The 55,248-nt window shown below is 63.1% G+C and carries 57 protein-coding genes, 1 tRNA gene, 1 other RNA gene and 1 riboswitch; of the genes, 44 read left to right on the top strand and 15 right to left on the bottom strand.

Annotated elements, in window-relative coordinates; all coding sequences use genetic code 11:
* Window positions 1-278: 278 nt before the first annotated feature.
* Window positions 279-830 carry a GcrA family cell cycle regulator gene (locus VQ045_RS08500; protein WP_331829816.1) on the bottom strand — a complete coding sequence of 184 codons (552 nt, stop codon included), beginning with the start codon at window positions 828-830 and terminating at the stop codon, window positions 279-281.
* 223 nt (window positions 831-1,053) lie between these two features.
* Window positions 1,054-2,001: a DUF5996 family protein gene (locus VQ045_RS08505; protein WP_327625161.1), complete on the bottom strand. Its 948-nt coding sequence runs from the start codon at window positions 1,999-2,001 to the stop codon at window positions 1,054-1,056.
* Between the two features lie 251 nt (window positions 2,002-2,252).
* Between VQ045_RS08505 and VQ045_RS08510 the strand changes: the two genes are divergently transcribed.
* From VQ045_RS08510 to VQ045_RS08520, 3 genes are read left to right on the top strand one after another with little or no spacing between them, the layout of a single operon-like run.
* On the top strand, window positions 2,253-3,467 hold the full coding sequence (locus tag VQ045_RS08510; RefSeq protein WP_327625160.1) for an aspartate aminotransferase family protein: 1,215 nt from the start codon (window positions 2,253-2,255) through the stop codon (window positions 3,465-3,467).
* Between the two features lie 10 nt (window positions 3,468-3,477).
* Complete coding sequence (gene argF, locus VQ045_RS08515) at window positions 3,478-4,440, top strand: ornithine carbamoyltransferase (protein WP_327625159.1); 963 nt, start codon at window positions 3,478-3,480, stop codon at window positions 4,438-4,440.
* On the top strand, window positions 4,433-5,461 hold the full coding sequence (locus tag VQ045_RS08520; RefSeq protein WP_327625158.1) for an Hsp33 family molecular chaperone: 1,029 nt from the start codon (window positions 4,433-4,435) through the stop codon (window positions 5,459-5,461). Before argF ends, VQ045_RS08520 begins: the two co-directional genes overlap by 8 nt.
* A gap of 35 nt (window positions 5,462-5,496) precedes the next feature.
* Here VQ045_RS08520 and apaG read toward each other — a convergent pair whose 3' ends face one another.
* Window positions 5,497-5,889: a Co2+/Mg2+ efflux protein ApaG gene (gene apaG, locus VQ045_RS08525; RefSeq protein ID WP_327625157.1), complete on the bottom strand. Its 393-nt coding sequence runs from the start codon at window positions 5,887-5,889 to the stop codon at window positions 5,497-5,499.
* A 93-nt stretch (window positions 5,890-5,982) separates the two neighbouring features.
* Here apaG and VQ045_RS08530 point away from each other — a divergent pair, with 93 nt between their 5' ends.
* A complete protein-coding gene (locus VQ045_RS08530) occupies window positions 5,983-6,588 on the top strand; it encodes a CDP-alcohol phosphatidyltransferase family protein (RefSeq protein WP_331829817.1) in 606 nt (201 codons plus the stop codon).
* Between the two features lie 12 nt (window positions 6,589-6,600).
* On the opposite strand, the gene VQ045_RS08535 is transcribed toward VQ045_RS08530, so the two are convergent.
* Window positions 6,601-7,800 (bottom strand): O-succinylhomoserine sulfhydrylase, encoded by a 1,200-nt coding sequence (locus VQ045_RS08535; RefSeq protein ID WP_331829818.1) that lies wholly within the window; start codon window positions 7,798-7,800, stop codon window positions 6,601-6,603.
* A 63-nt stretch (window positions 7,801-7,863) separates the two neighbouring features.
* Window positions 7,864-7,941, bottom strand: a riboswitch (SAM riboswitch).
* An 89-nt stretch (window positions 7,942-8,030) separates the two neighbouring features.
* On the opposite strand from VQ045_RS08535, the gene VQ045_RS08540 reads away from it, so the two are divergent.
* The 3 genes from VQ045_RS08540 to VQ045_RS08550 all read left to right on the top strand — a co-directional run bounded on the left by VQ045_RS08540 (window position 8,031) and on the right by VQ045_RS08550 (window position 10,062).
* A complete protein-coding gene (locus VQ045_RS08540; RefSeq protein WP_327623471.1) occupies window positions 8,031-9,113 on the top strand; it encodes a 2'-deoxycytidine 5'-triphosphate deaminase in 1,083 nt (360 codons plus the stop codon).
* Window positions 9,114-9,203: 90 nt separating this feature from the next.
* Window positions 9,204-9,359, top strand: a non-coding RNA gene (gene ssrS / locus VQ045_RS08545) — 6S RNA.
* A 130-nt stretch (window positions 9,360-9,489) separates the two neighbouring features.
* Window positions 9,490-10,062 carry a 5-formyltetrahydrofolate cyclo-ligase gene (locus tag VQ045_RS08550; RefSeq protein ID WP_331829819.1) on the top strand — a complete coding sequence of 191 codons (573 nt, stop codon included), beginning with the start codon at window positions 9,490-9,492 and terminating at the stop codon, window positions 10,060-10,062.
* On the opposite strand, the gene VQ045_RS08555 is transcribed toward VQ045_RS08550, so the two are convergent.
* Window positions 10,063-10,587: a CAP domain-containing protein gene (locus tag VQ045_RS08555; RefSeq protein ID WP_331829820.1), complete on the bottom strand. Its 525-nt coding sequence runs from the start codon at window positions 10,585-10,587 to the stop codon at window positions 10,063-10,065.
* 114 nt (window positions 10,588-10,701) lie between these two features.
* Here VQ045_RS08555 and VQ045_RS08560 point away from each other — a divergent pair, with 114 nt between their 5' ends.
* The 3 genes from VQ045_RS08560 to VQ045_RS08570 all read left to right on the top strand — a co-directional run bounded on the left by VQ045_RS08560 (window position 10,702) and on the right by VQ045_RS08570 (window position 12,631).
* Window positions 10,702-10,830, top strand: coding sequence for a hypothetical protein (locus VQ045_RS08560; protein ID WP_331829821.1), 129 nt, complete (start codon window positions 10,702-10,704; stop codon window positions 10,828-10,830).
* Window positions 10,830-11,651 (top strand): TIGR00282 family metallophosphoesterase, encoded by an 822-nt coding sequence (locus tag VQ045_RS08565; protein ID WP_331829822.1) that lies wholly within the window; start codon window positions 10,830-10,832, stop codon window positions 11,649-11,651. Before VQ045_RS08560 ends, VQ045_RS08565 begins: the two co-directional genes overlap by 1 nt.
* 176 nt (window positions 11,652-11,827) lie before the next feature.
* Window positions 11,828-12,631: a TerC family protein gene (locus VQ045_RS08570; RefSeq protein WP_331829823.1), complete on the top strand. Its 804-nt coding sequence runs from the start codon at window positions 11,828-11,830 to the stop codon at window positions 12,629-12,631.
* A gap of 12 nt (window positions 12,632-12,643) precedes the next feature.
* Here the strand turns inward: VQ045_RS08570 and VQ045_RS08575 are convergent, their stop codons facing one another.
* The 3 genes from VQ045_RS08575 to VQ045_RS08585 form a co-directional block, all read right to left on the bottom strand.
* Window positions 12,644-13,462 carry an MBL fold metallo-hydrolase gene (locus VQ045_RS08575; RefSeq protein ID WP_331829824.1) on the bottom strand — a complete coding sequence of 273 codons (819 nt, stop codon included), beginning with the start codon at window positions 13,460-13,462 and terminating at the stop codon, window positions 12,644-12,646.
* A gap of 45 nt (window positions 13,463-13,507) precedes the next feature.
* The gene (locus VQ045_RS08580; RefSeq protein ID WP_331829825.1) at window positions 13,508-14,110 is read right to left on the bottom strand and encodes a tetratricopeptide repeat protein; all 603 of its coding nucleotides are present in this window, start codon (window positions 14,108-14,110) and stop codon (window positions 13,508-13,510) included.
* Between the two features lie 149 nt (window positions 14,111-14,259).
* The gene (locus VQ045_RS08585; RefSeq protein ID WP_331829826.1) at window positions 14,260-14,793 is read right to left on the bottom strand and encodes a GFA family protein; all 534 of its coding nucleotides are present in this window, start codon (window positions 14,791-14,793) and stop codon (window positions 14,260-14,262) included.
* Window positions 14,794-14,875: 82 nt separating this feature from the next.
* On the opposite strand from VQ045_RS08585, the gene VQ045_RS08590 reads away from it, so the two are divergent.
* The 11 genes from VQ045_RS08590 to ruvB all read left to right on the top strand — a co-directional run bounded on the left by VQ045_RS08590 (window position 14,876) and on the right by ruvB (window position 21,690).
* On the top strand, window positions 14,876-15,625 hold the full coding sequence (locus tag VQ045_RS08590) for a YebC/PmpR family DNA-binding transcriptional regulator (RefSeq protein WP_331829827.1): 750 nt from the start codon (window positions 14,876-14,878) through the stop codon (window positions 15,623-15,625).
* Between the two features lie 130 nt (window positions 15,626-15,755).
* On the top strand, window positions 15,756-16,637 hold the full coding sequence (locus VQ045_RS08595; RefSeq protein ID WP_331829828.1) for an IS1595 family transposase: 882 nt from the start codon (window positions 15,756-15,758) through the stop codon (window positions 16,635-16,637).
* Window positions 16,634-16,846 carry a hypothetical protein gene (locus tag VQ045_RS08600; protein WP_331829829.1) on the top strand — a complete coding sequence of 71 codons (213 nt, stop codon included), beginning with the start codon at window positions 16,634-16,636 and terminating at the stop codon, window positions 16,844-16,846. Before VQ045_RS08595 ends, VQ045_RS08600 begins: the two co-directional genes overlap by 4 nt.
* Before the next feature lie 403 nt (window positions 16,847-17,249).
* A complete protein-coding gene (locus tag VQ045_RS08605) occupies window positions 17,250-17,837 on the top strand; it encodes a hypothetical protein (protein WP_331829830.1) in 588 nt (195 codons plus the stop codon).
* 172 nt (window positions 17,838-18,009) lie between these two features.
* On the top strand, window positions 18,010-18,528 hold the full coding sequence (gene ruvC, locus VQ045_RS08610) for a crossover junction endodeoxyribonuclease RuvC (RefSeq protein WP_327623480.1): 519 nt from the start codon (window positions 18,010-18,012) through the stop codon (window positions 18,526-18,528).
* Between the two features lie 102 nt (window positions 18,529-18,630).
* Window positions 18,631-18,900 carry an AbrB/MazE/SpoVT family DNA-binding domain-containing protein gene (locus VQ045_RS08615; RefSeq protein WP_442879842.1) on the top strand — a complete coding sequence of 90 codons (270 nt, stop codon included), beginning with the start codon at window positions 18,631-18,633 and terminating at the stop codon, window positions 18,898-18,900.
* Complete coding sequence (locus VQ045_RS08620; protein ID WP_327623482.1) at window positions 18,878-19,291, top strand: type II toxin-antitoxin system VapC family toxin; 414 nt, start codon at window positions 18,878-18,880, stop codon at window positions 19,289-19,291. The genes VQ045_RS08615 and VQ045_RS08620 overlap by 23 nt, the downstream gene beginning before the upstream one ends.
* Window positions 19,288-19,911 (top strand): Holliday junction branch migration protein RuvA, encoded by a 624-nt coding sequence (ruvA, locus tag VQ045_RS08625; protein ID WP_327623483.1) that lies wholly within the window; start codon window positions 19,288-19,290, stop codon window positions 19,909-19,911. The genes VQ045_RS08620 and ruvA overlap by 4 nt, the downstream gene beginning before the upstream one ends.
* A gap of 65 nt (window positions 19,912-19,976) precedes the next feature.
* Window positions 19,977-20,249: an AbrB/MazE/SpoVT family DNA-binding domain-containing protein gene (locus VQ045_RS08630; protein WP_327623484.1), complete on the top strand. Its 273-nt coding sequence runs from the start codon at window positions 19,977-19,979 to the stop codon at window positions 20,247-20,249.
* Entirely contained in the window at window positions 20,246-20,650 is a 405-nt protein-coding gene (locus VQ045_RS08635; protein WP_327623485.1) for a PIN domain-containing protein, read from the top strand. Before VQ045_RS08630 ends, VQ045_RS08635 begins: the two co-directional genes overlap by 4 nt.
* Window positions 20,647-21,690: a Holliday junction branch migration DNA helicase RuvB gene (gene ruvB / locus VQ045_RS08640; protein ID WP_331829832.1), complete on the top strand. Its 1,044-nt coding sequence runs from the start codon at window positions 20,647-20,649 to the stop codon at window positions 21,688-21,690. Before VQ045_RS08635 ends, ruvB begins: the two co-directional genes overlap by 4 nt.
* On the opposite strand, the gene VQ045_RS08645 is transcribed toward ruvB, so the two are convergent.
* Entirely contained in the window at window positions 21,691-23,157 is a 1,467-nt protein-coding gene (locus VQ045_RS08645) for a DUF2254 domain-containing protein (protein WP_331829833.1), read from the bottom strand. It lies immediately after the preceding gene.
* A 311-nt stretch (window positions 23,158-23,468) separates the two neighbouring features.
* Between VQ045_RS08645 and ybgC the strand changes: the two genes are divergently transcribed.
* The 14 genes from ybgC to serA all read left to right on the top strand — a co-directional run bounded on the left by ybgC (window position 23,469) and on the right by serA (window position 40,336).
* Window positions 23,469-23,912: a tol-pal system-associated acyl-CoA thioesterase gene (gene ybgC / locus VQ045_RS08650; RefSeq protein WP_327645890.1), complete on the top strand. Its 444-nt coding sequence runs from the start codon at window positions 23,469-23,471 to the stop codon at window positions 23,910-23,912.
* A 242-nt stretch (window positions 23,913-24,154) separates the two neighbouring features.
* Entirely contained in the window at window positions 24,155-24,871 is a 717-nt protein-coding gene (gene tolQ / locus VQ045_RS08655; protein ID WP_331829834.1) for a protein TolQ, read from the top strand.
* A 48-nt stretch (window positions 24,872-24,919) separates the two neighbouring features.
* Window positions 24,920-25,366 (top strand): protein TolR, encoded by a 447-nt coding sequence (gene tolR, locus VQ045_RS08660; RefSeq protein WP_331829835.1) that lies wholly within the window; start codon window positions 24,920-24,922, stop codon window positions 25,364-25,366.
* A gap of 15 nt (window positions 25,367-25,381) precedes the next feature.
* Window positions 25,382-26,443 carry a hypothetical protein gene (locus VQ045_RS08665; protein WP_331829836.1) on the top strand — a complete coding sequence of 354 codons (1,062 nt, stop codon included), beginning with the start codon at window positions 25,382-25,384 and terminating at the stop codon, window positions 26,441-26,443.
* Between the two features lie 234 nt (window positions 26,444-26,677).
* A complete protein-coding gene (gene tolB / locus VQ045_RS08670; protein ID WP_331829837.1) occupies window positions 26,678-27,988 on the top strand; it encodes a Tol-Pal system beta propeller repeat protein TolB in 1,311 nt (436 codons plus the stop codon).
* Window positions 27,989-28,299: 311 nt separating this feature from the next.
* Window positions 28,300-28,821 (top strand): peptidoglycan-associated lipoprotein Pal, encoded by a 522-nt coding sequence (gene pal / locus VQ045_RS08675; RefSeq protein WP_331829838.1) that lies wholly within the window; start codon window positions 28,300-28,302, stop codon window positions 28,819-28,821.
* A gap of 313 nt (window positions 28,822-29,134) precedes the next feature.
* Window positions 29,135-30,094: a tol-pal system protein YbgF gene (ybgF, locus tag VQ045_RS08680; RefSeq protein WP_331829839.1), complete on the top strand. Its 960-nt coding sequence runs from the start codon at window positions 29,135-29,137 to the stop codon at window positions 30,092-30,094.
* A gap of 143 nt (window positions 30,095-30,237) precedes the next feature.
* Window positions 30,238-31,581 carry a tRNA lysidine(34) synthetase TilS gene (gene tilS / locus VQ045_RS08685; protein WP_327623494.1) on the top strand — a complete coding sequence of 448 codons (1,344 nt, stop codon included), beginning with the start codon at window positions 30,238-30,240 and terminating at the stop codon, window positions 31,579-31,581.
* Between the two features lie 31 nt (window positions 31,582-31,612).
* Window positions 31,613-33,550, top strand: a complete 1,938-nt coding sequence (gene ftsH / locus VQ045_RS08690) for an ATP-dependent zinc metalloprotease FtsH (RefSeq protein ID WP_327623495.1) — start codon at window positions 31,613-31,615, stop codon at window positions 33,548-33,550.
* A gap of 193 nt (window positions 33,551-33,743) precedes the next feature.
* A complete protein-coding gene (gene glmM / locus VQ045_RS08695) occupies window positions 33,744-35,090 on the top strand; it encodes a phosphoglucosamine mutase (RefSeq protein ID WP_327623496.1) in 1,347 nt (448 codons plus the stop codon).
* Between the two features lie 143 nt (window positions 35,091-35,233).
* Entirely contained in the window at window positions 35,234-36,130 is an 897-nt protein-coding gene (locus tag VQ045_RS08700) for an outer membrane protein (protein ID WP_327645895.1), read from the top strand.
* Between the two features lie 231 nt (window positions 36,131-36,361).
* Entirely contained in the window at window positions 36,362-37,108 is a 747-nt protein-coding gene (locus VQ045_RS08705) for an outer membrane protein (protein WP_331829840.1), read from the top strand.
* 190 nt (window positions 37,109-37,298) lie between these two features.
* Window positions 37,299-38,474 (top strand): phosphoserine transaminase, encoded by a 1,176-nt coding sequence (locus VQ045_RS08710; RefSeq protein WP_331829841.1) that lies wholly within the window; start codon window positions 37,299-37,301, stop codon window positions 38,472-38,474.
* A 254-nt stretch (window positions 38,475-38,728) separates the two neighbouring features.
* Window positions 38,729-40,336: a phosphoglycerate dehydrogenase gene (serA, locus tag VQ045_RS08715; RefSeq protein ID WP_331829842.1), complete on the top strand. Its 1,608-nt coding sequence runs from the start codon at window positions 38,729-38,731 to the stop codon at window positions 40,334-40,336.
* Window positions 40,337-40,378: 42 nt separating this feature from the next.
* On the opposite strand, the gene VQ045_RS08720 is transcribed toward serA, so the two are convergent.
* Window positions 40,379-41,305, bottom strand: coding sequence for a DMT family transporter (locus VQ045_RS08720; protein WP_327645898.1), 927 nt, complete (start codon window positions 41,303-41,305; stop codon window positions 40,379-40,381).
* Window positions 41,306-41,530: 225 nt separating this feature from the next.
* Between VQ045_RS08720 and VQ045_RS08725 the strand changes: the two genes are divergently transcribed.
* Window positions 41,531-42,823: an adenylosuccinate synthase gene (locus tag VQ045_RS08725; RefSeq protein ID WP_331829843.1), complete on the top strand. Its 1,293-nt coding sequence runs from the start codon at window positions 41,531-41,533 to the stop codon at window positions 42,821-42,823.
* 52 nt (window positions 42,824-42,875) lie between these two features.
* On the top strand, window positions 42,876-44,756 hold the full coding sequence (locus tag VQ045_RS08730; protein WP_327645899.1) for a hypothetical protein: 1,881 nt from the start codon (window positions 42,876-42,878) through the stop codon (window positions 44,754-44,756).
* A gap of 173 nt (window positions 44,757-44,929) precedes the next feature.
* Here VQ045_RS08730 and rpoH read toward each other — a convergent pair whose 3' ends face one another.
* Together rpoH and VQ045_RS08740 are read right to left on the bottom strand one after the other, a co-directional pair.
* Window positions 44,930-45,841 carry an RNA polymerase sigma factor RpoH gene (gene rpoH, locus VQ045_RS08735; protein ID WP_327645901.1) on the bottom strand — a complete coding sequence of 304 codons (912 nt, stop codon included), beginning with the start codon at window positions 45,839-45,841 and terminating at the stop codon, window positions 44,930-44,932.
* A gap of 197 nt (window positions 45,842-46,038) precedes the next feature.
* Window positions 46,039-47,040 carry an RluA family pseudouridine synthase gene (locus tag VQ045_RS08740; protein ID WP_327645902.1) on the bottom strand — a complete coding sequence of 334 codons (1,002 nt, stop codon included), beginning with the start codon at window positions 47,038-47,040 and terminating at the stop codon, window positions 46,039-46,041.
* A 29-nt stretch (window positions 47,041-47,069) separates the two neighbouring features.
* On the opposite strand from VQ045_RS08740, the gene VQ045_RS08745 reads away from it, so the two are divergent.
* From VQ045_RS08745 to VQ045_RS08765, 5 genes are all read left to right on the top strand, one after another.
* Entirely contained in the window at window positions 47,070-47,447 is a 378-nt protein-coding gene (locus VQ045_RS08745) for a fimbrial protein (RefSeq protein ID WP_327645904.1), read from the top strand.
* A 75-nt stretch (window positions 47,448-47,522) separates the two neighbouring features.
* Window positions 47,523-47,597, top strand: a tRNA-Glu gene (locus VQ045_RS08750).
* 328 nt (window positions 47,598-47,925) lie between these two features.
* Complete coding sequence (locus VQ045_RS08755) at window positions 47,926-49,035, top strand: S-(hydroxymethyl)glutathione dehydrogenase/class III alcohol dehydrogenase (protein WP_331829844.1); 1,110 nt, start codon at window positions 47,926-47,928, stop codon at window positions 49,033-49,035.
* A gap of 3 nt (window positions 49,036-49,038) precedes the next feature.
* On the top strand, window positions 49,039-49,875 hold the full coding sequence (gene fghA, locus VQ045_RS08760) for an S-formylglutathione hydrolase (RefSeq protein ID WP_331829845.1): 837 nt from the start codon (window positions 49,039-49,041) through the stop codon (window positions 49,873-49,875).
* Between the two features lie 9 nt (window positions 49,876-49,884).
* A complete protein-coding gene (locus VQ045_RS08765; protein WP_327623509.1) occupies window positions 49,885-50,697 on the top strand; it encodes a TrmH family RNA methyltransferase in 813 nt (270 codons plus the stop codon).
* A gap of 31 nt (window positions 50,698-50,728) precedes the next feature.
* Here VQ045_RS08765 and VQ045_RS08770 read toward each other — a convergent pair whose 3' ends face one another.
* Both VQ045_RS08770 and VQ045_RS08775 read right to left on the bottom strand, forming a co-directional pair.
* Window positions 50,729-51,880: a hypothetical protein gene (locus VQ045_RS08770; RefSeq protein WP_327623510.1), complete on the bottom strand. Its 1,152-nt coding sequence runs from the start codon at window positions 51,878-51,880 to the stop codon at window positions 50,729-50,731.
* 232 nt (window positions 51,881-52,112) lie between these two features.
* Window positions 52,113-52,700 carry a DUF1134 domain-containing protein gene (locus VQ045_RS08775; protein ID WP_327645911.1) on the bottom strand — a complete coding sequence of 196 codons (588 nt, stop codon included), beginning with the start codon at window positions 52,698-52,700 and terminating at the stop codon, window positions 52,113-52,115.
* 264 nt (window positions 52,701-52,964) lie between these two features.
* Here VQ045_RS08775 and chpT point away from each other — a divergent pair, with 264 nt between their 5' ends.
* Complete coding sequence (gene chpT / locus VQ045_RS08780) at window positions 52,965-53,591, top strand: histidine phosphotransferase ChpT (RefSeq protein WP_327623512.1); 627 nt, start codon at window positions 52,965-52,967, stop codon at window positions 53,589-53,591.
* 129 nt (window positions 53,592-53,720) lie between these two features.
* Complete coding sequence (locus tag VQ045_RS08785; protein WP_327623513.1) at window positions 53,721-54,101, top strand: response regulator; 381 nt, start codon at window positions 53,721-53,723, stop codon at window positions 54,099-54,101.
* A gap of 95 nt (window positions 54,102-54,196) precedes the next feature.
* Here VQ045_RS08785 and ctrA read toward each other — a convergent pair whose 3' ends face one another.
* The gene (ctrA, locus tag VQ045_RS08790; protein ID WP_327623514.1) at window positions 54,197-54,889 is read right to left on the bottom strand and encodes a response regulator transcription factor CtrA; all 693 of its coding nucleotides are present in this window, start codon (window positions 54,887-54,889) and stop codon (window positions 54,197-54,199) included.
* Window positions 54,890-55,248 lie beyond the last annotated feature (359 nt).

Below are 55,248 nucleotides of genomic sequence, written 5' to 3' on the forward strand. Positions count from 1 at the left end.
CGTGTGAAGGGGAACCGGTGCTGCCATGACAAACCTCCGTTTGTCACAGTGATTCAGAATTCTGTCAGCTTGGGAATCCCCGAAGAGTCGGCCTTCGCTCCCGTTGGTATTAGCCACCGCCAAATCGTCGACGACAAGGGCGATGGAGAGCGCGGGGTCGTAGAGAAACGAGCTTCCGCGGGCCGCCATCGTGTGACGCCGCGACTGTTCAATACGAAGAGACCGCCGAATGGCGGTCTCGATTTCTCGGAAAATGAAAGCTTGGAGAAGCGCGCCTGTCAGCGCGCCCGGCGCCGTTCGGATGCCGGCTGGAAGGCCAATGATGCGTGGTATTCGCAATAGGGCGAAGACTCGTTCGAGCCGTTGCCGCAAAAGTGGAAACCCGGCTTCAGCGGATCGCCCACTGGCCATTTGCAGGTGCTCTCGGTCAGCTGCACGAGGCTGAGCTTACGCGCGATCGGGACCACTTCGCCAGATTGACGTTGGGGTTCGGCGATCACTTCCGTCTCCTCCTCGGGATCCATCTTCAAAGCCGTCGCACCGTGGGTGCGGGGCATCGAGCGCGCCGAAACCGATTGCGCCGGCATAAAACGTGCCGGCTGCACCATTTCGATGGTCTCGACTTCCTTCAAGTGGGGCGACGCTTGCCGTTCCGCAACCGGAGCCGCGACATTGGGAGACTTCGCGCGCGATTCCAGCTTCAGCCGATGGACCTTTCCGATCACCGCATTGCGGCTGACACCGCCCAGTTTGTCAGCAATCTGGCTGGCACTGAGGCCCTCCGTCCAAAGTCGCTTCAGCAACTCCACGCGTTCGTCGGTCCAGCCCATGACAAGCTCCTTACAGCAAAAATAGGCGGCGGGCGGAATCCTTCACCCCGCCCAAACGGTGTGCGAGGTGACGCACTACATTTATTGAGGAACTAGGTCCGCCGCACGAAATCTAGTATCTTGAATTCAATTTAGCCCATCGCTGGACTCTGTGACAAGAGTCCAGCGTGTCACACGCGAATCGTTTTCGCGCTTTTCCCCAGACTTGTGGGTTAATGGGGCGTTAACGCAGACCGTGAATTTTGCGCGGAACGCGAGGCACGCCGAATTCGCACTCCATCGCGGCCCGGTTCCAGCCACCCCTATCGGCCGCTGCCGCGTAGGTCGATTGCAGGAACCGCAGCAGCGTCGCTTCCGGATCGGCGCTTGTCCGGACCGATTCATACGGCAGCAGAAACTCTCCGAGCTTCGCGTCGAAGCGCGCGGCGACCGGCTCCACCGCACGGTCCGCGAAGCCATTCGGCACGGGGTAGGCGTAGGAATAGAACATCGCCTCGTCGATGCCGCCGCCCCCCGGCCAGAACCCTGCCGAAGAGACCTCGTGGCTGTAGGCCTCGCGCGTCACCACATCCGGCAAGTTTGGAAAACCGCCGGGATGCAAAGGGGCGGGGCGACCGGAAAAACGTGTCACGGCAAGATCGAGCGCGCCCCAGAAGAGATGCACCGGGCTGACCTTGCCGACAAAGCCTGTGCGAAAACGTCCGAACACACGATCGATATGGATAAGGGCTTGGTGGAAGCGGCGCACCGCGTCGCGGTCGTAAGGCCGCTCCTCGGTGTCGGAGGCGAATGGAACCTCGTCCGGCAATTCGTTAGGGCGGCCATGAATGGAAGGCTCACCGCCCACGGACGTGACCAATCGCTTGGTGCGGTCGAAGAAGGCGGCGACGCTCATCGGCTGTAGCGGAAAGCTTTCACGCGAACCGCTTGCGGCTTCGGCCACAAGAGCATGGTCGCAAAAGTCGAAGCTGAGCGTGACCACGCCGCCGGGATCCGGGATCGGACCGGTCGTCAACCCGCGTGGGGTGACATAGAGGGTGGCGTGCCAGGAATGATTGACCCAGGGGGTATGGGCGAGCCGGTATTTGCCGACAATCTGCGACCAGAGATGAAGGGCCTTGCAGGTTTCCCGCCAGGCCGGGAAAGGCAAGACGGGCCAATCGGAATTCATTCAATCGACCTCTTTTCGCCAAAGCCCTCGCGGCGAAGGCGGTTGCCCACGGGGCAAACGATCGCTTCCGATAGTATCCTTCTGCGGGTTTCATTGACACCCGCCCGACCCGCTGTGGTATAGCTAGGCATCCGATGCATTCGGAGCGACCCGCAAAGCCTGCCCTCTCGGCAGGCTTTGACGTTTCCAGAACCTGATCCAAGACGATCCCACCCGGGAGCCGAACCGGATCATCAGCGAAGTCGATCGCCATGGCTGACAGCAAGGACCATCAATCGCCTCTCTTCGAGACCTACGCGCGCGCCGATCTCGCCTTCGAGCGCGGTGAAGGCGTCTGGCTGGAGACGCGCGATGGCCGACGGTACATGGATTTTGGCGGCGGTATCGCGGTCAATTCCCTCGGTCATGCCCATCCGCATCTCGTCGCCGCGCTCAAGGACCAGGCGGAGAAGCTCTGGCATGTGTCTAATCTTTATGAGATTCCCGGCCAGCGGCGCCTCGCCGAACGATTGACCGCCGCGACCTTTGCCGATCGCGCCTTTTTCACCAATTCGGGCGCCGAGGCGCTGGAATGCGCGATCAAGACGGCGCGGCGTTATCACTTTGTCAGCGGCGCGCCCGAACGTTTCCGGATTCTGACCTTCGAGGGCGCGTTCCACGGGCGGACCCTCGCGACGATAGCCGCCGGCGGCCAGAAGAAATATCTCGAAGGCTTCGGCCCGAAGGTCGAGGGCTTCGATCAACTGCCGTTCGGCGACCACGAAGCGCTGAAACAGGCCGCTGCCGCGCCGGACGTCGCCGCGATCCTGATCGAGCCGATCCAGGGGGAGGGCGGCATCCGCAAGGTCCCGCCCCAGTGTCTCCGGGGGTTGCGCGGGCTTTGCGACAAGCATGGCATCCTGCTGATCTATGACGAGGTGCAGACCGGGATCGGGCGAACCGGCACGCTCTACGCCTACGAGCATTCGGGCGCCGCGCCGGATATCCTGGCCTCGGCCAAGGGTCTCGGCGGCGGCTTTCCCATGGGCGTATGCCTGGCGACGGCGGAAGCGGCCATCGGCATGACGCCGGGAACCCATGGCACGACCTATGGCGGCAATCCTCTGGCCATGGCCGTGGGCAACGCGGTTCTCGACATCGTGCTGGCGGACGGTTTCCTTGAGCATGTCCGCGACACCGCACTGTTGTTCAAGCAGTCGCTGGCATCGCTGGCCGACCGCTATCCCGACGTCGTCGAGGAGATCCGCGGCGAAGGTCTGCTACTCGGCCTCAAGGCCAAGGTTCCCAACACCGAACTGGTGGCGGGCATGCGGGAGCAGGGGCTCTTGGCGGTTCCGGCCGGAGACAATGTCGTACGTCTGCTGCCGCCGCTGATCCTGACGGCGGACGAAGTCCGGGAAGGAATGGCCCGCATTGAAACGGCCGTTGCTTCCCTGTCGCTGGGCAACCGGCGCAAGAGTGCATGAGGCCGGAGCGATGATGAACGGACATCCCAAGCATTTTCTCGATATCGCGGCGGTCGAAAGCGGCGAGCTTCGCGCCATCATGAGCGATGCGGCGGAGCGCAAGGCGCTCGGCCGCAACGGCCCGAAACCGCTTGCCGGCAAGGTGCTGGCGATGATCTTCGACAAGCCCTCGACGCGCACCCGCGTGTCGTTCGATGTCGCCATGCGCCAGCTCGGCGGCGAGACGCTGTTTTTGTCGGGCGCGGAAATGCAGCTTGGCCGTGAGGAGACGATCGCTGATACGGCGCGGGTGCTTTCGCGCTATGTCGACGCAATCATGATCCGCACGACCGCGCACGCGCGGCTGATGGAACTCGCCGAGTTCGCCACCGTGCCGGTGATCAACGGACTGACCGACGACACGCATCCCTGCCAGATCATGGCCGATCTTCTGACCTTCGAGGAAAAGCGCGGGCCGGTTCGCGGCAAGACCTTCGCCTGGACCGGCGACGGCAACAACGTCTTGTCCTCCTTCGTCGAGGCGTCGGCCCGGTTCGATTTCGCCTTGCGGGTCGCGACACCCGCCGGATCGGGACCCGACATGCACTTCGTCGAAAGGGCTCGCAATGCGGGGGCCTCGATCCTAACTACCGACGACCCGGTGGAAGCGGTGACCGGCGCCGATTGCGTCGTCACCGATACCTGGGTGTCCATGGGCCGCGAGGACCAAGCCCGCGGCCACAATGTCTTCATGCCCTATCAGGTGAACGAGCGCCTGATGGCGCATGCCAAGCCCGAGGCGCTTTTCATGCATTGTCTCCCGGCCCATCGCGGCGAGGAAGTGACCGACGCCGTCATCGACGGACCGCAGTCGGTGGTCTTCGACGAAGCGGAAAACCGGCTTCACGCGCAAAAATCGATCCTGGCCTGGTGTTTCGGCGAAGTCGTCGCGGACCCATCGCAGCAGGGCATGGCGGGTAAGAAGCATGGCTGAGGCAGAACGCGCGCTCGGCGAGTTTGGCTATGCCGGCGACGACGCCGTAGTCCCCTTCAACGTCGAGGCGCTCGAAGCGCGCGGCCGGGCGGTCCAACTCGGCCCCATGCTGGATCAGATCCTCGGGCGTCACGATTATCCCGAGCCGGTGTCGCGCCTGCTCGCCGAGATGATCGCGCTGACGGTGTTGCTCGGCACGTCGCTGAAATTCGACGGCAAGTTCATCGCCCAGACTCAGACGGACGGGCCGGTGGACCTTCTCGTCGTCGATTTCGCCACGCCCTCGAGCGTCAGAGCCTATGCCCGCTTCGACGACGCCAAGCTCGACGCGGCCATCAGCGCCGGCACGACGCATTCCGAGGCGCTTTTGGGCAAGGGCGTCATGGCGCTCACCGTCGACCAGGGCGCCTATATGCAGCGCTACCAGGGCATTGTCGAACTGAACGGCACATCGATGGAAGAAGTGGCCGAGGCCTATTTCCGCCAGTCGGAGCAGATTCCGACGGCGGTGAAGCTGGCGGTCGCCAAGATCGCCCGGCGCGGCGAGAACGGGTTCGTCGAGGGTTGGCGAGCCGGCGGCCTCATCGCGCAGTTCCTGCCCGAGGCGCCGGAGCGCATGCGTCTGCCCGATCTGCCGGGCGGAGACGCGCCGGAAGGGGCCGACGATCCCGAGGGGAGCTTCGAGCCGGACGACGCCTGGGTCGAGGTGCGCGCGTTGGTCGACACGATCGATGCGTCCGAGCTTGCCGACCCCGATGTCGGTGTCGAGCGGCTGCTATTCCGACTCTTTCACGAGCGCGGAGTGCGGGTGTTCCCTGCCAAACCCGTCGCCGACGACTGTTCCTGCACGCGCGAGCGAATCCGCGACGTCCTGTCGAACTTCTCCCAGGAGGAGATCGGCGAGAGCGTCGAGGACGGCAAGATCGCAGTCACCTGCGAGTTCTGCGGCGAGGGCTACGAGTTCGACCCGGCCGAATTTGAGGCGGACGCGACGTCGGGCGACGCGCCGGCGTCAGAATAGGCGGATCAGACCGCGCTCATGCCGATGGTCTCGGCCTAATTCAGCACCCGCTGCCGCACGGGTACGTCCAGCGAGAACGCCGGGATCTCCACCGTGAAGAACGTGCCGTCGGGTCCCTGCATCTCGTAATGGCCGCGCATGAAGCCGGAGGATGTGCCGAGTGGGCAGCCGGAGGTGTAGGTAAAACTGTCGCCAGGCGACAGCACCGGCTCCTCCCCGATGACGCCGGGGCCGCGAACCTCCTCGACATGGCCGTTGGCATCGGTGATGTGCCAGTATCGTGATCGCAGTTGCGCCGGTTCACGGCTGCCGTTGGTGATCTCGACCGTGTAAGCCCAGAACCAACGGCCGTCGTCCGGTTGGGACTGGTCCTCAAGGTAGGCGGGCGTCACGGTGACCGTGATCTCGCAAGTCGTCGCCTTGTACATGGCCAGTTCCAATGCCTGTCGCCTCGTTCCCTTTATCGCGGTGCGGCGTGCCAGGGTCAATCGCGCGACGTCAGAAGTTTGGACGGTAAAAGTTTGCTCGACGGTGTCCTGAAGAAACGGATCGATCCGCCGATGAACCGGCTGGCTGTGGTCCTGTGCCGCCGGGGCGTCGGTGCCAACAGCGTGACGGTCGCCGGCCTCATCCTCGGCCTCGCCGCCGCGGTGGCGATCGCCTTCGGTTCTCTCTGGGGGGGGCTGGTCCTCATCCTGGTGTCGCGGCTGGCCGACGGGCTCGACGGCGCGGTGGCGCGGCAGACCGGCCCGACCGATCTCGGCGGCTATCTCGACATAGTCTTCGACTATGTCTTCTACGGCATAATCCCGCTCGCCTTCGCGATCCTCGATCCGGCGGCGAACGGGCTGGCGGCGGCGGTCCTTTTGATGAGCTTCTACGCCAATGGCGCGAGCTTCCTTGCCTTCGCGATCATGGCCGAGAAGCGCAAGCTTGCCACGGAGCAACGGGGCAGGAAGTCGCTGTTCTTTACGACCGGGCTCGCGGAAGCGACCGAGACGATCGCGGCCTTCGTGCTGTTCTGCCTGTTTCCGCAATATTTCGCGGCCATCGCCTATGTGTTCGCGGCGATGACGACCTGGACCTTCGTGTCGCGAATCCGGCTGAGCCTCAAGAGCTTCGGCTGAACCGGCGATCGTTCATCGAGCCGCTGCCAACGCCTCTTCGATATCCTCGATCAGATCCTCGACATCCTCCAGTCCGACCGACAGGCGCAGCAAACCGTCGGAGATTCCGAGCTCGGCGCGCGCCTCCGGGGCCAAGTTTTTATGGGTGGTCGTCGCCGGATGGGTGATCAGGCTCTTGGCGTCGCCGAGATTGTTCGAGATCAGAATGATCTCCAACGCATTCGAGAAGGCGAAGGCGGCGGGCTTGCCGCCCTTGACCTCGAAGGCGAGCAGGGTCGAACCGCCGCTCATCTGCCGGGCGATGACGGCCGCATCCGGGTGATCAGCACGGCCGGGGTAGATCACTTTCGCGACCTCTTGCCGCTCGGCCAGGATATCGGCGATGCGCGCCGCAGATCGGGTCTGGTGAGCGACGCGGATGGGCAGCGTCTCCAACCCTTTCAGCAATGTCCAGGCGTTGAACGGCGACAACGACGGGCCGGTGTGTCGGAAATAGTCGTGCAGATTCTCGTCGATCCAGTCCTTGGAGGAGAGAACGATACCGCCGAGGCAGCGGCCCTGGCCGTCGATGTGCTTGGTCGCCGAATAGACGACGACGTCGGCGCCAAGCTCCAGTGGCCGCTGCTGCATCGGTGTGGCGAAGACGTTGTCGACGACCAGACGGGCGCCGGCCGCATGGGCGATTTCGGCGACAGCGGCGATGTCGATGACCTCCAGCGTCGGATTGGTCGGCGACTCCAGAAAGAACACCTTGGTTTCCGGTCGCACCGCATCGCGCCACGCGTCGAGATCGCGGCCATCAATGAGCGTGCAGGCAACGCCGCAGCGCCCCAGCACGGTCTCCACGACATAACGGCAGGAGCCGAATAGCGCACGGGCCGCAACGACATGATCCCCGGCTGTCACCTGGCACTGCATGGCGGCGGCGACCGCGGCCATGCCGGACGCGGTCGCGCGGGCGTCCTCGGCGCCTTCCAGCGCCATCATCCGCTCTTCGAACATGCGCGTCGTCGGATTGCCGTAGCGGCTGTAGATGAAGCCGGGTTCCTCGCCCTTGAAGCGGGCTTCGGCGGCTTCGGCGCTGTCGTAGACGAAGCCCTGGGTGAGGAACAGCGCTTCGGAGGTCTCACCGAACCCCGAACGCATGGTGCCGCCATGGACCATCGCCGTCGCCGGCCTCAGTTTGCGCCGCTCTTCCGCTTTCTTCAGCATCGCTTTTCTCCGAACAACAAAAAACCGGCCGCAGCAATGCCACGAAGCCGGTCCATCGAATATCCAATCGTCGGATCGGCCCTTTAGCGACTTGTTTTACGTGGCTGCAAGCCGGCCGGCCAAATCACCACTCTCGACTTTGCAAATAGACCCGATCCCGTTAGGCGTCAATCGAGGACCAAGTGGCCGCCCGCAGGGCGGTGCACCTGCAGGCGATGACGGGACAACCGATGACCGACGGAATTTTGCCGGATCGCGCGATCGCGACGCTGTTCGACACGGGGGCGATCGCTGCGCCGATTGAGCGTGACGCGGACCAGATCCAGCCGGCGAGCCTCGACCTGCGGCTCGGACCGAAGGCGTATCGCGTTCGCGCGAGCTTTCTGCCGGGGCAAGGGCGTAGCGTAGCCCAGCAGCTTGCGCGTTTCCAATTGCACGAGTTCAGCTTGACCGAGGGCGCGGTGCTGGAAACCGGCTGCGTCTACGTGGTGCCGTTGCTGGAAACCCTGCGCCTGCCGGACGGCGTCCGGGCGACGGCGAACCCCAAATCCTCGACCGGCCGGCTCGACATCTTCACGCGGGTGCTCGCGGACGCGGGGCAGGAGTTCGACAAGCTGCCCGCGGGCTATGCCGGGCCACTCTATCTTGAGATATCGCCGCGCACGTTTCCGATTCTGGTGCGGCAGGGCTCGCGCCTGTCGCAAATCCGTTTTCGCACCGGCGAACCCTTGCTGTCCGAGACGGAATTATCGGATCTCCACTCCCATGAACGGTTGACGACAGCGCCAGAGGCCAACATCTCCGGCGGCGGTATCGCGCTGTCGATCGATCTGGTGGGGAATGCCGACGGGCTCGTCGGCTACCGTGGCAAGCGGCACACCGGGGTCGTCGATGTCGACCGGCGTGGTGCCTATCCCCTAGCCGATTTCTGGGAGCCGATCCATCGGGGCAAGACCGGCGAACTCGTTCTCGATCCGGACGAGTTCTACATCCTGGTATCCAAGGAAGCCGTGCATGTGCCGCCGGCCTTCGCGGCGGAGATGACGCCCTTCGATCCGTTGGTCGGGGAGTTCCGCGTCCATTATGCGGGCTTCTTTGACCCCGGCTTCGGCCATTCGGCGGCCGGCGGAACCGGAAGCCGGGCCGTGCTGGAAGTGCGCAGTCACGACGTGCCGTTCATCCTCGAGGATGGGCAGATCGTCGGGCGGCTGGTGTATGAGCGGATGCAGGCGTTGCCGGACCGGCTGTATGGCCTCGATCTCAAATCGAACTACCAGGCCCAGGGATTGAAGCTGTCGAAGCATTTCGTCTGAGGCAGGTGGCTCTGGCCAAGCGCGAATAAAGATTGCCTGGTGCCGCGCTTGCTATGGATAGCGTGACGGCCTCGGCCTATATCTGGTCTCGGCGGGCTGCGCGGTGCGACAGGGGTAACATTATCTCGGGGCCTTAGTCATCCCTAGGGAGCTGTCCCTGCCTTGGCTCGTGGGCCAGGGCACACGGCGCCCACCTACATTGTAGGTTCCCGGGTTCGACTTCTCCATCGGCCGGGTGGCTCGCCATCCTCTTTCCGGCCCCGTATCGCGACGAGCGTCCGATTTCGGGCGACACGGCCAATCTTGGCATCTTTCTCTTGCTCATCACCGGTGATATCCGGCACTCCCATTCGCAGGAGTGACGGGGGACCACGGCATGCAGCAAGCAAAGCAGCGTCTGCGCGCGGAAGCACTGGCGCGGCGTGATGCGATGGGAGCCGAGGCCCGGATCGAGGCCTCGCTCGCGGTTGCCGACCGCTGCGCCAATCTGGTTGCGGTGGAGCCCGGTTCCATCGTCTCCGGCTTCCTACCGATCCGCACGGAAATCGACATACGGCCATTGATGATGGCGCTTGCCGACCAAGGCGCGCGGCTGTGCGTCCCGGCGATCGTGGAAGACCGACTGCAGTTTCGGGAGCTTCTGCGCGGCGCACCGTTGGAGCCACAAGGCTTCGGCACCTATGCGCCGGGGCCGGACGCGGCGGTGCTCGATCCCGATGTCATGCTAGTGCCGCTCGCCGCCTTCGACCGGAGTGGCGGCCGCATCGGCTATGGCCGCGGCTATTACGACGCGGCGATCGCAAAGCTGCGCGAGAAGGGCAAGGCGCCGCACCTAATCGGCGTCGGTTTCGCCGTGCAGGAGATGGAGGCCGTGCCGACCGAGCCGCACGACATCCCACTGCATGCAATCGTCACCGAACGTGAGGCGATCCAGTGTGATGGGCCGTGATCAGCGCCGTTTCTCGCGCCCCAGGATCAAGGCCCAATAGGGCTGGCCGTTGCTGCCGGTCGCGGCGGCAAAACCGATCTCTGTCACGTTGGGATTCAGCAGGTTGCGGCGGTGGCCGGGAGAGTTCTTCCAGCCGGTGATGACGGCGGGGGTCGAACGATAGTTCCAGCCGATATTCTCGGAGACCGCCGCCCAATTGTAGCCGAAGGACGCGACGCGGCTCGGCAAAGCGCCATCGACCGAATGGCTGAGATTGCCGCGTGCCGCCATCGCCCGGGCCTGCCGGTCGGCCGCCTTGTCCAGCATGGCGTCGAAGCGGACTGATCCAAGCCCGTTCTGCGCCCGGAAGGCGTTGATCGAGGCGAGGGCAACCCCGCGATCCACTGACAATGGCTTGGTCGAGGCGATGTCGAGGGCGCCCGTCGAGCCGACACAGGCGGCAAGGAGCGCGACCGAAAGAAGGGCCAGAAATCGTGCGAAGACGGATGCTAGGCCCGACGGGCGGTATCGGAGGAAGGAATTCATGGTTTAGACAAGCCCTCGTATCGGTTGATGCGACCCGCGCCGGACAGGTTTTCTTCCTTCCGCGCGGAAATGTCCTAGCTTTGCGGCTGGACATGAAAACGCCAAGGACACTGCATGATCGACCGTCTCGCCAAAGCGATATCGCAACGCCAAGAACCCGTGATCATGTCGGAAGAATGTTCACCAAAGCATGAACGACATTCCGCCGACGGCAAATCCGGCGCCCGGCATGGGCGCGCCTGATGCGTTTTCTCTTTCTCGGCGACATGGTCGGAAGGTCGGGTCGCACGGCCGTCTACGACAAGCTTCCCGGTCTGATTTCCGACTGGAAACTCGATTTCGTCGTGGTCAACGGCGAGAATTCAGCCGGCGGTTTTGGCATCACCGAGGAGATTTTCCAACGGACGCTGGAGGCCGGCGCCGATGCGGTGACCACCGGCAACCACGTCTGGGATCAGCGCGAGGCATTGGCGTTCGCGACACGCCATGATCGCTTCATCCGGCCGGCCAACTACCCCAAGGGCACGCCCGGCAACGGGTCGGGACTGTTCGAAGCCAAAAACGGCGCGCGGGTGCTCGTCACCAACATCATGGGCCGGGTGTTCATGTCACCCGATCTCGACGACCCGTTCGCCTGCGCCGATGACATCCTGTCAGCCTGTCCGCTCGGTGAGCAGGCGGACGCGGTGATCGTCGACTTCCATGCCGAGGCGACCAGCGAGAAGCAGTGTTTCGCACATTATCTCGACGGCCGTGCCAGCCTCGTCGTCGGCACCCACACCCATGTCCCGACGGCGGACCATCAGATCCTGGTCGGTGGCACGGCGTACCAGTCGGACGCGGGCATGTGCGGCGATTATGACTCCTCCCTCGGCATGGAGAAGGAGGAGCCGATCAACCGCTTCGTTTCCAAGGTACCGCGCGGGCGCTTCGAGGCGGCGCAGGGGCCCGCGACCCTCGCCGGCCTTGCCGTCGAGATATCCGACCGAACCGGCCTTGCCGAGAAGATCGCGCCGGTACGGATCGGACCGAGGCTCACCAGGGCGGTGCCGGATTTTTGGTAACAGCCCTCTGTCCTTTGGCGCGCCGCGCCCGACTTTCTCCGCAGGTTTGGAGCGCTGTGCGTCCATTTGGATGAACGGCGCTCCAAATTTTTGATTGAGCATCGGATTGATCCAAAAACCGGATTCCACTTTTTGGTCCGATTCTCTAGCCGACCTCTCGCGCTTCAGGAGCCCCGATGGCCGACTTCTTCGCCTTTCTCGCCGACCCCACCGCTTATGCGGCCCTCGCCACGTTGATCGTGATGGAGGTCGTGCTCGGCATCGACAATCTGATCTTCATCTCGATCCTCTCGAACAAGCTGCCGGAAGAACACCGGCAGCGGGCCCGCCGGGTCGGAATCGGTCTTGCCCTGATCCTGCGGCTGGGGCTGCTGTCGACCGTTGCCTTCATCGTTCAACTGACCGAACCGCTGTTCGAGGCCTTCGACCACGGCTTTTCCTGGCGTGACCTCATCCTCATCGCCGGCGGGCTCTTCTTGGTCTGGAAGGCAACGAAGGAAATCCATCACAGCGTCGATCCGGACGATCACCCGGATACGATGATCGGCAAGGCGGCGACGCTGACCTTCGGCGCCGCGATCGTGCAGATCCTGCTGCTCGATCTGGTGTTTTCCATCGATTCCATCATCACCGCCGTCGGCATGACCGACGAGCTCGGGATCATGTTCATCGCCGTCATCGTTGCGGTCGTGGTGATGCTGGTCGCGGCCGGACCGCTGTCGCGCTTCATTGAGGCGAACCCGACCATCGTCATGCTGGCGCTGGGCTTCCTGCTGATGATCGGCATGACACTGATCGCCGACGGCTTCGGCGTGCATGTGCCGAAGGGCTACATCTACGCCGCCATGAGCTTCTCGGCCCTGGTCGAGGGGCTGAACATGCTGGCGCGGAGGAAGCGGCAAAAGGCTGCGGCATTGAAGGCTGCGACGGGCGGCACCGTCCCGGCGCAAGCGCATGGCGAGCCGCCGACGATCGGTTGAGCGGGGGGCGCGTCAGACTCCTGAGAGCACGATCACCGTCGGCCGGCCCGGAAGCGTGCGGAGCGAGACAGAGAAGCTGTCTTCCGAGCGCCTGTCGACCGCGAAGTCGGGCAGCCGATCGAGGAACCGGTCGATTGGCCCGCGAAAGCGGTGCATCGGCAGGACGATCGAGGACCGCAGTCGCTTGGCGATCTCGCCCATGCCCTCCTGGCTGAGCGTATAGCCACCATCGACGGGCACCATGAGGATGTCGAGACGGCCGATCTGGGCGTAATCCTCGTCGGTCAGGCGATGATGGAGATGGCCGAGATGGCCGATGCACAGCCCCGCCACCTCGAAAATGAAGATCGAGTTGCCGTCCGGCTCGATTCCGCCGCCGAAGGAACGGATGTCGGTCGGCACGTTGCGCACATACATGTCCTCGACGGTGAGGGCATGGCGGGCGGGGCCACCCTCGGGATTCCAGCCCTTCAGGACATTCTCGATCGCCGGGTCCGGAAACTCCGTGAAATGAGTGGCGTGCGCCTTGTTCATCGTGGCGATGTCAGGGACGGTTGGGCCGGCGAAACCGGAATAGTCGGTGGCCACCGTCACGCCGTCGGGGCTTTCGATCAGATAGGTCGAATGATGGACATAGGTGATGCGGACCTCGTCTCGGCTGAGTTGGGCCAGGCGCATGGGCGCCTTCGCGTCCATGGAGACGTAGGTCGCGCGGAGCGTCTCAGGCAAATTTTCCGCAACGGCGATGCAAGTGCTCGGGACCGATTGGGCGGCAGCCGCGCCCGGCGCGAGGATCAGCAGGGCTGAGAGCAGAGCGAAGGCATGGCGCATCGGCTTGGTCCTTTTCGATGGTCCGGGCCGGATGACCCAAGGCAGTCACAAATCGATGCCGCCATCCGGCGGTTTCTCTGGTGCGGCATCGACCGGCGGCGCCAGCATTGCGCGCTCTTTCAGGAACGGGTGGATCGCCACTGCCGCCCGCAACTGCGCTTGTGCCAGTCGAAACCGCCCCTGACGCATCAGGATATGCGCGCGCCCGGCCATAGCGCCGAAATGATAAGGTTCGAGCGCGATGGCTCGATCGACGTCTTCGAGGGCGCCGTCGAAATCCTCCTGCAGGAAGCGGATGAAGCCGCGCTGGTTGAAGGCCTCGGCGTATGTCGGTGAACGCGTGATCGCTTCATCGAGGAGCTCCCGCGCGCCCGCGAAATCGTAATTGCCGCGCCGGCTCATGGCGTCGTCGACGAGGCGCCGCGTGGTGGAATCGGGCGCCGCTCGCATCCAGAAACGCCAGATGGCGGCCTCGGCCGCACGCCCCTCGACATCGGATGTCGCGGCCTTCAACGCAACGAAGAGTTTCGTCCGCGTATCGGGTGCGTCGGCGTTGGTGCCAGTGGAGGGCTTCGACAGCAGTTGGGCGTGGGCTGTCCCGAACGGGATCAAGAGTACGAGAATGATGGCAGTGAAGTTGCGTATCATGGCGCCGACTCCAAGTACGTCACGACCTGTTCCCCGCAGCCTAACGACAGGGCGAGACCGGGAGAGATCCGCGTCGGTCGATGCCGGTTCGCTCTACCCTCCAGAGAGTTTATCGCACGCCGCAGGCGGGCGAAATCATAAAGCCGTCATTACATTCGTTCGCCGGTGGCCAGCATCGTCTGCCACCTTGCGCGGATCGACGCAGAACCGACATCGTCCGGCTCGCCGTCAAAGGTCAGCTCGTCCGGGCCTAGCGCGACAAAGGACTGCTTCGAGCGTACCCAGATATGCCCGGCCGGCACCAGCCATGACGTATCATCGAGGGTGCCGGCCTTGATGTTGAGGCGGTCCGGGTTGCCTTCGGAACGATGCTGGATGCGCACGCCGCAGTCGGGGCAGAAGTCGCCGAGCCGAACCGCGCCACTGTCCGACGTGCGCCGGGTGGTCTTCAGCGTGCCGGTGACGACGACGCTAGCGGAGTCCACGCGCAAGCTCTCGCCATAGGCGCTGGACGTGTGGCGCTGGCATTCGGTGCAGTGACAGAGGTAGAAGGCGAGGGGGACTTTGCGGATTTCGTAGCGGACCTGGCCGCACTGGCAGCCGCCGGTGAGCGGCAGCGCCGGGAGCCGCACACTGAGACGGTGCTTCGCTCGGTCGGCATCGGGCGGCCGGGTATCGGGCATCGCGAACCTCGTTCTGGACGTTTGCTGCTGCATTTTTTATATGACAGGCAACTTTTCTTCCAACCCGATCGACAGGTTTTCCATGGCCGGCCATTCACAGTTCAAGAACATCATGCACCGGAAGGGCCGCCAGGACGCGGTCCGATCGAAGATGTTCTCCAAACTCGCGCGCGAGATCGTGGTCGCGGCCAAGGCTGGGCTACCCGACCCGTCGATGAATGCGCGCCTGCGGCTGGCGATCAACAACGCCAAGGCGCAGTCGATGCCCAAGGACAACATCGACCGGGCGATCAAGAAAGCCTCCGGCGGCGACGCCGAGAACTACGACGAGGTCCGCTACGAGGGCTACGGGCCGGGCGGCGTCGCCGTCATCGTCGAGGCGCTGACCGACAACCGCAACCGCACTGCCTCCAACGTGCGGTCCTGTTTCACCAAATCCGGCGGCGCGCTGGGCGAAACCGGTTCGGTCGCCTTCATGTTCCATCATGTCGGCGAGATCATCTATGCGGCTCCGGTGGGCGACGCGGACAAGGTGATGGAAGCGGCGATCGAAGCCGGCGCCGACGACGTGATCTCCGACGAGAGCGGCCACACGATCATCACCGCCTTCGAGGATATCAACGAGGTCTCCACCGCGCTGGAGGCGTCCCTCGGCGAAGCGGAAAGCGTCAAGGCGATCTGGCGGCCCCAGACTGGCACGCCGGTCGACGAGGACAAGGCCGAAAGCGTCCTGCGCCTGATCGGCAATCTCGAGGACGACGACGACGTGCAGAACGTCTACGCAAATTTCGAGGTCGACGACGAGGTGATGGCGAAGCTTTCGGCGGCCTGAGGCGCGGCAGTCATCGCATTGGGACCTATATACGTGTGTGACCCATTGACACGGGTCCTATAAACACCTAAATTCAGGCTATCGAGATGGAGCGATAGCCGTGAAACAGTTCAACAGCCTCTTCGACATGATGGAAGCCTTCCCGGACGAGCAGTCCGCGATTGACCACCTCCGCGTTATGCGCTGGGGAGCGAACGATGAGAACGCCCATTGCCCGCACTGCGGATCGGTAAATGTCTATCACTTCGCCGATCAGCGGAACCACAAGTGTGGCGAATGCCGGATGCGTTTCAGCATCAAGGTCGGGACGATCTTTGAGGACAGCAAAATCTCGCTCCGCAAATGGTTCATGGCGGTCTGGCTGATCACGTCGCACAAAAAGGGCGTCGCCAGCACGACGCTTGCCCGCGATATCAAGGTGACGCAGAAAACCGCATGGTTCATGCTTCATCGCCTTCGCGTTGCGGCTCGCACGAAATCCTTTAACGCGCCGCTCAAGGGCACTGTCGAGATCGACGAGACGTTCATCGGCGGCAAGGACAAGAACAAACACGCTCACCAGCGGGGCGGGCAGCGCGGCCCATCTGGCAAAGCCGTGGTGTGGGGCGCAATGGAGCGGAACGGCGAGTTCCGGGCGTTCCATCTGACTTCCTTGAAGGACGTGAAGCGCGCTGTCGAAAGTCAGGTCGCCAAGGGTTCGATCGTCCTGACTGACGAGTACCGCGGCTATCAGGGCATTGGCGCCGACTACTATCACCGCACGGTGAACCACTCTGGCGGCGAGTACGTCCGGGCGGTCTGGATACACGTCAATTCGATCGAAGGCGCATGGTCGCACATCAAGCGTCAGATTTATGGCATTCACCACTGGATTTCGGACAAGCACCTTGGCCGCTATCTCTCGGAAATGACGTGGCGCTTCAATCGCCGCGAACAAGGCGAAGGCGACCGTATGAACGCCCTTCTGTCGAATGTCTCCGGTCGGCTTCGCTACAGGGAGCTGATCGCATGACATGTGACAAAAAATATGAGCCACCGCTTTACCTCGACATGGGCTTTGATGAGGCGATGCGGCGCTTTGCGCAAACCGACAAGAACGAAGCTGACAAGCTAGGGAATCGGGGTAAGCAGAAAAAACCGCCGGGATCGGAAACCCCGACGGCCAAGACCCGCCGAAAAGCTACGCCGTCAAGCGGGACGAAGGGTCCACCTGACGGTTAGCCGCAGCAGCGGCTATGCGCCCGGACGTACTCCACGCGGCCGAACCGAACGCGGAAGTAGGCGCGGACCAGGTGACATACGCGACTACGTAGTCCCATGGCAGCACTCCTTTCGAAGTGCTTCAACATTGACCAGACGGTCGGCGAGTGGTATATGCTCCCAAACGGGAGAATAGTGGCCCACCACGCCTAACCTATCCGACAGTCGTGACTTTGAAGCAGTCCCACGACCGTTGTTCCCGAGAAAGGCCCTGCCTAGGAGTGAAGATCCTAGCGGGCCTTTCGCATTTTCGGGTCTCCCCATTCTATAACTTTAAAGTTAGATTCATTCAAGAGGCTGAATGACTCTGTACGCGCGGTGTGAATGTGGGTTATGGTCAGCCTTGAAATGGAGGCCATATGCGATGACAGACAAAGCCCTCGAAAACGCGGAATCCAAGAAAAAACAATTGGTTGACCGTCGCTTGGAGCTCCACAGCGAGATAGCGGCGCTTGATAAAAAAATCGGGCACATCGACGCTTTCATACGCGACTGGCATTCTTTCGCGGGGGGTGTTGATGAGATTCCTGTGGATAATTCCGATCAGAAAGAGAACAAACAGGAGTCGTCAGGCGATACACCGAAGAGGGCGACGGGTAATTCACGCAAAGAGGAAGTTGCTGCCGTGGCAAGGGAGATCATTCTGACGCGCGGGTCCCCGATTATGCGTGACGAGCTGTTCGAGTTGCTCACATCCTGCGGGGTGGTCATCCAGGGCAAGGACCCGCGTATGGTTCTGTCAACGATGTTGTGGCGTATGCGCGATTACATTGTGCGGGTGAAGGGCGGCGGCTATTGGCCGACTGACATTGCGAATGCCGAGTTCGATTACGACCCGAATGCCGCGCAAGAGATGGATACGGTTCATCATACGCCAGAAGGTGAGATCGCGGACTCCGATGTGGCAGAGTCCGAATTCAACGACGACGAGGAAGCGAAGAGCCTCGTCTAAAAAGTGGGAACCGTTGTTTCAAATGGTCAATGGGTCACACACGTATATAGGTCCCATCGCATTCGCTGATCCTTCCGAAGCGTTATGCGTGTTGCTCCCTCTTCGTTCTTTTTTCGTTCATGATTTGCCTATCTGATGCGCTCCGAGTCGGCTAGGATCGGAGATTAAGGAAGTGTTGCAGGAGGCATCCATTCGCATCATCGGCATCGATCCGGGCCTTCGCCGCACCGGCTGGGGCGTCGTCGAGACGCTCGGCAACTCGTTGCGCTTCGTCGCGAGCGGTACGGTGACCTCCGACAACAAGCTGGACCTCGCCTCCCGGCTTCGCCAGATACATGACGGGCTGACCGAGGTGGTCCACACCCATCAGCCCGACGAGGCTGCGGTCGAGCAGACCTTCGTCAACAAGGATGCCGTTGCTACGCTCAAACTCGGCCAGGCGCGCGGCATCGCCATGCTGGTGCCGGCGCTCGCCGGCCTGCCGGTCGCCGAATACGCACCCAACGCGGTGAAGAAGGCGGTCATCGGCGTCGGCCATGGCGACAAGAAGCAGATCCACATGATGGTCAAGGTGCTGATGCCGAAAGCAAGCTTCGACACCGACGACGCGGCCGACGCGCTCGCTATCGCCATCTGCCATACCCATCATCGCCAATCGGCACAGGCGAGGGCCTTGATGGCGGGGCGTTGATGCAGTGGCCGACCAAGACCGGATGTTCTTGACATGTTCCATTTCCGTCAATAGGTATTACCGGCAGGTATTACTTTCGCTGAAATGGAAGGCGAGCGGCAGGTGAGGGTGACGGAAAAAGGTCAAGTGACGATCCCCAAGGCGATCCGCGACAAGCTCGGCATCGTGCCGGGCAGCGAGGTGGACTTCGTCGATACGGGTGACGCGGTGCGGCTCGTTCGCACCTGTGCGGACGACGATCCTGTCGTTTGGAACCGGGCATTCGATCGGCATGTGGCAGAGATGCGCGGTACGATCGATACCGACGGGATGGACGGCAAGTCCTATGTGGACTGGTTGAGGGGACCCCGTGAAGACCTCGACGTTGATTGATACCAACATCTTCATCGATATGCTGGGCACCGGGCAGTTTTTCGAGGAATCGATCGAGGCCGTCAGGCAAGAGTGCCGGAGCGGCGAGATTGTCCTCAGCGCGATCGTCTGGGCGGAGCTCGCCGTGCCGATGCGGGAAGAAGAGCTGTTCTCGCGGGTCGCTTGGATGCGACCGCGTCGGGAGCCGTTTCCGTTCGAGGCCGCGTTTCCGGCCGGGCGGGCGCATCGGCTCTACCGTTCGCGCGGTGGGGGGCGGGAGCGCACTCTGCCTGATTTTCTGATCGGCGCGCACGCCTTCGTTCGCGGCCATCGGCTGTTGACGCGGGATGCCTCCCGCTACCGAAGTTATTTTCCCGATCTCGAGATCGTTTCGCCGGAGACCCATCCATGATCGGAAAGCTGAAGGGCACCGTCGACGAGATCGGCGAGGATCATGTGGTCGTGGACGTCCACGGTGTCGGCTACATCGCCTATTGCGGGACGCGCACGCTGGCGTCCTTGCCCGGGCCAGGCGAGGCGATCGTGCTCTTCGTCGAGACGTATGTTCGCGAGGACATGATCCGCCTCTACGGTTTTTCCTCAGCCGTCGAGCGGGATTGGTTCCGGCTGCTGCAGACCGTCCAGGGCGTCGGCGCAAGGGTGGCGCTGGCGGTGACAGGCACGCTGTCGACCGGTGATCTCGCCAACGCGATCGCGCTGCAGGACAAGGCGATGGTGGCGCGTTCGCCGGGCGTCGGGCCGAAGGTGGCGGCGCGCATCGTGGCGGAATTGAAGGACAAGGCGCCGGCCTTCTCCGGCGCCGGATCGGACGAAAGCTACGGGCTGAAACGCGAGCTCGGCGAGGGCGTCGCGCCGGCACCGATCAGCGATGCGGTCTCGGCGTTGGTCAATCTCGGCTATGCGCGGGACCAGGCGGCCAATGCCGTGGCCAAAGCCGTGCGGGACGGAGCCGAGGACGCGGATTCGGCGACGCTGATCCGGCTGGGGCTGAAGGCACTGAGCCGCGGCTAGGTGGGTTGTGCGAGGAAGAAATCCTTACTATTTTGGTGTGTAAGGATGGCGATTGGAGTAAGGAGATGGGTATTCTCGGAACCGTTACCTCCAAGGGGCAAACGACGATTCCCAAGGCGGTTCGTGATGAGCTTGGGCTGGAGGATGGATCCCGTATCGAATGGGAGATTACCGACGGCAAGGCTTCTATCATCCCGCGAACATTGAGGATGATCGATCTCGCGGGTGTTCTGGGCAATCCTCTCGGACGCCCGACGACCATCGAGGAGATGGACGAGGCGGTTGCGGCCGCGGTGGCGCGTCATGTCCTCGGCGAGGACGATGGTGATTCCGCGTGACGACCCGAATTGGCGTCGACACGAATGTTCTCCTGAGATTGTTTGTAACGGACGATAGTGTCCAGTTCGAAGCGTCCAAGAAGTTTTTCGCGGCTTCGTCGAAGGGCCAAGCGATCTTCGTCAATCAGCTGGTGCTCGTCGAATTCGCCTGGACTTTACGCTCTCGCTATCGGCTGTCAGCCGACCAAATTCTGGATGTCATCGAGCAGATTTCGCAGCGGGCGGATGTCGAAATCGAGAATGCTGCTCTGGTCGGTTCTGCCCTTGATATGGCACGGGAAGGCGTGGGATTCTCCGATGCGTTGATCGCGGCCAGGAACACGCATCACGGATGTGAGAATACGGTTACGTTCGACAAGCGCGCGGCAAAGGTCATTCCTTCGATGAAGCTCCTTTCATGAGCGACACCCGTCTCATCACCCCGGATCAGCGCGGCGAGGACATCGACGCCACACTGCGGCCACAGCGGCTCGACGATTTCGTCGGGCAGACGGCAGCGCGGGCCAATCTGAAGGTCTTCATCGAGGCCGCGAAGACCCGGGGGGAGGCGCTCGACCACGTACTCTTCGTCGGTCCGCCAGGCCTCGGCAAGACGACACTGGCGCAGATCATGGCCAAGGAACTCGGCGTCAACTTCCGTTCGACATCGGGGCCGGTTATCGCCAAGGCCGGCGATCTCGCGGCGCTTCTGACCAATCTGGAAGAGCGCGACGTCCTGTTCATCGACGAGATTCATCGCCTCAGCCCGGCTGTCGAGGAGATTCTCTATCCGGCGATGGAGGATTTCCAGCTCGATCTGATCATCGGCGAGGGGCCGGCCGCGCGTTCGGTGAAGATCGACCTGTCGAAGTTCACCTTGGTCGCCGCGACGACGCGGGTGGGGCTTTTGACGACGCCTTTGCGCGACCGCTTCGGAATCCCCGTGCGGCTGAATTTCTACACGGTCGAGGAGCTTGAGCACATCGTTCGGCGCGGTGCCCGACTGATGGGCCTGCCGATGGCCGAAGAGGGTGGACGAGAAATCGCCCGCCGGGCGCGCGGCACACCGCGCATCGCCGGCCGGCTGCTGCGGCGGGTGCGCGATTTCGCCGATGTCGCGGGCGTGAGCGAGGTTGACCGCAAGGTCGCCGACGCGGCGTTGACGCGGCTGGAGGTCGACAGTCTCGGCCTCGACCAGCTCGATCGGCGCTATCTCGACCTCATCGCGTTGAATTTCGGCGGTGGCCCCGTCGGGATCGAGACGATCGCCGCTGCGCTGTCGGAGCCGCGTGACGCCATCGAGGACATCGTCGAGCCCTATTTGCTGCAACAGGGCTTCCTCCAGCGCACCCCGCGCGGCCGGCTTTTGACGCAGCACGCGTTCCGGCATATCGGCCTCGCCGTGCCGCCGAGCTATCAGGGGTCGCAGTCAGCGCTGTTCGAGGACGATCCGAACAACTGATCACCCGGTGGTCGGCGAAACGGAACCCTTCAACGGCTTGTCGCTGGTCCGCATGTCGCGAGACGTCGCTGTCCGATCGATTCCGGTTCGGCGCAGGCGCGGATGGGCCAATTGTTGGTCGAATCGCCGGCCCGCCGCCTCAATGGTTTCGAGTGAGGCCCCGGCGAGCGCCGTCTTGGATAGTGCCAGCAGGGCTTCCTTCTGGTCGCGCAACCCACGAAGCTCCTCGGGCGTCCCGCAAGCTGGTGCGATCCGTGCCAGCGAGTCGATGAAATGTTCACCGGCAATCATGTCGGTCGCCGCGTATTGGCGCAGATGGCCGAAGGAATGGTCGAGATAGCCGGCAAAGGTCAGCGCACCGCCGATCACGCGGAGCTTCCGATTGTCGTCAATCCGGAGTGGATCGGGCGCGGCGCGCCCGGCCAGACCGGATAAGGCGGCGGCGAGCCAATCCAGGCAAGTGACTGCCGTGAACGGGTCATTGATCCCCGGTGAGAGTGCGCGGGCGGCAATCTCGACCAGTTCGTCGAACAGGAAAAGCAGGTCCTGGGACACGCTACGGGTTTGGCCGAGAGCGACGGAGGCGAGTAGGGCGCCGCGCGCCTTGTCGGTTACCCGTTCGCTGGGCCAGACATCGAATAACACGATGCCTGAGTGCGCGAAGGTGCCGGGTCGGCAATTCATCCTGACGATCACATCGTGGTCGCGGGCCGCATGCATCAACGTTTCGTAGTCGATGACCTGGATATAGCCCGTCTCGTTCGCTTCGAGCTCGCTATAGGGGGCGATGGCGGCGTCATCCGCCGTGTCGGGGCGGAAGCAGGCGGGTACTTGCCAAAGGGTATTGGCGCGGTCGTCCGCCTCGGCGGGATGTCCGACGTTGATCGGAAAACGGTACTCGATATCGCGGAGCAAGCCTTTGCCGATGCCGGCGATGACGTTCGAGATGTGGATGGTCGACGGCACATGATGGATAAAGAAGATCAGGATGCCGATCGATCCGATCGCCAGCACGATGGCGCCGAAGATCGCAATGTTGGGAACGAACATCGCGGCGTAGATGTCCTCGCTGCCGCCATTTCGAACGCTGCGCAGGACCAGCATCGAATAGACGAAGGTGGCGACGAAGACCCCGAGCGTGACCTGGTTGCCGCGATCGTTCATGAAGTTGGTGAGCAGGCGGGGGCCATAGCTTCCCGAGGCGAAGACGACGGTCGCCATGGTCACCGAGAACACCGTGCCGGCGACGCCGATCATCGAGCCGCCGATGGCCGACAGGATCGAACGGGCACCGTCTGGCTGCGTGGCGAAGAAGAAGGGATTGTCGCCGAACGCGTCCGGCGGGACACGCAGGTCGATCTCGATCAGCACGAAGGCCAGGATCGCGGCGCCGACGGCCATGATGGAGGGAATGAACCAGTAGCTGGCGCCGATGCGCTCGTAATATTGGAGGAAAAGTGCGTGCATCGGGCCTCGAATGCTGAGGGTCATGGAATAGGACCTATGATCTATACGGCCAGGTCCGGTCTGCAAGGCGCGGCCTGTTCGGCCGAGCACCAACAGGCTCCGCCAGACATGCGGGAATTAGCAATGATCCATGCCTTTTCGAGGCTGATGATATAGCCCGCATGCCTCCGCGGAAACTCCTTGTCCGGTCCGACGTCGTCGGATATGCGGACGGCTACGCTGAGAAGTGGGCAAGGCGACGGGCGCGCGTTTCGGGCCGTCTAGTCGGCCGAGCCAGCGCCCCCGGGGCGGCGCAGATATGAGGGCGCGTGATGACCGATCAATTGGCCGGCCGCCTCACACCAAGCGGTCACGAGCTGCGGATTCGCGTCTATTTCGAGGACACGGATTTTTCCGGTGTCGTCTATCATGCGCGCTATCTGAATTTTCTCGAGCGAGGACGGTCGGACCTTCTGCGTCTGAAGGGTATCGGGCACGGCGAGCTGCTGGCGGGAAAATACGGGCCGTCGATGGCGTTCGCGGTCCGGCACATGGATATTGATTTCCTGCGACCGGCGCGGATCGACGACGTCCTGACTGTGGAGACCAGAACACACCGTCTCGGCGGGGCGCGCATCCTCTTGATCCAGCGCATCACGCGCGGCGAGGAGGCGCTGATCGAGGCCAAGGTCAAGGTGGCGGTGATCTCGCCCGAGGGCAAGCCCATGCGGATGCCGGCGGCTGTTCTGGCGCAACTGGCGCCGGCAGGGGACTGAGAGGCTCGCTCGGGAGCCGGCGGGGCGCTAACGGATCGTTAACCCTACCGATGCATCAATCAAATTGAACCAGTTTTACGCAAAGTACGCCATTCTTTCACCGGATTCGCTTGTGAAAGGGCATCAAGGGTTTACGCGAGCGAGCGGTACGCTGGCGCATGTCGAGCCGGTCGTGTTCGCGGCAGGGGCCACCCGCGATGGGTTGTCATGCCGATGGTTCCGCATATCGAGGATGTTGGGGAATGGACGGAGAAGTCGTTCAGGGAACGCTAGCCGCCGCCGGCACGGTGTCGCTGTGGGATTTGTTCTGGCAGGCGGGCTTCGTGGTCAAGCTGGTCATGATCGGACTGTTGTTCGCTTCGGTCTGGACCTGGGCGATCATCATCGACAAGTCGATGCGCTACGGGCGCTTCCGCCGTCAGCTCAACAAGTTCGAGAGCAATTTCTGGTCCGGCCAGTCGCTTGAGGAACTCTATCACAGCCTCTCGGAGCGCAAGACGTCGGGAATGGGCGCGCTGTTCGTCGCGGCCATGCGCGAATGGAAGAAGTCGTTCGAGAAAGGCGCCCGCTCGCCGGTCGGCCTGCAGACCCGCATCGACAAGGCGATGGACGTGACCCTGGCGCGTGAGATGGACAGTCTGGAGTCGCGCCTGGGATTCCTGGCGACGATCGGCTCGGCGGCACCCTTCGTCGGACTGTTCGGCACCGTCATCGGCATCATGACCTCGTTCCAGGCGATCGCCGGCTCGCAACAGACCAGCCTCGCCGTCGTCGCGCCGGGTATTGCCGAGGCGCTGCTGGCGACCGCGATCGGCCTGGTCGCGGCGATTCCGGCGGTGGTCGCCTACAACAAGCTGTCGTCGGACGCCGGCAAGCTGGGGATGCGGCTCGAGGCCTTCGCGGACGAATTCTCGGCGATCCTGTCGCGGCAGATCGACGAAAAGCTGCCTTCGCGCTAAGCGCGACCCGAGAAGCGCGACCGTTTTTGGTCGGAAAGGTAACCAGCCATGGGCATGTCAGCGGGATCAGGGCGATCCTCGGGATCGCGCCGTCGCCGCGGTCGGCGCCAACCGATGAGCGAAATCAACGTCACGCCGATGGTCGACGTGATGCTGGTGCTGTTGATCATCTTCATGGTCGCGGCGCCTTTGTTGACCGTCGGCGTGCCGATCGAGCTGCCGGAAACCCAAGCCAAAGCACTGAATTCCGAAAGTCAGTCGATCACCATCTCGGTGAATTCGAGCGGCGCCGTCTATTTGAACGACACCGAGATTCCGATCGACGAGGTTGTGGCCAAACTCGAAGCGGTGGCGAAGGCCGGCTACAAGGAGCGGATTTTCGTGCGCGGCGACCGCGCGGCGGATTACGGCACGGTCATGAAGGTCATGGCCCGGATCTCGGCGGCCGGTTTCCGCAATATCGGTCTTGTCACCGATCAAGACCTCAACGCGTAACCAAATCGGGTCTCCATGAAATCCGGCGTCGTTGTCTCCACGATCCTGCATACGGCGGTCCTGACCTGGGGCCTGGGGTCGCTGTCGGCGCCCGAGCCGTTGGAGGTCGCGAACATCGAGTCCTTCCCGGTCGAGATCGTGCCGATCGAGTCGCTGTCGCAGTCTGTGGTCGGCGCCAAGGATGCGCCGATGACCGAGACGCCCGCGCCCAAGCCGACGGAAAAGCCGCAGACGCTGCCGATGCCGGCCGAGAATGTCGGCAACAACGAGGCTGATCTGGAGACGCCGCCGACGCCCGTCGACCGACCGAAGGCGAGCGAACAGGCCGCGGCGGCAAAGCCTGCGGAAGCTCCGGCCCCCGAGCCGCAACCCGAACCAGAACCGGCGCCGCCCCCTCCGGCCGATACGCCGCCTCCGCCGCCGAATCCGGTGACGGCCGAAACGCCGGCAGAAACACCGCCGCCGGTCGACGCGGTCGAGCAGGCCATCGCGTCCGCCGAGGCGGCCCCGGCCGAACCTCCGTTGCCGCAGAACGTGCCAGTGCCCTCGACGAAGCCTAAACCGCCCGCGCCGGTGGTGGCGGAAACCAAGCCCGAGCCGAAAAAGCCGGAGCCGGCGAAAGAGACCAAGACCGCCGAGACGCGGACGCCGGAGGAGAGCCAATTCGACGCCGACAAGATCGCCGCACTGCTCAACAAGGAGCAATCGGCCGGTGGTGGTGCGAAGCGCTCTGAGGAGCAAGCCTCGCTCGGGACCGAGCGCCAGACGGGCGCCAAGCTTTCCCAGAGCGAGCTCGACGCGCTGCGCGGGCAGATTCAGCGATGCTGGTCGCCACCGTCCGGCGTGTCGGAAGCCGGTTCACTGCGGATATCGATCCAGATGCGCCTCGATTCGTCTGGTCAGCTTGAAGCCCGTCCGGAAATCGTCAACGGCGGCGGCAGCTCGATGATCGAGCGGATCGCTGGAGAGGCCGCGCTTCGTGCCGTGCAGCGCTGCGCTCCGTACAACTTGCCGGCGGAAAAATATGAAACCTGGGCCGACGTCGTTGTCAATTTCGATCCGAGCCAGATGTTCTGATGCCAAGGACGAGCGATCAACCGCGCCGCGAAGCGTATAGCGGCGTCATACAATCTCCCGATTGCGTGTTAGGACGATCGAAACGGCGCCGTTGGGCCGCGCGAACGCAATCGGCGACGACCACGTTGGATCCCGCCCAACGCGCGGCACAGGCGGCGAACCGGTAGCAATTCAAACGAAAGGCGCAGCCGCTTAGCGGCGTTGCCGCCTCCGAACTCAACGGAAGATCGTGGAATGAAAACGAGCATCAGAGGCGTTCTTATGGCCATCGCGGCGATCGCCGGTGCCATACTGTTCGCGGCGCCAGCCTCGGCGGTTGTCGAAATCGATATCACCCAGGGCAATGTCGAGCCGCTGCCTATCGCGATCACCGACTTCCAGTCGCAGGACGGGATCGGGCAGCAGATTGCCGGAGTGGTCCAGGCCGACCTGAAGCGCTCGGGCCTGTTCGCGCCGATCGACAAATCCGCCTTCATTCAGAAGGGCCTGACCGTCGACACGAGCCCGACGTTCACCGACTGGACGGTCATCAATGCCCAGGCGATCGTCGTCGGTCGTGTGACGCCGGAAGCCGACGGGCGCCTGCGGGTTGAATTCCGGCTCTGGGATACCTTTGCCGGCCAGCAACTCGACGGTCAGCAATTCTATACCAATCCGGAGAACTGGCGCCGCGTCGCGCACATCATTGCCGACGCGATCTATCAGCGCCTGACCGGAGAGAAGGGCTATTTCGATACCCGCATCGTGTTCGTGTCCGAGAGCGGCGCCAAGGACAAGCGGGTCAAGCGGCTGGCAATCATGGACCAGGATGGCGCCAATGTGCGTTTCCTCACCCAGGGCAACGACCTCGTCCTGACGCCGCGCTTTTCGCCGAGCCGGCAGGAAGTCACCTACATGTCGTTCGGCGACGGCGAGCCACGGGTCTATCTCCTGCAGTTGGAGACCGGCCAGCGCGAAATCGTCGGAAACTTCCCCGGCATGACCTTCTCTCCACGCTTCTCTCCGGACGGCCAGAAGGTCATCATGAGCCTGCAGCAGGACGGCAACGCCAACATTTACGCCATGGACTTGCGCTCGCGCGCGACCACCCGGCTGACCTCAACGACGGCGATCGACACTTCGCCATCCTATTCGCCGGATGGCCAGCGCATCGTGTTCGAATCCGATCGCGGCGGCCGGCAGCAAATCTACGTGATGAACCCTGACGGCTCCGGCCAGCAACGCATCTCTTTCGGCGACGGCTCGTACTCGACCCCCGTATGGTCGCCGCGCGGCGATCTCGTCGCCTTCACCAAGCAGAGCGGCGGCCAGTTCCAGATTGGCGTCATGCGCCCGGATGGTTCGGGCGAGCGCATTTTGACCTCCGGCTTCCATAATGAGGGGCCGACCTGGGCGCCGAACGGCCGCGTGCTGATGTTCTTTCGCGACATCAAGGGCGGTGGTGGCCCGCAGCTCTATTCGATCGATCTCACCGGCTATAACGAGCAGAAGATTCCGACGCCCGGCTTTGCCTCGGACCCGGCCTGGTCACCCTCGCTCGAATAGGCCGCCCGCCGGACTTAATAGGCAAGGCGTCCGAGGGCTTGGGATCCATCCAAACGCCGGTCCCGTATTCCGGCCGATCCGGGAGGCAGCCCGGAGTAAGCTTGGGGGTGCATTGTCGCCAGTGTGTTGCCTGCATGCACCAGTCGGCGGCTGCCTACCCCGTCGTCGCCACGTCGCTGTATTCTAGCGAGAAATCAATGAGATCAGCGCTTCACGATATCGTCAAAAGCCGACCGTTTTTTACGACGCGTTAAACATCGTCAGGGTAAACATCGGGTAACAGGGACTCATCTGATTTGAAGGAGCTGGCCATGCGCCGGACCAATTTTGGGGTTAAGAGCCGCATTGCGCTTGTACTCGTCGCCAGCTTGGCGATCGCTGGCTGTGCCAGCAAGAAGGACGGGCTGCCGGATAACGCGGCGGGGCTCGGCCTTGGCGCTGGTGGCGTTGGCGGCAGCGCAGCGCCTGGAACGAGCCAGGACTTCACGGTCAATGTCGGCGATCGCGTGTTCTTCGATACCGATTCCTCGTCGATCCGTGCCGACGCCCAGCAGACCCTCGCGCGCCAGGCTCAGTGGCTGAACCAGTATCCGCAGTATTCGATCGTGATCGAAGGCCATGCGGACGAGCGCGGTACCCGCGAGTACAACCTTGCGCTGGGCGCCCGGCGTGCCTCGGCCACTCGCGACTATCTGTCCCAGCGGGGCGTGGCGGCCAACCGCATCCGGACGCTTTCCTATGGCAAGGAGCGCCCGGTGGCGGTTTGCGACGATATCTCCTGCTGGTCGCAGAACCGGCGCGCTGTCACCGTTCTCGGCGGCGCCGGAAGCTAACCGGGTCCGAGAGACCAGCATTGACGCGTGGCGGCCCTTCGGGGCCGTTTCACGTTGGCGCTCCGAGAAGAGTGTTCATGGTGTCAAATTTTGGCCGAACTCGCTCGTTCCATGCTAAATGCGACCAAGCGTCGAAAGAGCCGGGCCTCGACGGTTGAACGGACCCGCTCGCATCGCATTAGAGCGCCGTGCGTCCATCCGGACGTACAAAGGACGCTCTAACATTTTGATTGAGCATCGGAATGATCCAAAAACCGGATTCCACTTTTTGGTCCGATGCTCTAGCCTTCCATTGTCGAGAGAACCGTTGTCCATGACCTGCCGACCGCCGATCCTTGCCGCTTCCTGCCTTGCCTTGCTGATGGGCGTTTCGTCCGGTGCATCCGCGTATGAACCTGCTTTCGGTCTCGTCGCGGAGCGATCCAGCGGCGCGGGGGCAGCTTCTCTCGAGGAGGAAAACGCCGCTTTCCATCGCGAACAACCGGTCCGTCTGGCGCAGGCCGGCGACGCGATCGTTCGGCTTAATCATCTCGAGGATGAAATCCGCCGGCTCAACGGCAGGGTGGAGGAACTCAGCTTCCAGTTGCTCCAGGCGCAGGAAGACATGCGCAAGCAGCAGGAGGACAACGAGTTCCGCTTCCAGGAAATCGAAAAGGGAAGCGGCTCCGGTTCGACCGGTGAACGGCGCGGCGACGCGGCTCCCGCGGCGGACACAGATCCGGTTCGTATGGCCGCTCGCGGCGACTCGGCGAAGGATACATCCGGCGACGACGGCATCGGCCGCATTCTCGAGGGAGGCCTCGATACGGGTTCTTCCAGCGCCCCGACGAGGGACGCTTCAAACGCAACCACGACCGGTTCGTCGAGCACGGTCGCCGCAGTAACGCCGGAAGGGGCGGGGGATCTGTACGCCCTTGCCTACAATTATCTCCTGGCCGGGGATTACCAACTCGCCGAGCAGTCGTTTCGGCAATATGCGCAAACCTATCCGAACGCGAAGGATACGCCGGACGCGGAATATTGGCTGGGCGAAAGCCTGTTCCAGCAGCAGAAATACGCCGATGCCGCAGAAACCTTTCTCGATGCGCAGAAAAACTATCCCAAGAACAGCAAGGCGCCGGACATGATGCTGAAGCTCGGCATGTCGTTGGCCAAGCTCGACAACCGTGAGACCGCCTGCGTGACCTTCAAGGAAGTGGCGCGGCGCTATCCGACGATGAGCGCCAGTGTGAAGAGCAAGCTGGCCAGCGAGGCGAAGGCGGCAAACTGCTGAACGCGGAATCGGCCATCACAGCAAGCTTCCGCCTCCCGGAGGTTCCGCCAGGCGCCCAACCGCTTTCGTCGCGCGATCTCTGCGATTGTCTCGCCACCGCGATGGCGCGAGCCGCCAGCCGCATCGGCCGACCGAAACGCGCGGTGCTCGCGGTATCTGGCGGTCCAGACTCGCTGGCGCTGCTCCTGGCGGCGAGCGACGCGCGAAAAACCCCAGTTCTTTCCGACATCCAATTCGACGTCGTGACCGTCGATCATGGATTGCGCCAACGATCGGCCATCGAGGCGGATTTCGTCGCCAGCATCGCGCGTAGCCTTGCGCTCCCGCACAAAACGATGCGCTGGGCAAAGCCGGCCCACAGCGGCAACCTTCCCGCGGCCGCCCGCCGCGCCCGTTATGGCCTCCTCCTAGACGCGGCCCGCCAGAGCGGCGCAACCGTTATTCTGACCGCCCATCATCAGGACGACCAGTTGGAGACGCATCTCCTCGCGCGGGCGCGGGCGGCAGGTAACACAGGGTTGGCCGGCATGCGCTGGGTTCGTGATATCGCGCCCGGTGTAGCCCTCGTGCGTCCGTTTCTCGATGTGCCGGGCGGCCGGCTGAAAGCGACGGTCGCTGCCGCGGGGATGCGGGCCGTCGACGATCCCACCAATGCCGACGTGACCTACCATCGTGTCCGGCTGCGTCAGCAGTTGGCTGCCGGCGACATCGACCGGCGCCGACTGGAAATGGAGATCGCCAGTCATGCCGCGCGTCGTGACGCGGGCGAGGCAAAGCTGGCGGCGACGATCGGCACCATGGCGGCCAAGGGTGAATTCGCCGCCAGCGGCGGCGGCACGCTGGTTTTCGATCGTGCGGCGTTGGCCGCGATCGAACGCTCGACGGCGTTTTTGCTGATGCAGCGCGCCATCGCAGCTGTCGCGGGCGGCGACTACGCTCCGGGCGGGCGTTCCGTTATGCGCCTCGTCGATGCACTACGCGGGCCCGACGATCGGATCGCGGTGTCGCTCGGCGGGGCGCTGGTCGACGCACGATCCAGCGTTACGGTCGTGCGTGAGTTCGGACGCACGGGAATCGCCGGCCTGGCGCCGGCTGATCTCGCGAGCCACGTGGTTTTCGATGGCCGCTTCGATATCCGCCTCAGTCGCGACCATTGTAACCGTGGGGCGGGGATCGTCGCCTTCGGATCGCTGGGACGGGGCAACCGGATCGAACAATCCTTGCCCGTTCTGACAGTCGGGACCACTCTTGTCGCGGTGCCGGAGGCGCTGGCGCGAAAGGCCGGCGCCGGCGTCGACCGGCTCGAAATCGCCTCGCTGGTCGCGTGGCGTTTGATGCGTGATCTGCCGCTTTCGCGGTGCGATGCGGCGGTCGGAATGGTGACTGCAGTAACCAAAGGGCCAGAGAGCCCAAGCATTTTGCCGCAAAAGCGCCCGATGATGTTGGCAAGGAGGGGCTCACCACCTATCTTTGATGAAATCGTCTGAGCGGTCTCGGGCGGCCATCCCAGGATGACTGATGAACCAGAATTTTCGAAACTTCGCCCTCTGGGCGATCATAGCGCTGCTTTTGATCGCTCTGTTCCAGCTGTTTTCGAATGGCTCGCAGACCGCCGGAACCCGCGAGGTCCCCTATTCGCAGTTCCTGTCCGACGTCGATTCGGGCCGGGTGCAATCGGTGGTTATCCAGGGACCGCGGATCAGCGGAAAATATACCGACGGCGCCACGCCGTTCCAAACCTACGCGCCGGAAGACCCGGCGTTGGTCGGGCGGCTTGAGTCGAAGAACATTCAGATCAATGCCGCTCCTCCGGGCGATAACACTAATCCAATCTGGTCGATGCTGTTGTCGTTCGGTCCGATCCTCCTGATCCTCGCGGTCTGGATCTTCCTGATGCGGCAGATGCAGGGCGGCGCGGGCGGCAAGGCGATGGGCTTCGGCAAGTCGAAGGCCAAGCTTTTGACGGAAGCGCATGGCCGGGTCACCTTCCAGGATGTGGCCGGCGTCGACGAGGCGAAGCAGGATCTGGAGGAGATCGTCGAATTCCTGCGCGAGCCGCAGAAATTCCAGCGTCTGGGCGGCAAGATCCCCCGTGGCGTCTTGCTCGTGGGCCCTCCGGGCACGGGTAAGACCCTCTTGGCGCGTTCCGTCGCCGGCGAAGCGAATGTGCCGTTCTTCACGATTTCGGGCTCCGACTTCGTCGAAATGTTCGTCGGCGTCGGCGCGAGCCGCGTGCGGGACATGTTCGAGCAGGCCAAGAAGAACAGCCCCTGCATCATCTTCATCGATGAGATCGACGCTGTCGGGCGGCATCGTGGTGCTGGTCTCGGCGGCGGCAACGACGAACGTGAGCAGACGCTGAACCAGTTGCTGGTCGAGATGGACGGCTTCGAGGCAAATGAGGGGGTCATCCTGATTGCGGCGACCAACCGTCCGGACGTGCTCGACCCCGCGTTGCTGCGGCCGGGCCGCTTCGACAGGCAGGTGATGGTGCCGAATCCGGACGTCAACGGTCGCGAGAAGATCCTCAAGGTCCATGTCCGCAACGTGCCGTTGGCGCCCAATGTCGATCTAAGGACGATCGCGCGCGGCACCCCCGGCTTCTCGGGCGCGGATCTTGCCAATCTCGTCAACGAGGCGGCGCTGATGGCGGCGCGCCGCGCCAAGCGGCTGGTCACCATGCTGGAGTTCGAGGACGCCAAGGACAAGGTCATGATGGGCGCCGAGAGACGCTCCATGGCCATGACCGAAGAGGAAAAGAAGCTCACCGCCTATCATGAGGCCGGTCATGCTCTCGTCGGTATCTACGAGCCGTTCAACGATCCGCTGCACAAGGTGACGATCATCCCGCGTGGCCGGGCGCTGGGCGTCACCATGAACCTGCCGGAGCGCGACCGCTACGGCATGCGCAAGAACGAGATGGAAGCCCGGCTGGCGATGATTTTCGGTGGTCGTGCCGCCGAGGAGATCATCTATGGCCTGGAGAACGTCACCACCGGCGCCTCCAATGACATCCAGCAGGCGACCAACATGGCCCGCGCGATGGTCATGGAATACGGCATGAGCGATAAGCTGGGACGGCTGCGCTATAAGGACAATCAGGACGAGGTGTTCCTCGGTCATTCGGTCTCGCACCAGCAGAACATGTCCGAGGACACGGCACGGCTGATCGATTCGGAAGTGCGGGAAATCATCGAGGCGGCCGAGAACAAGGCGCGCCGTATCCTCAACGAGCATATCGACGATCTGCATATGATCGCCAAGGCTTTGCTCGAATACGAGACGCTTTCGGGCGTCGAGGTCCATGATCTGCTGGCGGGGCGGACCCTAGCCCGCGACATGGGCGATGATACGCCGCCGTCGCGCGGTTCCGCCGTGCCGAAGGCGGGGACCGGTCGGCCGGCGAGCCCGCGCGACGACAAGGCCGGCGACGGACTCGAACCGCAGCCGACCTGACCGGACGGTTTCGGACCCAAATGCAAGGAAAAGAGCGGCTTGGTGCCGCTCTTTTCCTTTGCAAGAGGCGGCTTCGCGTCGTGTGTCGTTGGCCGCACCATCCTGGTAACCGATCCATGCGACATTGTGCGCGCCGAGCGCCGTCCGCTAGAAGGGGACGGGGCGTAACCATCAGCTGACGACGGGATCATCGATGGGCAGAAAATATTTCGGAACCGACGGCATCCGGGGCACGGCGAATCGGCATCCGATGACGCCGGAAATCGCCATGAAGGTCGGTATGGCCGCGGGGCTCGCCTTCCAGCGTGGCAGCTACCGACATCGCGTGGTGATCGGCAAGGACACGCGGTTGTCGAGCTACATGATCGAGAACGCGATGGTCGCCGGATTTACGTCAGCGGGCATGGACGTCTTTTTGCTCGGCCCGATGCCGACCCCGGCCGTTGCGATGTTGACCCGCTCGCTGCGCGCCGACATCGGCGTCATGATCTCCGCATCCCACAATCCGTTCGAGGACAACGGGATCAAGCTATTCGGCCCCGAGGGCTACAAGCTCTCGGACGATATCGAACAGACCATCGAGGGCCTTCTCGACCAGGATCTGAGCGCGCGCCTCGCCACCGGAAACCGGCTTGGGCGTGCCAAGCGCGTGGACGGCGTGCATGATCGCTACATCGAGTTCGCCAAGCGGACGCTGCCGCGCGAGCTTTCGCTCGAAGGAATTCGGGTCGCGATTGATTGCGCGAACGGCGCCGGGTACAGCGTTGCGCCCGAGGTCCTCTGGGAACTCGGGGCGGAAGTCATCAAAATCGGGATCAGTCCCGACGGTACGAACATCAACCACAATTGCGGCTCGACAGCTCCGGGAGCGCTCGCCGCCAAGGTGAAGGAAGTTCGGGCGGACATCGGGATCGCCCTCGATGGTGACGCTGATCGCGTGCTGATCGTCGACGAGCGCGGTTCGGTTGTCGACGGCGACCAGTTGATGGCGGTGATCGCCGAGAGCTGGTCGGAGGACGGCCGCCTGGCCGCCGGCGGCATCGTCGCGACCATCATGTCCAATCTCGGCCTTGAGCGCTTTCTGGAAGCTCGGCACCTGCAACTCGCCCGCACCAAGGTCGGCGATCGCTACGTGGTCGAACATATGCGCGAGCACGGCTACAATGTCGGCGGGGAGCAGTCCGGCCATATCGTCCTCTCCGACTTCGGGACGACCGGCGACGGGCTGGTCTCGGCGCTTCAGGTTCTCGCTGTCGTCAAGCGAAAGGGGGGAACGGTGTCGGAAGTCTGCCGACGGTTCGACCCGGTGCCGCAGATTTTGAAGAACGTGCGGTTTTCGGGCGGGGAGCCTTTGGAGCGAGACCGCGTGCAGGACGCGATTAGCGCCGGGCGGGAGCGTTTGGGCAATAGTGGGCGGTTGGTGATCCGTCCGTCCGGGACCGAGCCATTGATCCGGGTGATGGCTGAAGGCGACGATCGGGCGCTGGTGTTGTCCGTGGTGGACGACATCGTCGGTGCTCTCAAGCAAGCCGCTGCGTAAAGCCCCAATTGCATCGGTTTTGTGCTAATTTTTTCGTGTAAACCCTCAGTTAACCAATGCGATTTACCGTGTTCATTAAGGTAACGGTGTGCCAATCCCGGCAGCCGATTGAACCGGAGATGATCGCTATGAATTCGAGACTTGTGACGACCGTCGCCGTCGTCGGTGCGTTGTCCTTACTCGCAGCCACCGCCAACGCCGCCGATGTTATCGAGGAGCCCCCGGTGTACATCCCACCGGCGCCGGTGGAAGAAGTGTCGACTGCGGGCTGGTACCTGCGCGGTGACGTCGGCTACGTTTTCGAGAGTGAAACCTCGGGCAAATATGGCTATTTGCGCGGCGGCTACGGCGGCGGCGACTTCGTCCAGTACTATCACTATGACAACATCGAAACCGACAGCGCCTTCATGGTCGGCGGCGGTCTCGGCTATCGCTTCAATGCATTCGCCCGCATGGACCTGACGGCCGACTACTTCACTGCGGACGTGACGGGTTCGTCGAACTGCGTCGATGTACCGAGCGCCTATTGCAGCTATGCGGACAGCTCGGAGATCGACGTCTGGACCGTGATGGCCAACGCCTATGTGGATCTCGGCACCTACGGACGGTTCACGCCTTATGTCGGCGGTGGCGCAGGTGTCGCCAACGTCTCCTACGGCACGATGAACAACAAGTTCGAATGCAATGGCGGCTTTACCGCAACCAACTGTGGCGAGACCTTCACTCACGAAGGAATGTCCGAGTGGCGCTTTGCTTATTCGCTCATGGCGGGCGCGAGCATCGACATCACGCAGAACCTGAAGTTCGACGCCGGATACAAGTATACCCGCATCGCCGAAGGCGAGGCGTTTGGTTGGGACGCGCAGGACATCGCCAACGGCGCCAGTGGCGTCCAGGGCTATGACCACGGCTACGATCTGCATGCGGTCCGCGCGGGCCTTCGCTACGAATTTGGCGGCGGTGGCTTCGGCAAGGGCAAGGGCAAGGCGCCGGTTTATGCTCCTGACCCGGTCTATGCGCAGGACGTAGTCTTCAAGTAAGCCAAGCGTTCGCAATCCACGGTTCAAAGAAAGGCCGCCGCCCGTGAAAGGGCGGCGGCGTTTCGCGTTCTGCCAGCACTTCGGATCCCGGGGGGTACCTCGCTCGGTCAACAATCACGGTTAAGGAACACGGTTAATCGGGCTTTAAGCTTTCACTGCGACGGTAACCACCAGACGCCACCTTCGCTTCGGCGGGTGGCATGAGGCGGAACGGCAGTGGGAAGCGGAGCCATGACTATCACCAGGACATTGATTGCGAGCGTACTCGCGCTCGGCACAACAATCCCGGCTGCTCAAGCCGCCGACCTGCCGCCGATCTATGCGGAACCAATCTACCAGGACGTCCCGGAACTGGTTCCGGTCGAGATCGGCAACGGCTGGTATTTGCGCGGGGACGTTTCCTACGACTTCGACAGCGACGTTTCCGTTGCAGGCAGCAGCCGGGCTGAAATGAAGTTCGAGAACGGCTACGACCTTGGGGCGGGGTTCGGTTATCGGTTCACGGACTTCTTCCGGGCCGACGTGACGGCGCGCTATTCGAAGTTCGATGTCAATTTCGGACCCGTCGCGACCTACAATCCCTATGTCCTCTCCAGCGACGCCGAGACGTGGGAACTGATGGCCAATGCCTATGTCGATCTAGGCACCTTCATCGGTTTCACGCCCTATCTCGGCGCCGGTGCGGGCGCGGTGCAGGTGGATTACGGCATCAACTGTACGAGTGGCACCAATGATTGCGCCACGGTGACCGGCGCGTCCTACGCTGACACCAAGGACTGGCGCTTCGCCTATTCCCTGATGGCCGGCGTCGCCTACGATGTGACGCAGAATGTCGCGATCGACATTGGCTACCGCTACCTCAACGTCGAAGCCGGCGATCTCTTCGGCCTGCAAGGCAACGGCATCGATTATGCGCTTCGGGACGATGGTTTTGATCGTCATACGATTCAGGTCGGCATCCGCTATTCGCTCTGGTAGGAGTTTCAGCTTCACCAAACAAACGGCGGGGCCTTGGCTCCGCCGTTTGTCGTTTCAGGCGCGGCACGGCGGGTCGCCGAATGTCCGCCGCCACCAAATTGCCGCTTGACCAAGGACCGGGAGGGGGAGTAGCGCCATCCGCGGGACACGCCTCCCCAACGAGGCGCTTCTATCTGTGAGGGTAGCTCAGATGGCAAATACCGCGAAGCCGGACCTGCGTCCGGCCAATCCCCGTTTTTCTTCCGGCCCCTGCGCGAAACGACCCGGTTGGTCGTTCGATGTGCTCGCCGATGCCGCGCTCGGTCGCTCGCATCGCGCCAAGGTCGGCAAATCCAAACTGCAACAGGCGATCGACGACACCCGGGATATTCTCGGCGTTCCTGCCGACTATCGCATCGGCATCGTGCCGGCGTCCGATACCGGCGCGGTCGAGATGGCGATGTGGTCGCTGCTCGGCGAACGCGGCGTCGATGTTCTGGCCTGGGAATCCTTCGGCGCCGGCTGGGTGACCGACGCGATCAAGCAGTTGAAGCTCGACGACGCGCGCAGCTTCGAGGCTCCTTATGGCGAGATCGTCGACTTCGCCCAGGTCGATTTCGACCGCGATGTTGTCTTTACCTGGAACGGCACGACGTCCGGCGTGCGGATGCCGAATGGCGACGCTATTCCGGCGGATCGCAAGGGCCTCACCATCTGTGATGCGACCTCGGCCGCGTTTGCGCAGGATCTGCCCTACGACAAGCTGGATGTCGTCACCTTCTCCTGGCAGAAGGTGCTTGGCGGCGAGGCGGCACACGGGATGCTGATCCTTAGCTCACGCGCGGTCGCGCGGTTGGAAAGCCACAAGCCGGCCTGGCCGCTGCCGAAGATCTTCCGCCTGACCAAGGGCGGCAAGCTCATCGAAGGCATCTTCAAGGGCGAGACGATCAACACCCCGTCCATGCTGTGTGTCGAGGACTATCTCGACGCGCTGGCGTGGTCGAAAGAGATCGGCGGCCTCGCAGCCCTGAAGGCCCGTGCGAACGCCAATCTCGCGGCCGTCGAGACCTATGTCGTGGCCAATCCGTGGCTGTCCTTCCTGGCCGCGGACAAGGCGCTGCGCTCCAATACCTCGGTCTGCCTCACCTTTGCCGATCCGGCGGTCAAGCGGCTCACGGCCGACCAACAGGCCGCCTTCGCGAAGAGCGTCGCCGCGCTGCTGGAGAAGGAGGGCGTGGCCCTCGACATCGGCGCCTATCGCGATGCGCCTCCGGGCCTGCGCATCTGGTGTGGCGCGACGGTCGAAACCGCCGACGTCGAAGCGCTGATGCCCTGGATCGGCTGGGCCTACGACGTTCAGAAGGCCGGCCTCGCGCAAGCGGCCTGACAGGCCCGCGTGGCTGACGGGGCTCCGATTCCAGAGCCTCCTCGTCCCGGCCTCGTGCCGGGACCCATTCCAAATCGCCAACACGAACCGATCGGATCGGGAAGAGCTCTCTCCTCGATCGAAATGCAGGCCGGAACGGCTTGGCATGGGTCCCGGCTCAGGGCCGGGATGACGATCGGAGAGGACGGCGCCCGTCTTACGCAGTGACGCGAAGTCCGCAGACCTCGTCGCTGCCTGTCACAAGGACCCCACCCATGGCACCCCGCGTTCTCGTTTCCGACAAACTGTCCCAGACCGCCGTCCAGATCTTCGCCGACTGTGGCATCGAGGTCGACTATATGCCCGATCTCGGCAAGGACAAGGACAAGCTCCTCGAAGTCATCGGTCAGTATGACGGCCTCGCGATCCGCTCGGCCACCAAGGTCACGGAAAAGCTCATCCAGGCCGCGACCAAGCTAAAGGTCGTCGGCCGCGCCGGCATCGGCGTCGACAATGTCGACATTCCGGCCGCCAGCCGGAAGGGAATCATCGTGATGAACACGCCCTTCGGCAACTCGATCACTACCGCCGAACACGCGATCGCGCTGATGTTCGCCGTCGCGCGCCAACTGCCCGCCGCCGACGCCTCGACCCAGGCCGGCAAGTGGGAGAAGAACCGCTTCATGGGCGTGGAGATCACCGGCAAGACGCTCGGCATCATCGGCTGCGGCAATATCGGCGCCATCGTCGCCGCGCGTGGCGTCGGGTTGAAGATGCGGGTCATCGCCTTCGACCCGTTCCTGTCGGCCGACCGCGCCGCGCAGCTCGGGATCGAAAAGGTGGAACTCGACGATCTCTTCAAGCGCTCCGACTTCATCACGCTGCACACGCCGATGACCGACAAGACCAAGGGCATCATCGACAAGGCGGCGATCGCCAAGATGAAGGATGGCGTCCGCATCGTGAACTGCGCACGCGGCGGCCTGATCGTCGAGGCCGATCTCGCCGAGGCGATCAAGTCCGGCAAAGTGGCCGGGGCCGGCGTCGACGTGTTCGAGGTGGAGCCGGCGACGAACTCGCCGCTCTTCGGTCTCGAGAACGTCGTCTGCACGCCGCATCTGGGCGCCTCGACCTCCGAGGCGCAGGAAAATGTCGCGCTCCAGGTCGCCGAGCAGATGTCGGACTATCTGATCCGGGGCGCGGTCGCGAACGCCATCAACATGCCGTCGATCACGGCCGAGGAGGCGCCGATCCTGACGCCCTTCGTCCAGCTCGCCGAGTGCCTCGGCGCCTTCGCCGGCCAGGTCACCGAGGAGGCGATCAAGTCGGTGGAAATCATCTATGACGGCAGCGTCGCGGCGATGAATACGCGGGCGCTGACCAGCGCGACGCTGGCCGGGTTGATCAAGAGCCAGGTCTCGGACGTCAACATGGTCTCGGCGCCGATCATGGCGAAGGAGCGCGGCATCCAGCTGACCGAGTCGCGGCGCGACAAGTCGGGCGTCTTCGACAGCTATATCAAGCTGACGGTCGTCACCGAAAAGCAGACCCGGTCCGTTGCCGGAACCGTTTTTTCCGACGGCAAGCCTCGCTTCATCCAGATCAAGGGCATCAATCTCGACGCCGAAGTCGGCCGGCACATGGTCTACACGACCAATAACGACGCGCCAGGCATCATTGGTCTGCTCGGCACGGTGTTCGGCAAGGCAGGCGTCAACATCGCCAACTTCCAGCTCGGTCGCGACCGGCCCGGCGGCAACGCGATCGCGCTGCTCTACGTCGATTCGCCGGTGCCTGAAGATGTGCTGGACGCGGTACGCGCCCACAAGGAGATCGCCAGCGCCAAACCCTTGCGCTTCGACGTCGCGGACGTCGCCGGCTGATTTGACAGGCCAGATCATCCTGATCGAGACGGCGTCCCGTGATTATCGGGGCGCCGTTTTTGTTTCCGGCGTTCGATGCCGTCTGGCAGCCCCGCGTTCGGCCAGCATGATGCCGCCGAGAACGAAGGCGAGCGCGATGATGTGGTAGGTGCGAAGTGTCTCGCCGATGACCAATACGGCGAGGATCGCGCCGAAGATCGGCACCAGATTAATGAACAGATTGGCGCGGTTCGGTCCGATCATCTCGACGCCGCGGATGTAGAGCGACTGGGCGATGAGCGAGGGAAAGATCGCCGTGTAGAGCGCGGCGGAGAGGCCTTGGCCGTCGGGCAGGCGCGTATCGCCCATGGCCCACTCCGCCGCCGCGAAGGGCACCGAGACGACCAAGGCGGAGGCGGCGAGCATGAAGATCGTCGAACGCCAGTTCAGCACCGGCTTGAACCGCAGGGCCACCGTGTAACCGCCGTAAAGCAGCACGGCGATCATCATCAAGGCGTCGCCGCGATTGAGGTCGAGGGCCAGAAGCGCCGACGGTTCGCCATGCGAGGCGGTCAGTACGACGCCGACCAAGGTCAGGGAGAAGCCGACGATTTGGAAGGACGAAACGGGCATGCGGAAGAGCAGGAAGTTCGCCATCAACACGATCAACGGCATCGCCGATTGCTCGATCGTCACGTTGATCGCCGTGGTGTAGTTCAACGCCAGATAGAAGATCGCGTTGAAGGTGGCGAAACCGAGCGCGCCGAGCGCGAAGAGAAACGGCAGGTTGCGCCGGATCACGGGCCACTCCCGGCGCACGTCGCGGAGCGCGAAGGGCGCCATGAACAGGCACGCGAAAGTCCAGCGTAGCAAGGTGAGCAGCATCGGCGAGACGTGCCCGACGGCGAGCTTGCCCGCGATCGCATTGCCGCCCCACAACAGGGCCACCGTCGCCAGGATAAGGTAAGGATGCCGGAAGCGAGATGTCATGGCTTTGCGTTTACGTGGACGGGGCCGGGTCGCATAGGGGGCTTGCGGTCAAATAAGCATGCCTGATGAAATTGGGGCTTTGCGCTCGCTGAGCGAACGAAGCCGCCCGGCCGGGCATTTTCCGCGAGTTCGGTCGCTTCACGCCCTCGCTTCCGGCGGGGTGCTTGACTATAGTCCGCGCGCCTCGCACCAGGCGGGCGGGCGAAAATTGCAAGAGGACTGTTAATGGCCAACGTCGTCGTCGTCGGATCGCAATGGGGAGACGAGGGTAAGGGGAAGATTGTCGACTGGCTGTCGGAACGGGCGGACGTGGTCGTGCGGTTTCAGGGCGGGCACAATGCCGGCCATACGCTCGTCGTCGACGGGACGTCCTACAAGCTCTCGCTGCTGCCGTCGGGTGTTGTTCGCAAGGGCAAGTTGTCGGTGATCGGCAATGGCGTCGTTTTCGATCCCCATGCTTTCGTTGCGGAGAAAAAGCGTCTCGAGGCGCAGGGCGTTTCGATCGATCCCCAGTCGCTGCGTATCGCCGACAACGCGGCGCTGATTCTCTCGCTGCATCGCGAACTCGACGCGACGCGGGAAAATGCCAGTGTCGGCACCAAGATCGGCACGACCGGGCGCGGCATCGGCCCGGCCTACGAGGACAAGGTCGGCCGGCGTGCGCTACGGGTCATGGATCTGGCGCATCCCGACAGCCTGCCGGACCGGATCGATCGCCTGCTCGCCCACCACAATGCCTTGCGGCGCGGTCTTGGGCAGAATGAGATCGACCCGGCGACGATCCTCGACGAACTGACCTCTATCGCCCATGAAATCACGCCTTTTATCGACCGCGTCTGGCGGCTTCTCGATGAGCGGCGCAAAGCCGGCGACCGAATCCTGTTCGAGGGCGCCCAAGGAACGTTGCTCGACATCGACCATGGCACCTACCCCTTCGTGACCTCCTCCAACACGGTTGCCGGGCAGGCGTCGGCCGGTTCGGGCCTTGGGCCCGGCAGTATCGGCTTCGTCCTCGGCATCACCAAGGCCTACACGACGCGGGTGGGGGAAGGGCCGTTCCCCAGCGAGCAGGATAACGAGATTGGCCGTTTTCTTGGTGAGAAGGGCCGCGAGTTCGGCACCGTCACCGGCCGCAAGCGCCGTTGCGGCTGGTTCGACGCGGTTCTCGTGCGTCAAGCGGTCGCCCTCAACGGCATCGACGGGCTCGCATTGACCAAATTAGATGTGTTAGATGGTCTTGAGGAGATCAAGATCGTCGTCGGTTACAATCTGGATGGCAAGCAAATCGACTATCTTCCTGCCAGTCTTTCAGAGCAACAGCGGGTCAAGCCCATCTTCGAGACTTTGGAAGGCTGGAAAGATACGACCGCTGGCGCGCGGCGCTGGAACGATCTTCCGGCCCAAGCCGTCAAATATGTCAGACACATAGAAGAATTGGTGCAGGCGCCGGTGACGCTTCTGTCGACCTCGCCCGAGCGGGACGACACAATACTTGTTCGCGATCCGTTTCAGGATTAGAGTCGGGACGCCGGGACACCAGAAAATCAAGACAAGTGAGTGACTGCGATCCATGGCGGACTTGAGCGGCGTACTTCGTAAAACCATCGACGGCCTGCCGCGCGCTACGCCGCAGATGCGCGCTAAGGTCTATGATAAGGCCCGCGCGGCAATTCAAAGGCAGATCGACGGGGCGAATCCACCGTTGGCCGAGACCGTCGTCGCCACTCGGCTCGCCGCGCTTGAGGACGCGATCGCGCGCACCGAACAGCATTATACCAGCCCAACGGATGGCGAGCCGGACGACGATCTGGCGGCGCTCCTGGCGGCCGATACGTCGGAAGCACGGGGCAGACCCGGCGGGGGCCGTTCGGATACACCAGCGCCGGAGGCCTGGGTGGGCGCGAGCGAAACTCCCGCTCCGCCAGTGCCGAAAGCCGTCTTGCCGAAGGCTCCTTCGCTGCCCGGCCACTCCCCGGAACAGGGTGGTGGGACACCCGATTCGCGGGCCAATTCAGGCGACCGGGCGACGGAGCGGAGCGGGAGTGGAATCGTCGATTCGGTCTTCCCGGGACTGAAGAAATCCGCAGCGACGCCGCGTCATGAGCCGCCGCCGTTTTTCCCGATCGCGACGGAGGAACCCGAGGCGGCGGCCGGGCCATCCCCCGTCGGTTCCCCGTTCATCGTTCCCACCGCATCCGGGGCGGCGCGACGCGAGGCCGACGGAACCCATGACGATGCATTCTATGACGACGAAAGAATTCCCGCGGGCATCCGCACAGACGACGACATCCCGGAGGCTGATGTTTCAGGCCCGCGCTATTCGCCGCGCGGGAAGCGGAAAGGATCGGGCAAAGGGCGTTCGCTGATCGCCGCAACTCTCGTTATCGTCCTCTTGGGTGGTCTCGGAGCCGTTGGATGGACCTATCGCGACCAGATCGAGGCACTGCTGGTCGCTCCATCGGATCTCGACAATATCGCCACTACGACAGACAAAGAGCCGGCGGCCGCGAACGGCGGAACGGCAGCGGCCACCGGCGAGTCGGTTTCGCAAAGCCCCGATGCGAGCGGACCGGGAGAGACCGGCATAAGTGACGTGGCTGGCGCCGAGGCGCCGCGGGGCCAATCGGCCCGGCAATTCACCCAACGGCTGCTTCCCGATGGGACCGAAGTGGACGAGGGACCGGCGGGGGGCGAGCCCAACGCGTTCGACGAGGGAACGGATATCGCCCCGGCATCGCCGGTACCGGCGGAATCCTCCGCATCGCCGACCATCAGCAGCGAAATCGGGGAGGACCCCGCTGTGGTCGGCGCCGCACCCGCGGAGGCGCAGACGCCGGTTGCCGGTGAAGAAGCCGCAAGCCCCGAAGTTGCGGCTGTCGAACCGGCCACCGGCAACACGCCCGCCGTGGCGCAAAAGGCGGTGTTTTACCAAGAGCGGACGGAAACGACGTCCGGCACGCAGGAAGGCGGCAATGTCGTCTGGTCGGTGGTCAACGAATCGCCGAGCGAGGGGCAGCCTCCGGAACCGGCGATCCGCGCCGTCGCCGAGGTTCCGGATGAAAATCTCAAGATGACGATGACCATTCGCCGGAACGCCGATCCGACGCTGCCGGCAAGCCACGTCATCGAGCTTCTCTTCACCACACCGGCGAATTTCAGCGGCGGCGGCGTCGCCAACGTGCAGCGTCTGGCACTGAAAGCGACTGAGCAGGCGCGGGGCGAGCCGCTGATCGGAGTCGCGGGCAAGATCTCCGACGGCTTCTTCATCATCGCCCTGAACAATCTCGAACAGGCGATGCAGAGCAATCTTTCGCTGCTGAAAAGCGAACAATGGATCGATATTCCGATCGCTTACGAGACTGGGCGGCGGGCGTTGATGTCGATCGAGAAGGGGATTCCGGGTGATCGCGTTTTCAAGGAAGCTCTGGACGCCTGGAACGCAAAAACCTGACGATCTTTCCAAGCTCTTTGGCGAGGTCGCCCGTCTCGCTCGATCTGGAGATGTGATCGCGCATCGGTCGCCGCCCGTGCCGCGCAATCGCGGTCGATGATCTGAACAAAAAAAGGACCGGTGCGCCATGGAGCGAACCGGTCCTTTGCTTTTTCAGTCGGCTGTCGTGTCGGTCAGGCGCTGGCCTGGTCAACCGACCGCAGTGCTCGATGCGCCGCCTCGGCAGTGTCCCGAACGGCCTTTTGCACCTTTTCGAAGGCCCGGACCTCGATCTGGCGCACGCGCTCACGGCTGATGTCGAACTCGCCGGAGAGCGTCTCGAGTGTCAGCGGGTCTTCGGAGAGACGACGCGCCTGGAAGATGCGCCGTTCCCGATCGTTGAGGACATCCATCGCATTGTTCAACATGCCGCGACGCTGATCGAGCTCATCCTCGCGCGCGAGCGAATCCTCTTGCGATTCGCTGTCGTCGACGAGCCAATCCTGCCATTCGCCGGACTCGCCCTCGGTGGCCCGCAACGGCGCGTTTAGCGAGGCATCGCCGGAGAGGCGGCGGTTCATCGAGACGACTTCCTCGGCTGAAACGCCGAGCTGCGTGGCGATCTGGTCGACCTGATCCGGCCGCAGATCACCCTCTTCAAGGGCCTGGATGCGGCTCTTCATCTTGCGAAGGTTGAAGAACAGACGCTTTTGATTCGCGGTCGTGCCCATCTTCACGAGGCTCCACGAGCGCAAGATGTATTCCTGGATCGAAGCCTTGATCCACCACATGGCGTAGGTCGCCAGGCGGAAACCCCGCTCCGGATCGAAACGTTTGACCGCCTGCATCAGGCCGACATTGCCTTCGGAAACGACTTCGCCGATGGGCAACCCGTAACCGCGATAGCCCATCGCGATCTTTGCGACGAGCCGCAGATGGCTGGTCACCAGCCGGTGCGCCGCGTCACGGTCGTCGTGTTCAGCATAGCGCTTGGCCAGCATATATTCTTCCTGAGGCTCCAGCATCGGGAACCGGCGGATCTCTTCCAAATAGCGGCTGAGGCCGGCTTCGCCCGAGGCGATGCTGGGAAGATTAGACTGGGCCATTCATTGCCCTCCATCGTTGAATCGGCCGCTTCGACAGAAGCCGGCCGGATCGCGAACCGCAAAGACCCCGTTCGCACAGACCTTATTATATAGGGTTTGATGCGCCGAATTCACGGCACAATCGCGTGTCACGCGGCGTGAACGAGCCTTTGAACAATGCGTTCAGGGGAAGCGCGACCGAATCTTGAACCCACTTCTCACTGCTGTGCAATGCCGAAAGCAGCGCAGAGTTCCACCATGTCCTCCGGCAAGGGCGACTGGAAGGACAGGGGGGCGCCCGAGACCGGATGGACGAATCCCAAACGGTGGGCATGCAACGCCTGGCGGCGAAAGCCTTGGACGACACGTTTGGCATCCGGGTCGAGGCGCTCTGATTTGGTGCGAAATCCCGCGCCGTAGACATCGTCGCCCACCAGCGGTTGACCGATATGGGCCATATGAACCCGGATCTGATGCGTGCGTCCGGTCTCCAACACGCATTCGACCAGGGAGGCCAGGCCGCCGTCGAGCGGCGAGGCGGCACGCAAGGTGTAGCGGGTGATCGCATGGCGGGCGTCGCTGCGCCCCTCCGGCACCACGGCCCGTTTGACGCGGTCGCTGGCCGAGCGGCCGAGGGCCGCGTCGACGGTGCCGCGGGGTCTGGCAAGCGTGCCCCAGACGATTGCGAGATAGGCGCGTGACAGGCGGCCGTCGCGGCCATGCGCGGCGAACTGCTCCGAAAGACCCCGATGGGCCGTATCGGACTTGGCAACGACCAAGAGGCCGCTGGTCTCCTTATCGAGGCGGTGGACAATTCCGGGCCGGCGCACGCCGCCGATGCCGGAGAGGCTGTCGCCGCAATGGTGGAGCAGTGCGTTGACGAGGGTTCCGGTCCAATTGCCGGGGCCCGGATGGACGACGAGACCCGCCGGCTTGTCGATGACGATGAGGTCCGCATCCTCATGCACGACGCAAAGCGGAATGGCCTCCGCCTCGGGGGCGGCGTCGGTGGGGGGCGGCATGTCGACATCGACTGCCTCGCCAGCGCTGAGCTTGCGCTTGGCGAGGAGGACATTCTCGCCGTTGATCGAAACGCGCCCCTCAGAAATCAAGGTCTTGGCCCGGCTACGCGAGAGTGTCCCGTCGCTGGCCGCGGCAAGAAAGCTGTCGAGCCGCTCGCCGGCTCCGGCGGTATCGACCATGAAACGTCTTGTATCCATAGCCTTATCGCCTGTAGGAGCGGGCACCGATGAGAACGGAGCCCGCCGGACCGGCCATGACCCATAGCGACGACAGTGAGATCGAAAAGCCGCTCGACCCGGCGACCGAACGGGTTCGGCGCAAATTGGTGCGGCTTTTGGCGGTTTCGATCGGGATCATGTTGATCGCGGTTATGGCCGTGCTGTCCGCCGTTGTCTACAAGGTCTCCAGTGGTTCGGGCGGCGCGCGCCCCCAACCGGGCGCGGAACTGGCCATCGCGATCCCGGCCGGAGCCGAAATCGTCGAGACGTCGCTTGATGGGGACCGGGCACTGCTGCGGATTCGAACGGCAACGGGGATGCGACTGCTGCTCGTGTCGCTTTCCGACGGCAGCATTCTCGCCACCTACGCCCTTTCCGACGGCTGACAGTTGGCATCGACGAAAGCGGCAAAAGCCTCTTGCGTCGGCAACTGGCTGCCGTTATATCGTGCCCTGCGATAAGCGCCCATCGTCTAGCGGTTAGGACGGCGCCCTCTCACGGCGCAAACAGGGGTTCGATTCCCCTTGGGCGTACCATTTGCCTCCCCGTCAATTAGAAATTCTTTGATTGCGTGTCTCACCGGCGTGCGTTCGACGATGAGTAACGGGCGCTCACAAAAGTCCGACTGTCCTTGGACGATGCTGTCGCTAGCGAGGCGGTGTCGCAGACCGCCGCGGCGTGTTGCGCCCTGTGCGGCAATCACCTCGCTTTCCTCCCTGGGGCTACGGGCAGATGAGGGCAAGACAGCGTGCCCACGGCTCGCGATGGCGACGGGCGGAACCGAGATTTTTGGCTCCGCCGGATTTGCATCGCGGCGCGAAACGTCTAGCAGAGACGCGGCACCGACCGTTTGGAGATTCGCATATGAAGACCAGAGCCGCCGTTGCATTCGAAGCCAAAAAGCCGCTGGAAATCGTCGAACTGGATCTCGAAGGCCCGAAGGCCGGTGAAGTCCTTGTCGAGATCATGGCGACCGGCATCTGCCACACCGATGCCTACACGCTGGATGGGCTGGACAGCGAGGGCCTGTTTCCGTCCGTTCTCGGCCACGAGGGCGCGGGCGTGGTGCGCGAAGTCGGCGCCGGCGTGACCTATGTGAAGCCGGGCGACCACGTCATCCCGCTCTACACGCCGGAATGCCGCCAGTGTAAGTCCTGCCTGTCGGGCAAGACCAACCTTTGCACTGCGATCCGCGGGACCCAGGGCAAGGGCGTCATGCCCGACGGCACGACGCGCTTCAGCTACAAGGGCCAGCCGATCCATCATTATATGGGTTGCTCGACCTTCTCGAACTTCACCGTTCTGCCGGAAATCGCCGTCGCCAAGATCCGCGTGGACGCGCCGTTCAAGACAGCCTGCTATTGCGGCTGCGGCGTGACGACGGGCGTTGGCGCGGTGGTGAACACGGCCAAGGTTGAGCCGGGCGCCAACGTCGTCGTCTTCGGCCTCGGCGGCATCGGGCTCAACGTCATCCAGGGCGCCCGCCTCGTCGGTGCCGACAAGATCATCGGTGTCGACCTCAACAACGACAAGAAGGAATGGGGCGAACGCTTCGGCATGACCCATTTCGTCAATCCCAAGGAGATCGAGGGCGACGTCGTCCAGCATCTCGTCGAGCTCACCGACGGTGGCGCCGACTACACCTTCGACTGCACGGGCAATACGATGGTCATGCGCCAGGCGCTGGAAGCGTGTCATCGCGGCTGGGGCGTCTCGGTGGTGATCGGCGTCGCGGAAGCCGGCAAGGAAATCTCGACCCGGCCTTTCCAGCTGGTCACCGGCCGGGTCTGGAAGGGTTCGGCCTTCGGCGGCGCGCGGGGTCGCACCGACACGCCGAAGATCGTCGACTGGTACATGAATGGCAAGATCGAGATCGACCCGATGATTACCCACACGCTGACCCTCGAAGAGATCAACAAGGGCTTCGACCTGATGCACGAGGGCAAATCGATCCGCTCGGTCGTGGTGTTCTGAGCCATGGAAACGATTTCGACCAACAAGGCCCATGGCGGTGTCCAAGGCGTCTATCGTCATGCGTCCAAGGCGACCGGCACCGACATGACTTTCGCGGTCTTCGTGCCGGAGCACGCGGCCGGAGCGAAGCTGCCGGTGGTCTGGTATCTGTCCGGCCTCACCTGCACCCATGCCAATGTGATGGAAAAGGGTGAGTACCGCCGCGCCTGCGCGGAACTCGGCCTGATCTTCGTCGCGCCGGACACGAGCCCGCGCGGCGAGGGCGTGCCGGACGATCCGGACGCGGCCTACGACGCCGGCCTCGGAGCCGGCTTCTACGTCGATGCGACGCACGAGCCCTTCGCCAAGAACTATCGCATGTGGAGCTATGTGACGGAGGAACTGCCGGGTCTGATCGCCGCCGAATTTCCCGCCGATCCGGCGCGGCAGTCGATCATGGGCCACTCTATGGGCGGCCACGGCGCGCTGACTATCGGCCTCACTCATCCGGGTCGCTACAAGGCCGTCTCGGCTTTCGCGCCGATCGGGGCGCCGAGCCAAGTCGCGTGGGGGCACAAGGCGCTGGCGATGTATCTCGGCGACGATCGCGCGGTCTGGCGCAAGCACGATGCCGTCGCGCTGATCGAGGATGGCGCGCGGGTCGACGAACTGTTCGTCGATCAGGGCATGGCCGACAATTTCCTCACCGAGCAGCTCAGGCCGGAGCTGCTGGAAGCAGCCTGCGCCAAGGCCGGAATCGGGCTGACGCTGCGGCGGCAGCCCGGCTACGATCACAGCTACAATTTCATCTCGACCTTCATGGAAGACCATCTGCGCTGGCACGCCGCCAGGATGGGGTGAGGCAGTCCGGTGCCGGAAACGATCGCGATCGGTGATCCGGCGGATCCGCGCATCGAGGTGTTTCGCGACATTCGCGATCGGGATCTGACCGGCCGGGGCGGGTTCATCGCAGAGGGCACAGTCGTTCTCGATCAGCTTCTGGAGTCGCGGCAATTCCGGCCGACCGCGCTGCTTGTCCTGCGCAACCGCCTGGCCGGTCTGAGCGAGCTTTTGTCACGCCTGCCGCCGGGGGTACCGGTTTACGTCGCGGAGCGAGAGGTTCTTGACCAGATCGCCGGCTTCGCGATGCATCGCGGTGTCCTCGCCCATGGCAAGGAAGAAGGTGTCAGGCGAACGCCGACCGAGTTGGTCGCCTCCGCGGCGGCGCATAGCCGTCCGCTCGTGGTGGCGGTCGGTATCGCCAATCACGACAATATAGGTGCGATCTTTCGCAACTCCGCAGCCTTCGGCGCGGGCGCGGTCCTGCTCGATGCGACGTCCTGCGACCCGCTCTACCGCAAGGCGCTCAGGGTTTCGGTCGGGACCGTGTTGACGATGCCGTGGTCGCGGGTGGGCGCCGGCACGGACCTCACGAGTCTATGTCGTAACGCGGAGTATCGGACGATTGCGCTTTCGCCGGCCGGCGGGATCGCGCTTCGCGAGCTCGGTTCCGATGGTCCGATGGCGCTTTTCCTCGGAGCCGAGGGAAGGGGCCTATCGCCGGAGCTGATGCAGAGGATGGAAACGGTCCGCATCGAAATGGAGCCCGACGTCGATAGCCTCAACGTGGCCACCGCTGCCGCGATCGTGCTGTCCAACCTCTATACGAATCGAGGACGATAGAACGCCGAGCGGAGGCCGGCGCATTTGCCATCTATCCGGTCGCCCGGCCGCCGGCGGTTTCCTTGTCGCGGAGACGGCGGACCCGGTCGGCGAGGGTGACCTGTTTTGTTTCGGGGTCGCTGGAAGAAGATGGCGCTTTCTCGGCCTCTTCGAGAATCGTGTCGATCGGGGAACCGGTTCCCTCGGCCTTGGCGGTCAAATGAACGACCCGCGCCGCGATGTCACTGATACGCTGGCGCAGATCCGCCTCTTCGAGATGCTCCTCGCCGAGCGGATGCTCGGGTAGATCGAGCGCATCTCGGACGCTTTGGCCGATTGTCGGCTTGGACGGGGGGAGCGCTGCCTTGCGGGTTTCGGGTTCGTCGGTCACTGAGGGCTCTCGGCCGTCCATCGGCACGTCCGGGACGTCCTGCTCGATCATGTTCTCGTCAGGAAGCAGACCGGTTGGGCGCGGCCCGTGGGCAGAGACCTGTTCCTCTTGATCGGCCAGACGGGCCGTGAGCCGAACCACTTTCTCTTCCAGTTTGCGTGAGGCGACCTTTTCCCTTTGAAGATGACCCTCGAGCGTATTCAACTCGCCGCGTAGCCGCTCGATGGCACTCGCCTTCTCGCCTTCTCGCCGTTCGGCCGAACGCAAATCGTCGGATACGCGCTCCAGCTTGCTGTCGAGGGTAAGGGTGTCGATCTTCCTCTCTTCCGCGATCTGGGTGAGTTCGCGAAAGCGCGCTGCGAGATCGTCCATTTCGTCCGTGCTGCGTTCGAGATCCAATTGCGTCTCACGCAATTGACTTTCGAGGCGACCATACTCTTCCTCACGCGATGCCAGCGCTGCCGCAAGCTCCTTGAGGTCGCTCTCCTGCTGGGCCACGGTCTCGGCCAGACCGCGACTGTGCGCACGCAACTCCGCATTCTCGCGGGCCACACGTCCTGCGTCCGCTCGCTCCAGCGCGGCCTTGTCGCGCATCGCCAGCGCATCCATCTCCCGTTGCCGGGACTGTAGCGCGGCCTCGGCTCGAACATGATCGAAGCTGGCGCGAATTTCGTTCACGCTGGACGGGATCGTTGCCTCGAACTCGCGCCGGGCGAGCCGCTTGGCGCGACGCCAGATCACCGGCGCAACGAGAAGCGCGAGCAGCATCGCGGCGAAAAAGCCGAGGAGAAATGTCAGGCCGGTGGCGATCATGGGATCCTTCGCGTGGTACTGCCGAAAGAACCTATAACGCAGAAGTCGCCATTGGTGCCGCCTCCGGGGATTTTTTCGACGGAGTTTGCCGCGCCGGTATGCTCTTCAGGCAACGCCTTTAGAGCGCCGTGTGCCTTTCCGGACGCACAAAGGGCGCTCTAACACTTTGATTGAACATCGGAATGATCCAAGAACCGGATTCCACTTTTTGGTCCGATGTTCTGCGCATCGGTCAGAATGGGTTCCAGGTCGGCATCGGCGTTAGCTTCAGATAACCGAGATTGACTCCAAGCCGCGCGCCGACACCGGTCTTGACCGGCACCAGCACGATATTGTCGCGTGTCAGTACCGTCATGCCGAGTCCGCCGATCAGATAGGCGCTGCCGGACACTCCGCCGAAACGGCCGTACACCGCCTCGACCGAGGGCAGGTCGTAGACGAGCATCATCGTGCGCGCCCCGTCACCGCCGACGTCGAAGCCGAGCGAGGGGCCTTGCCAGAAAATGCGGTGCTGGCCGGCGTTCTTGGTGAAAAGCGTGCCCTCACCAAACCGCAGCCCGCCGAAGAAGGCGCCCGCCGCTTCCTCGCCGAGGATATAGCCGTTTGGCAGCCCGTAACTCTGGAACGCCCGCTCGACGACCTGGGCCAGGCTTCCCGACGTCGTGCCGAAGAATTGATGCCCGGTCTGGATGACCTCGTCCATGTTGTAGCCGGCCGGACTGGCTTGGGCCATGGCCGGGGCGGCCGCCACGAGGCCCGAGGCCAGCATCGCGGCTGTGGCGAAAATGAGATTGCGGACCGTCCGGATAATACCGTTCATGACCGGCTCCTTTCGAGAAAGCGGGTGTGCCGGCGACGTGCGCCAGGCCCGCATGGCGCCCATCGCGGGCGACTTCCCCGGCATTTGAACAAAACATGCTTTTCAATTGCCTAACGCCGAAGCGTCACGAACACATTTCTCTTCGCCGATTGGCCCACCGCCATCGGTTGACGGGAGTCTCGGTTGGAATCATGCTTCGTATCGAAATGGGACGGGTGATTCGCCGTGATCGCGTCCCCCTGTCTCGATCGAAACGGACCTTTTATGACGACCCTTCCAGAACTCTCCGCGGCTGATCTCGCCGCACTTCTGTCCAGCAAGCTTTGTCACGATATCATCTCGCCGGTCTTCGGGATCCAGAGCGGATTGGAATTGCTGGACGATATGCCCGGCGACCGGGAGTCGATGGAGCTGGTTCGGCACTCGCTCAAATCGGCGGTGGCCAAGCTGCAGTTCGCGCGCATCGCCTTCGGGTCTGCGGGTTCACCGACGGCGACCATCGATCTCAACGAGGCCAAGACGGCGGCGTTGGGGTATATGGACCATGAAAAGGCCAATCTCGTCTGGGAAGGCGAGGGCGGCTACGCAGTGAAGAACTTCGCCAAGATCGTCCTCAATCTCGTGGTTATGGCCAGCGCCTCGATCAGTCGCGGCGGCGAGGTTCGAGTGGAGATCGAAGCGATCGATCCGCCCCGAGCCAGTGTCCGCGCGACCGGAGAGCGGATTCGGATCCAGCCGCGCCTGCTCGCGCTGCTCAATGGCGATGCCGCCCAAGAGGCCGTGGATGCCCAGGCGATACAGCCCTACTACACGCTCTTTCTGGCCAAGGAGGCGGGGCTGGCGGTCGTCCATGAAATGAACGATGCCTCGGTGGTGTTTCGGGTATCCTAAAGCTGAACGATCAGCTTCATGCATTTTTATCCTTGTTTCTGAACGGAACCGCAAACCCGCTGGGCTACAACTACGCCACGGTCGACCCCGACACATCGTTCAGGGCGAACCAAGCGGAGTTGTCAGGCTATGCAAACCTGTCTCATTGTCGACGACGCGCCGGTCATTCGGAAGATTGCTTCCCGCATCCTTCTACAGTTCGGTCTCGCCGTCGAAAGCGTCCCCAACGCCCCGGAAGCGCGGGAATGGATCAAGCAGAATGGGCTGCCGGACATCGCCATCATCGCGGCGTGTCCCAGTGACAGCGCCGGCCCCGAACTGGTTGACGAGATGCGCCGAATGGCGAAGGGCACGAGCCTCGTCATCCTTGCCTCGATCGTCGATGCCAATCTGGGGTTGATGACCCGTCTCAAGCGTGCCGGGGCGACGGACTTTATCTACAAGCCGTTTGAACGCGAAGCGCTTCGGTCCTGGATAGAGCCCTATCTCGAGTCGTCAGCGGCGGCGTGATGCCGGCTTGCGCTCTAAAGCTGAAGTTCTAACGATAATGGCCCGCCGCGGGAGTTCGGGGCGGGCCTTCTGGCTTTGACTGGAATTCGTTGCGCTCAGGCCGCGCGTGCCTCTTCCGGCTCCCGCAGCACATAGCCGCGACCCCAGACCGTCTCGATGTAGTTCTTGCCTTCGGTGGCCGTGGAGAGCTTCTTGCGCAGCTTGCAGATGAAGACGTCGATGATCTTCAGCTCTGGCTCGTCCATGCCGCCATAGAGATGATTGAGGAACATCTCCTTGGTCAGGGTGGTGCCCTTGCGCAGCGAAAGAAGCTCCAGCATGGCATATTCCTTGCCGGTCAGATGCACGCGCTGGCCGCCGACCTCCACGGTCTTGGCATCGAGATTGACGGTGAGATCGCCGGTGTTGATCACCGACTGGGCATGTCCCTTCGACCGCCGGACGATCGCGTGGATCCGTGCGACCAGTTCGTCCTTGTGGAACGGCTTGGTCATATAGTCGTCAGCGCCGAAGCCGAGGCCGCGAACCTTATCCTCAATGCCGGCCATGCCGGACAGGATCAGGATCGGCGTCTTCACCTTGGACAGGCGCAGGGTGCGCAGCACTTCGTAGCCGGACATGTCGGGAAGATTGAGGTCGAGCAGGATCAGGTCGTAATCGTAGAGCTTCCCAAGGTCGACGCCTTCTTCACCCAGATCGGTGGTGTAAACATTGAAGCTTTCCGATTTCAGCATGAGCTCGATGCTCTGTGCCACGGCGCTGTCGTCTTCGATCAAAAGAACGCGCATCAGAAATTCCTCTCAGCCAGCCGCGCCGAACTTGGATATTCGGTAAGCTCTCGTTGTCTAAATTCGGCCAAAAAATGGCAGGCAATGGTTAACAAATACTCTTGATCCTTCATGGATCTGACCGCAACGCATCTGCGGGACGGCTCAAGGCACGATGCTTCCGTGGAACCCAAATTGTGCGTTCCCCGATCGGGGTTCGGCGAAATGGGTCAATCCGGTTTACCCGACCTTAAATCCTCACCCCTATGATTAACGGTGCGCGTAAACAGACAGTTAAGACGCATAGCCCCCGAGGCTTGCCCGAAACCCGTCAAGCGCGTTGTTCAAGAGTGTTCCGCCAGACGGAGCCTCCAGCTAGG

Origin of the sequence: Aurantimonas sp. E1-2-R+4 (assembly GCF_036549515.1) — a bacterium.
GTDB lineage: Bacteria > Pseudomonadota > Alphaproteobacteria > Rhizobiales > Rhizobiaceae > Aurantimonas > Aurantimonas coralicida_A.

What these genes read in the sequence shown, in the direction of transcription:
- tolQ (WP_331829834.1), top strand. Translation starts at nt 24,155, where the DNA reads ATGGACGGAGAAGTCGTTCAGGGAACGCTAGCCGCCGCCGGCACGGTG.
- VQ045_RS08580 (WP_331829825.1), bottom strand. Translation starts at nt 14,110, where the DNA reads ATGATACGCAACTTCACTGCCATCATTCTCGTACTCTTGATCCCGTTC.
- chpT (WP_327623512.1), top strand. Translation starts at nt 52,965, where the DNA reads ATGACGACCCTTCCAGAACTCTCCGCGGCTGATCTCGCCGCACTTCTG.
- VQ045_RS08770 (WP_327623510.1), bottom strand. Translation starts at nt 51,880, where the DNA reads ATGATCGCCACCGGCCTGACATTTCTCCTCGGCTTTTTCGCCGCGATG.
- VQ045_RS08665 (WP_331829836.1), top strand. Translation starts at nt 25,382, where the DNA reads ATGAAATCCGGCGTCGTTGTCTCCACGATCCTGCATACGGCGGTCCTG.
- VQ045_RS08565 (WP_331829822.1), top strand. Translation starts at nt 10,830, where the DNA reads ATGCGTTTTCTCTTTCTCGGCGACATGGTCGGAAGGTCGGGTCGCACG.
- VQ045_RS08570 (WP_331829823.1), top strand. Translation starts at nt 11,828, where the DNA reads ATGGCCGACTTCTTCGCCTTTCTCGCCGACCCCACCGCTTATGCGGCC.
- VQ045_RS08550 (WP_331829819.1), top strand. Translation starts at nt 9,490, where the DNA reads ATGCAGCAAGCAAAGCAGCGTCTGCGCGCGGAAGCACTGGCGCGGCGT.
- serA (WP_331829842.1), top strand. Translation starts at nt 38,729, where the DNA reads ATGGCACCCCGCGTTCTCGTTTCCGACAAACTGTCCCAGACCGCCGTC.
- VQ045_RS08600 (WP_331829829.1), top strand. Translation starts at nt 16,634, where the DNA reads ATGACATGTGACAAAAAATATGAGCCACCGCTTTACCTCGACATGGGC.
- tolR (WP_331829835.1), top strand. Translation starts at nt 24,920, where the DNA reads ATGGGCATGTCAGCGGGATCAGGGCGATCCTCGGGATCGCGCCGTCGC.
- ftsH (WP_327623495.1), top strand. Translation starts at nt 31,613, where the DNA reads ATGAACCAGAATTTTCGAAACTTCGCCCTCTGGGCGATCATAGCGCTG.
- VQ045_RS08500 (WP_331829816.1), bottom strand. Translation starts at nt 830, where the DNA reads ATGGGCTGGACCGACGAACGCGTGGAGTTGCTGAAGCGACTTTGGACG.
- VQ045_RS08555 (WP_331829820.1), bottom strand. Translation starts at nt 10,587, where the DNA reads ATGAATTCCTTCCTCCGATACCGCCCGTCGGGCCTAGCATCCGTCTTC.
- rpoH (WP_327645901.1), bottom strand. Translation starts at nt 45,841, where the DNA reads ATGGCCCAGTCTAATCTTCCCAGCATCGCCTCGGGCGAAGCCGGCCTC.
- ruvB (WP_331829832.1), top strand. Translation starts at nt 20,647, where the DNA reads ATGAGCGACACCCGTCTCATCACCCCGGATCAGCGCGGCGAGGACATC.
- VQ045_RS08775 (WP_327645911.1), bottom strand. Translation starts at nt 52,700, where the DNA reads ATGAACGGTATTATCCGGACGGTCCGCAATCTCATTTTCGCCACAGCC.
- VQ045_RS08540 (WP_327623471.1), top strand. Translation starts at nt 8,031, where the DNA reads ATGACCGACGGAATTTTGCCGGATCGCGCGATCGCGACGCTGTTCGAC.
- VQ045_RS08710 (WP_331829841.1), top strand. Translation starts at nt 37,299, where the DNA reads ATGGCAAATACCGCGAAGCCGGACCTGCGTCCGGCCAATCCCCGTTTT.
- VQ045_RS08645 (WP_331829833.1), bottom strand. Translation starts at nt 23,157, where the DNA reads ATGCACGCACTTTTCCTCCAATATTACGAGCGCATCGGCGCCAGCTAC.
- VQ045_RS08740 (WP_327645902.1), bottom strand. Translation starts at nt 47,040, where the DNA reads ATGGATACAAGACGTTTCATGGTCGATACCGCCGGAGCCGGCGAGCGG.
- VQ045_RS08585 (WP_331829826.1), bottom strand. Translation starts at nt 14,793, where the DNA reads ATGCCCGATACCCGGCCGCCCGATGCCGACCGAGCGAAGCACCGTCTC.
- argF (WP_327625159.1), top strand. Translation starts at nt 3,478, where the DNA reads ATGATGAACGGACATCCCAAGCATTTTCTCGATATCGCGGCGGTCGAA.
- apaG (WP_327625157.1), bottom strand. Translation starts at nt 5,889, where the DNA reads ATGTACAAGGCGACGACTTGCGAGATCACGGTCACCGTGACGCCCGCC.
- tolB (WP_331829837.1), top strand. Translation starts at nt 26,678, where the DNA reads ATGAAAACGAGCATCAGAGGCGTTCTTATGGCCATCGCGGCGATCGCC.
- VQ045_RS08720 (WP_327645898.1), bottom strand. Translation starts at nt 41,305, where the DNA reads ATGACATCTCGCTTCCGGCATCCTTACCTTATCCTGGCGACGGTGGCC.
- VQ045_RS08595 (WP_331829828.1), top strand. Translation starts at nt 15,756, where the DNA reads ATGGAAGCCTTCCCGGACGAGCAGTCCGCGATTGACCACCTCCGCGTT.
- VQ045_RS08560 (WP_331829821.1), top strand. Translation starts at nt 10,702, where the DNA reads ATGATCGACCGTCTCGCCAAAGCGATATCGCAACGCCAAGAACCCGTG.
- VQ045_RS08730 (WP_327645899.1), top strand. Translation starts at nt 42,876, where the DNA reads ATGGCGGACTTGAGCGGCGTACTTCGTAAAACCATCGACGGCCTGCCG.
- VQ045_RS08520 (WP_327625158.1), top strand. Translation starts at nt 4,433, where the DNA reads ATGGCTGAGGCAGAACGCGCGCTCGGCGAGTTTGGCTATGCCGGCGAC.
- VQ045_RS08755 (WP_331829844.1), top strand. Translation starts at nt 47,926, where the DNA reads ATGAAGACCAGAGCCGCCGTTGCATTCGAAGCCAAAAAGCCGCTGGAA.
- VQ045_RS08505 (WP_327625161.1), bottom strand. Translation starts at nt 2,001, where the DNA reads ATGAATTCCGATTGGCCCGTCTTGCCTTTCCCGGCCTGGCGGGAAACC.
- VQ045_RS08535 (WP_331829818.1), bottom strand. Translation starts at nt 7,800, where the DNA reads ATGCTGAAGAAAGCGGAAGAGCGGCGCAAACTGAGGCCGGCGACGGCG.
- VQ045_RS08705 (WP_331829840.1), top strand. Translation starts at nt 36,362, where the DNA reads ATGACTATCACCAGGACATTGATTGCGAGCGTACTCGCGCTCGGCACA.
- ybgC (WP_327645890.1), top strand. Translation starts at nt 23,469, where the DNA reads ATGACCGATCAATTGGCCGGCCGCCTCACACCAAGCGGTCACGAGCTG.
- VQ045_RS08575 (WP_331829824.1), bottom strand. Translation starts at nt 13,462, where the DNA reads ATGCGCCATGCCTTCGCTCTGCTCTCAGCCCTGCTGATCCTCGCGCCG.
- fghA (WP_331829845.1), top strand. Translation starts at nt 49,039, where the DNA reads ATGGAAACGATTTCGACCAACAAGGCCCATGGCGGTGTCCAAGGCGTC.
- VQ045_RS08630 (WP_327623484.1), top strand. Translation starts at nt 19,977, where the DNA reads ATGGGTATTCTCGGAACCGTTACCTCCAAGGGGCAAACGACGATTCCC.
- pal (WP_331829838.1), top strand. Translation starts at nt 28,300, where the DNA reads ATGCGCCGGACCAATTTTGGGGTTAAGAGCCGCATTGCGCTTGTACTC.
- VQ045_RS08725 (WP_331829843.1), top strand. Translation starts at nt 41,531, where the DNA reads ATGGCCAACGTCGTCGTCGTCGGATCGCAATGGGGAGACGAGGGTAAG.
- ybgF (WP_331829839.1), top strand. Translation starts at nt 29,135, where the DNA reads ATGACCTGCCGACCGCCGATCCTTGCCGCTTCCTGCCTTGCCTTGCTG.
- VQ045_RS08605 (WP_331829830.1), top strand. Translation starts at nt 17,250, where the DNA reads ATGACAGACAAAGCCCTCGAAAACGCGGAATCCAAGAAAAAACAATTG.
- VQ045_RS08590 (WP_331829827.1), top strand. Translation starts at nt 14,876, where the DNA reads ATGGCCGGCCATTCACAGTTCAAGAACATCATGCACCGGAAGGGCCGC.
- VQ045_RS08510 (WP_327625160.1), top strand. Translation starts at nt 2,253, where the DNA reads ATGGCTGACAGCAAGGACCATCAATCGCCTCTCTTCGAGACCTACGCG.
- VQ045_RS08745 (WP_327645904.1), top strand. Translation starts at nt 47,070, where the DNA reads ATGAGAACGGAGCCCGCCGGACCGGCCATGACCCATAGCGACGACAGT.
- ruvA (WP_327623483.1), top strand. Translation starts at nt 19,288, where the DNA reads ATGATCGGAAAGCTGAAGGGCACCGTCGACGAGATCGGCGAGGATCAT.
- VQ045_RS08785 (WP_327623513.1), top strand. Translation starts at nt 53,721, where the DNA reads ATGCAAACCTGTCTCATTGTCGACGACGCGCCGGTCATTCGGAAGATT.
- glmM (WP_327623496.1), top strand. Translation starts at nt 33,744, where the DNA reads ATGGGCAGAAAATATTTCGGAACCGACGGCATCCGGGGCACGGCGAAT.
- ctrA (WP_327623514.1), bottom strand. Translation starts at nt 54,889, where the DNA reads ATGCGCGTTCTTTTGATCGAAGACGACAGCGCCGTGGCACAGAGCATC.